Annotated in this window: 50 protein-coding genes and 1 pseudogene; 36 read left to right on the top strand and 15 right to left on the bottom strand. The window is 70.8% G+C overall.

The window, feature by feature from the left end; genetic code table 11:
- Positions 1-213: 213 nt before the first annotated feature.
- The 4 genes from OJ962_RS28050 to OJ962_RS28035 form a co-directional block, all read right to left on the bottom strand.
- Positions 214-474 carry a hypothetical protein gene (locus OJ962_RS28050; protein ID WP_270006756.1) on the bottom strand — a complete coding sequence of 87 codons (261 nt, stop codon included), beginning with the start codon at positions 472-474 and terminating at the stop codon, positions 214-216.
- Between the two features lie 148 nt (positions 475-622).
- Positions 623-1,078: a T3SS (YopN, CesT) and YbjN peptide-binding chaperone 1 gene (locus OJ962_RS28045; protein WP_202952676.1), complete on the bottom strand. Its 456-nt coding sequence runs from the start codon at positions 1,076-1,078 to the stop codon at positions 623-625.
- Between the two features lie 18 nt (positions 1,079-1,096).
- Complete coding sequence (locus OJ962_RS28040) at positions 1,097-2,188, bottom strand: isocitrate/isopropylmalate family dehydrogenase (protein WP_202952677.1); 1,092 nt, start codon at positions 2,186-2,188, stop codon at positions 1,097-1,099.
- Positions 2,189-2,360: 172 nt separating this feature from the next.
- On the bottom strand, positions 2,361-2,930 hold the full coding sequence (locus OJ962_RS28035; RefSeq protein WP_270006755.1) for an HDIG domain-containing metalloprotein: 570 nt from the start codon (positions 2,928-2,930) through the stop codon (positions 2,361-2,363).
- 40 nt (positions 2,931-2,970) lie between these two features.
- Here OJ962_RS28035 and murA point away from each other — a divergent pair, with 40 nt between their 5' ends.
- The 7 genes from murA to hisA are packed head-to-tail and all read left to right on the top strand — an operon-like array spanning position 2,971 to position 8,935.
- Positions 2,971-4,263, top strand: coding sequence for a UDP-N-acetylglucosamine 1-carboxyvinyltransferase (gene murA, locus OJ962_RS28030; protein ID WP_202952679.1), 1,293 nt, complete (start codon positions 2,971-2,973; stop codon positions 4,261-4,263).
- Positions 4,260-5,174, top strand: a complete 915-nt coding sequence (locus tag OJ962_RS28025; protein ID WP_202952680.1) for an ATP phosphoribosyltransferase regulatory subunit — start codon at positions 4,260-4,262, stop codon at positions 5,172-5,174. The genes murA and OJ962_RS28025 overlap by 4 nt, the downstream gene beginning before the upstream one ends.
- Positions 5,171-5,794: an ATP phosphoribosyltransferase gene (gene hisG, locus OJ962_RS28020; protein ID WP_202952681.1), complete on the top strand. Its 624-nt coding sequence runs from the start codon at positions 5,171-5,173 to the stop codon at positions 5,792-5,794. Before OJ962_RS28025 ends, hisG begins: the two co-directional genes overlap by 4 nt.
- The gene (gene hisD / locus OJ962_RS28015; protein WP_202952682.1) at positions 5,778-6,947 is read left to right on the top strand and encodes a histidinol dehydrogenase; all 1,170 of its coding nucleotides are present in this window, start codon (positions 5,778-5,780) and stop codon (positions 6,945-6,947) included. The genes hisG and hisD overlap by 17 nt, the downstream gene beginning before the upstream one ends.
- Before the next feature lie 58 nt (positions 6,948-7,005).
- A complete protein-coding gene (gene hisB / locus OJ962_RS28010; protein ID WP_202952683.1) occupies positions 7,006-7,608 on the top strand; it encodes an imidazoleglycerol-phosphate dehydratase HisB in 603 nt (200 codons plus the stop codon).
- The gene (gene hisH / locus OJ962_RS28005) at positions 7,605-8,210 is read left to right on the top strand and encodes an imidazole glycerol phosphate synthase subunit HisH (protein ID WP_202952684.1); all 606 of its coding nucleotides are present in this window, start codon (positions 7,605-7,607) and stop codon (positions 8,208-8,210) included. The genes hisB and hisH overlap by 4 nt, the downstream gene beginning before the upstream one ends.
- Positions 8,207-8,935, top strand: coding sequence for a 1-(5-phosphoribosyl)-5-[(5-phosphoribosylamino)methylideneamino]imidazole-4-carboxamide isomerase (gene hisA, locus OJ962_RS28000; protein ID WP_202952685.1), 729 nt, complete (start codon positions 8,207-8,209; stop codon positions 8,933-8,935). The genes hisH and hisA overlap by 4 nt, the downstream gene beginning before the upstream one ends.
- Here the strand turns inward: hisA and OJ962_RS27995 are convergent.
- Positions 8,881-9,606 carry a TetR/AcrR family transcriptional regulator gene (locus OJ962_RS27995; protein ID WP_202952686.1) on the bottom strand — a complete coding sequence of 242 codons (726 nt, stop codon included), beginning with the start codon at positions 9,604-9,606 and terminating at the stop codon, positions 8,881-8,883. The genes hisA and OJ962_RS27995 overlap by 55 nt on opposite strands.
- Positions 9,607-9,664: 58 nt before the next feature.
- Here OJ962_RS27995 and OJ962_RS27990 point away from each other — a divergent pair, with 58 nt between their 5' ends.
- Both OJ962_RS27990 and hisF read left to right on the top strand, forming a co-directional pair.
- On the top strand, positions 9,665-10,489 hold the full coding sequence (locus OJ962_RS27990; protein ID WP_202952687.1) for an NAD(P)H-binding protein: 825 nt from the start codon (positions 9,665-9,667) through the stop codon (positions 10,487-10,489).
- A 10-nt stretch (positions 10,490-10,499) separates the two neighbouring features.
- Positions 10,500-11,270, top strand: coding sequence for an imidazole glycerol phosphate synthase subunit HisF (gene hisF / locus OJ962_RS27985; RefSeq protein ID WP_202952688.1), 771 nt, complete (start codon positions 10,500-10,502; stop codon positions 11,268-11,270).
- A 36-nt stretch (positions 11,271-11,306) separates the two neighbouring features.
- Here hisF and OJ962_RS27980 read toward each other — a convergent pair whose 3' ends face one another.
- The gene (locus OJ962_RS27980; RefSeq protein ID WP_202952689.1) at positions 11,307-12,605 is read right to left on the bottom strand and encodes an outer membrane protein assembly factor BamB family protein; all 1,299 of its coding nucleotides are present in this window, start codon (positions 12,603-12,605) and stop codon (positions 11,307-11,309) included.
- Between the two features lie 44 nt (positions 12,606-12,649).
- Between OJ962_RS27980 and OJ962_RS27975 the strand changes: the two genes are divergently transcribed.
- The 14 genes from OJ962_RS27975 to OJ962_RS27910 all read left to right on the top strand — a co-directional run bounded on the left by OJ962_RS27975 (position 12,650) and on the right by OJ962_RS27910 (position 22,444).
- Entirely contained in the window at positions 12,650-13,570 is a 921-nt protein-coding gene (locus tag OJ962_RS27975) for a CCA tRNA nucleotidyltransferase (protein ID WP_202952690.1), read from the top strand.
- Positions 13,571-13,576: 6 nt separating this feature from the next.
- Positions 13,577-14,224 (top strand): YggS family pyridoxal phosphate-dependent enzyme, encoded by a 648-nt coding sequence (locus OJ962_RS27970; protein WP_202952691.1) that lies wholly within the window; start codon positions 13,577-13,579, stop codon positions 14,222-14,224.
- Positions 14,225-14,272: 48 nt separating this feature from the next.
- Entirely contained in the window at positions 14,273-14,818 is a 546-nt protein-coding gene (locus OJ962_RS27965) for a cell division protein SepF (RefSeq protein WP_202952692.1), read from the top strand.
- 15 nt (positions 14,819-14,833) lie between these two features.
- Positions 14,834-15,562, top strand: coding sequence for a pyrroline-5-carboxylate reductase (gene proC / locus OJ962_RS27960; protein WP_202952693.1), 729 nt, complete (start codon positions 14,834-14,836; stop codon positions 15,560-15,562).
- Between the two features lie 2 nt (positions 15,563-15,564).
- Complete coding sequence (locus OJ962_RS27955; RefSeq protein ID WP_238930965.1) at positions 15,565-15,849, top strand: YggT family protein; 285 nt, start codon at positions 15,565-15,567, stop codon at positions 15,847-15,849.
- A complete protein-coding gene (gene lspA, locus OJ962_RS27950; RefSeq protein WP_202952694.1) occupies positions 15,846-16,307 on the top strand; it encodes a signal peptidase II in 462 nt (153 codons plus the stop codon). The genes OJ962_RS27955 and lspA overlap by 4 nt, the downstream gene beginning before the upstream one ends.
- Positions 16,285-17,190: an RluA family pseudouridine synthase gene (locus tag OJ962_RS27945; RefSeq protein WP_202952695.1), complete on the top strand. Its 906-nt coding sequence runs from the start codon at positions 16,285-16,287 to the stop codon at positions 17,188-17,190. Before lspA ends, OJ962_RS27945 begins: the two co-directional genes overlap by 23 nt.
- Before the next feature lie 210 nt (positions 17,191-17,400).
- Positions 17,401-18,660, top strand: coding sequence for a 30S ribosomal protein S2 (gene rpsB, locus OJ962_RS27940; RefSeq protein WP_202952696.1), 1,260 nt, complete (start codon positions 17,401-17,403; stop codon positions 18,658-18,660).
- Positions 18,661-18,669: 9 nt separating this feature from the next.
- The gene (tsf, locus tag OJ962_RS27935; protein WP_270006754.1) at positions 18,670-19,278 is read left to right on the top strand and encodes a translation elongation factor Ts; all 609 of its coding nucleotides are present in this window, start codon (positions 18,670-18,672) and stop codon (positions 19,276-19,278) included.
- 1 nt (position 19,279) lies between these two features.
- On the top strand, positions 19,280-19,999 hold the full coding sequence (gene pyrH, locus OJ962_RS27930; RefSeq protein ID WP_202952697.1) for a UMP kinase: 720 nt from the start codon (positions 19,280-19,282) through the stop codon (positions 19,997-19,999).
- Entirely contained in the window at positions 19,996-20,553 is a 558-nt protein-coding gene (gene frr / locus OJ962_RS27925) for a ribosome recycling factor (protein ID WP_202952698.1), read from the top strand. Before pyrH ends, frr begins: the two co-directional genes overlap by 4 nt.
- Complete coding sequence (gene uppS, locus OJ962_RS27920; protein ID WP_270006753.1) at positions 20,550-21,212, top strand: polyprenyl diphosphate synthase; 663 nt, start codon at positions 20,550-20,552, stop codon at positions 21,210-21,212. Before frr ends, uppS begins: the two co-directional genes overlap by 4 nt.
- 6 nt (positions 21,213-21,218) lie before the next feature.
- Complete coding sequence (locus tag OJ962_RS27915) at positions 21,219-22,013, top strand: phosphatidate cytidylyltransferase (protein ID WP_202952699.1); 795 nt, start codon at positions 21,219-21,221, stop codon at positions 22,011-22,013.
- Positions 22,010-22,444 carry a DUF6328 family protein gene (locus OJ962_RS27910; protein ID WP_202952700.1) on the top strand — a complete coding sequence of 145 codons (435 nt, stop codon included), beginning with the start codon at positions 22,010-22,012 and terminating at the stop codon, positions 22,442-22,444. The genes OJ962_RS27915 and OJ962_RS27910 overlap by 4 nt, the downstream gene beginning before the upstream one ends.
- Here OJ962_RS27910 and OJ962_RS27905 read toward each other — a convergent pair.
- Positions 22,422-23,354: a GlxA family transcriptional regulator gene (locus OJ962_RS27905; protein WP_202952701.1), complete on the bottom strand. Its 933-nt coding sequence runs from the start codon at positions 23,352-23,354 to the stop codon at positions 22,422-22,424. The two genes, OJ962_RS27910 and OJ962_RS27905, sit on opposite strands and share 23 nt — an antisense overlap.
- Positions 23,355-23,426: 72 nt before the next feature.
- Between OJ962_RS27905 and OJ962_RS27900 the strand changes: the two genes are divergently transcribed.
- Positions 23,427-23,987 (top strand): DJ-1/PfpI family protein, encoded by a 561-nt coding sequence (locus tag OJ962_RS27900; RefSeq protein ID WP_202952702.1) that lies wholly within the window; start codon positions 23,427-23,429, stop codon positions 23,985-23,987.
- Positions 23,988-24,029: 42 nt separating this feature from the next.
- On the opposite strand, the gene OJ962_RS27895 is transcribed toward OJ962_RS27900, so the two are convergent.
- Positions 24,030-24,698, bottom strand: a complete 669-nt coding sequence (locus OJ962_RS27895; RefSeq protein WP_202952703.1) for a class I SAM-dependent methyltransferase — start codon at positions 24,696-24,698, stop codon at positions 24,030-24,032.
- Between the two features lie 51 nt (positions 24,699-24,749).
- On the opposite strand from OJ962_RS27895, the gene dxr reads away from it, so the two are divergent.
- The 4 genes from dxr (at position 24,750) to OJ962_RS27875 (ending at position 30,971) form a co-directional block, all read left to right on the top strand.
- The gene (gene dxr / locus OJ962_RS27890) at positions 24,750-25,898 is read left to right on the top strand and encodes a 1-deoxy-D-xylulose-5-phosphate reductoisomerase (protein ID WP_202952704.1); all 1,149 of its coding nucleotides are present in this window, start codon (positions 24,750-24,752) and stop codon (positions 25,896-25,898) included.
- Complete coding sequence (locus OJ962_RS27885; RefSeq protein WP_202952705.1) at positions 25,899-26,969, top strand: M50 family metallopeptidase; 1,071 nt, start codon at positions 25,899-25,901, stop codon at positions 26,967-26,969. It abuts the gene before it with no gap.
- 88 nt (positions 26,970-27,057) lie between these two features.
- Complete coding sequence (locus OJ962_RS27880) at positions 27,058-28,722, top strand: AMP-dependent synthetase/ligase (protein WP_202952706.1); 1,665 nt, start codon at positions 27,058-27,060, stop codon at positions 28,720-28,722.
- A 65-nt stretch (positions 28,723-28,787) separates the two neighbouring features.
- Entirely contained in the window at positions 28,788-30,971 is a 2,184-nt protein-coding gene (locus OJ962_RS27875; protein WP_270006752.1) for a methyl-accepting chemotaxis protein, read from the top strand.
- A gap of 116 nt (positions 30,972-31,087) precedes the next feature.
- On the opposite strand, the gene OJ962_RS27870 is transcribed toward OJ962_RS27875, so the two are convergent.
- Together OJ962_RS27870 and OJ962_RS27865 are read right to left on the bottom strand one after the other, a co-directional pair.
- Positions 31,088-31,516 (bottom strand): MarR family transcriptional regulator, encoded by a 429-nt coding sequence (locus OJ962_RS27870; protein ID WP_202952708.1) that lies wholly within the window; start codon positions 31,514-31,516, stop codon positions 31,088-31,090.
- On the bottom strand, positions 31,513-32,922 hold the full coding sequence (locus tag OJ962_RS27865; RefSeq protein WP_202952709.1) for a DHA2 family efflux MFS transporter permease subunit: 1,410 nt from the start codon (positions 32,920-32,922) through the stop codon (positions 31,513-31,515). Before OJ962_RS27865 ends, OJ962_RS27870 begins: the two co-directional genes overlap by 4 nt.
- A gap of 88 nt (positions 32,923-33,010) precedes the next feature.
- On the opposite strand from OJ962_RS27865, the gene ispG reads away from it, so the two are divergent.
- Positions 33,011-34,252: a flavodoxin-dependent (E)-4-hydroxy-3-methylbut-2-enyl-diphosphate synthase gene (gene ispG / locus OJ962_RS27860; RefSeq protein ID WP_202952710.1), complete on the top strand. Its 1,242-nt coding sequence runs from the start codon at positions 33,011-33,013 to the stop codon at positions 34,250-34,252.
- Between the two features lie 81 nt (positions 34,253-34,333).
- On the opposite strand, the gene OJ962_RS27855 is transcribed toward ispG, so the two are convergent.
- The 4 genes from OJ962_RS27855 to OJ962_RS27840 are packed head-to-tail and all read right to left on the bottom strand — an operon-like array spanning position 34,334 to position 38,791.
- Positions 34,334-35,095 (bottom strand): class I SAM-dependent methyltransferase, encoded by a 762-nt coding sequence (locus tag OJ962_RS27855; RefSeq protein ID WP_202952711.1) that lies wholly within the window; start codon positions 35,093-35,095, stop codon positions 34,334-34,336.
- Positions 35,095-36,609 (bottom strand): cellulase family glycosylhydrolase, encoded by a 1,515-nt coding sequence (locus OJ962_RS27850; RefSeq protein WP_202952712.1) that lies wholly within the window; start codon positions 36,607-36,609, stop codon positions 35,095-35,097. The genes OJ962_RS27855 and OJ962_RS27850 overlap by 1 nt, the downstream gene beginning before the upstream one ends.
- Positions 36,606-38,129 carry a cellulase family glycosylhydrolase gene (locus tag OJ962_RS27845; RefSeq protein ID WP_202952713.1) on the bottom strand — a complete coding sequence of 508 codons (1,524 nt, stop codon included), beginning with the start codon at positions 38,127-38,129 and terminating at the stop codon, positions 36,606-36,608. The genes OJ962_RS27850 and OJ962_RS27845 overlap by 4 nt, the downstream gene beginning before the upstream one ends.
- 56 nt (positions 38,130-38,185) lie before the next feature.
- A complete protein-coding gene (locus OJ962_RS27840; RefSeq protein ID WP_202952714.1) occupies positions 38,186-38,791 on the bottom strand; it encodes a superoxide dismutase in 606 nt (201 codons plus the stop codon).
- Positions 38,792-38,890: 99 nt separating this feature from the next.
- On the opposite strand from OJ962_RS27840, the gene OJ962_RS27835 reads away from it, so the two are divergent.
- The 7 genes from OJ962_RS27835 (at position 38,891) to OJ962_RS27805 (ending at position 44,876) form a co-directional block, all read left to right on the top strand.
- A complete protein-coding gene (locus OJ962_RS27835; RefSeq protein WP_202952715.1) occupies positions 38,891-40,582 on the top strand; it encodes a proline--tRNA ligase in 1,692 nt (563 codons plus the stop codon).
- Complete coding sequence (locus OJ962_RS27830; RefSeq protein WP_202952716.1) at positions 40,564-41,208, top strand: CDP-alcohol phosphatidyltransferase family protein; 645 nt, start codon at positions 40,564-40,566, stop codon at positions 41,206-41,208. The genes OJ962_RS27835 and OJ962_RS27830 overlap by 19 nt, the downstream gene beginning before the upstream one ends.
- A gap of 62 nt (positions 41,209-41,270) precedes the next feature.
- Positions 41,271-41,531 carry an RsiG family protein gene (locus OJ962_RS27825; protein WP_202952717.1) on the top strand — a complete coding sequence of 87 codons (261 nt, stop codon included), beginning with the start codon at positions 41,271-41,273 and terminating at the stop codon, positions 41,529-41,531.
- A 20-nt stretch (positions 41,532-41,551) separates the two neighbouring features.
- Positions 41,552-42,025 carry an FHA domain-containing protein gene (locus tag OJ962_RS27820; RefSeq protein ID WP_202952718.1) on the top strand — a complete coding sequence of 158 codons (474 nt, stop codon included), beginning with the start codon at positions 41,552-41,554 and terminating at the stop codon, positions 42,023-42,025.
- The gene (gene ftsR, locus OJ962_RS27815) at positions 42,026-42,814 is read left to right on the top strand and encodes a transcriptional regulator FtsR (RefSeq protein WP_456115351.1); all 789 of its coding nucleotides are present in this window, start codon (positions 42,026-42,028) and stop codon (positions 42,812-42,814) included.
- Positions 42,811-43,332 carry an adenine phosphoribosyltransferase gene (locus OJ962_RS27810; RefSeq protein WP_202952719.1) on the top strand — a complete coding sequence of 174 codons (522 nt, stop codon included), beginning with the start codon at positions 42,811-42,813 and terminating at the stop codon, positions 43,330-43,332. Before ftsR ends, OJ962_RS27810 begins: the two co-directional genes overlap by 4 nt.
- Positions 43,329-44,876 (top strand): FAD-binding oxidoreductase, encoded by a 1,548-nt coding sequence (locus tag OJ962_RS27805; protein WP_202952720.1) that lies wholly within the window; start codon positions 43,329-43,331, stop codon positions 44,874-44,876. The genes OJ962_RS27810 and OJ962_RS27805 overlap by 4 nt, the downstream gene beginning before the upstream one ends.
- Here the strand turns inward: OJ962_RS27805 and OJ962_RS27800 are convergent.
- Positions 44,866-45,545: pseudogene (locus OJ962_RS27800) on the bottom strand (hypothetical protein); the annotation flags it as partial. The gene OJ962_RS27805 and the pseudogene OJ962_RS27800 overlap by 11 nt on opposite strands.

The raw sequence follows: 45,545 nt of genomic DNA, 5'->3' as shown, positions 1-45,545 counted from the left end.
GGCGGGGCGTGTGGCCGCGGCGGGCCGCGCGGCGGCGCACGCTTGGGCGCCGCAACGTCGCGCGGGCGCGGCTGTGCGGCGCCGGTGGCCGCTTCGGCCCGGGCGGGTGGGCGCCGGATTGCGCCCGGGCCCGGGTCGAGCGGGTGTGTTCCGCTCCGCGGCCCGGCCGGATCGATCAGTCCTCCCAGACCAGATCGCCGGCGGGCGCGGGGGTCAGGTGCGGCTGTGGGTCGCCGGGCGATGAACCGGCGACGTGCACACCTGTGGCCGGGCGGGCACCATCCCTGGGCGCTTCCGGCTCTTACGACGATGATCGAGCGTGCGGCGGTGCGGGTGCTCGACGGTGGGGGCGGGCGACGATTCGGTCATGGTCGCGCGGTTGGCCTCACCCAGCGTGACGAACTCCAGGGCCGTGTCCATGGCCCCGCGCACCAGCTCTCGGAGCGAGCGCTTGTTCTGGCGGCGATCGGTCATCGAAGGGAACATGTGTTCGCAAGGCTATGGATCCGGTCGGACGGAAAAGGACCCAAAGAGCGGGAACCTCACCCCGGAATTTGCGGATCCCACGCCGTAGAGCCGAACACGGGTTCGTGGGCTGCAAGCGATCTTGCAGAGCTCGGAATCAGGGGCCGGTGTCGCCGGTCTCGCCGAGTTTGACCTCGAACGGCTTGCCGCCCAGGGCGTCTGCGAGCTCGTCGTCGAGGCGGTCGGCGGCGCCCGCGATCTCGTAGATCGCGTTGACCAGCTCGCCCGCCTGCAGCGTCTCGCCGAGCAGGTCGTAGCGGGCGATCAGCACCCCGTCCCGGAACGTGAACTTCACGAAGAAGAAGCTCCGGTTGAGGTCGTTCAGCAGGTTCAGCGCCTGCGCGGCGCCGGGTGAGTCAGGATCGATGTCCTGCAGGACGGGGGAGTGGACGATGATGACGACGCTGTCGTCCTGCCACTCGCGGAAGTCGATGAAGACGGCAGCGGAGTCGAACCGCAGCCGGTAGGTCCGGCCGTCGCCGGAGACCTGGTACCGCAGCCCTTCGCGAACCAGGATCCCCGCGACCTGCTCGATGCTCGCGTCGACGTCCACCCCGCCGACAATGATGCCTCAGCGAGCGCCCAAGGAAGACCAGACTTCCATCTTGGTCCGGATGCGGTCCAGGACGTCGTCGGTGAACTCCGACGTGGTCGCGTGACCGCCGAGATCGATCGTCTTGACGCCCGAGGCGGTGGCCTCCAGCACGGACTCGTAGACGGCGCGCGAGGCGCGATCCGCGCCGGCATGGCCCTTCGCACCCGCGTACGAGAGCACGGACCCGCAGGCCAGCAGCATCGCCATCGGGTTCGCCAGGTTCTTGCCGAACAGCGACGGCGCGGTGCCGTGCGGCGCCTCGGCCATGGCGACCTGCACGTTGTAATCGGCATCGAAGCTCAAGAGCACCGACTCGGCTCCGGCGATCGACCCGAACATCGGCATGACCAGGTCGCTCAGGCAGTCGCCGTCTCGATTCAGTGCGGGAATCACGAGCGGTGAGTCGGCAGCGCCGGAGATCAGCCCCGCGTACAGCGCGTCGATCAGGACCGGCTGGTAGACGACGCTCGAGTACTTGGCCGCCGCGGCGTCCATCTCCTCCTTGAGCAGCCCGTCGTAGATCGGCGAGACGGTCCACTTGGGCCCGCCGTACACCTTCGCGCCGATCCGCTCGGCGAACATGAACGAGTACTCGGCGACGGCCCGGCACGTCGAGCGCGAGATCCGCATCGTCATGAACGCGGCTTCCTCGTCCTCGTCCCCCTCGCGCCACTGCTTGGCGCCGTAGGCGTCGTCGACGGCCATGCGCACGACGGAGATCGGGTGGTAGACGCCCGAGACGGGACCGACGACGCCCGGGATCCGCCGCCCGGTGCGCACGATCACCTTGCCGTCGACCTCCTCGCGCAGGATGCGGTTCGGGGAGCCGACGTCGTCCTTGCCCTCCGGCGTGATCGTCGCCGCCTTGAGCCCGAAGCCGGCCTCGCGCATCGCGCCCGCCGCCTCGTGGACGATCTCATTCCCGGTCTCCCGCCGCTTCTCGAGCGACAGGTCGTAGTGGACCAGCTCGAGCTCGAGACCGAGCAGCGAGGGATCGAGGACGCGGATCGACTGCTCGAGCAGCTCCTGACCCGTCTCGTCGCCCTCGAGGACGATGATCTTCAGCATCGACGAGGCAGGTTAGCCCGCTTGGCCGCGAGGCCCGTGCATCGCCGGCGAATGCAACCGTCGTCCCCGCCGGTTCCGGGCAGGCCCGAGCGTGCTGGTGGCCCGTGGTGCCTGCCCGGGGGGCAGGGCGGGCAGGGCCGGCCGGAATGTGCGGAGTCGCGGCCGGGCGGGCTCAGCCCGAAGGCGTGCGGGCGAGCCCGAGCTCGGCCGCGTGCGGCTCCAGCGCCGCGATAACAAACGCGATGTGCTCGTCGAGATCGACGCCGAGCAGCTCGGCGCCCTCGTGCAGGCCCTCGCGATCCACCTCACGCGCGAACGCGGGCGTCTTCATCTTCTTCTTGACCGACTTGGGCGTGAGGCCCTCGATGCCGGTGGGGCGTACGTAGGCGCACGCCATGACGAACCCGGACAGCTCGTCGACCGCGAACAGCGTCTTCTCCATCGGCGTGTCGCGCGAGACCTCGAGGTAATCCGCGTGGGACGCGACCGCGCGCACCATGTCCTCCGGGAAGCCGAGCCGCTCGAGCTCGGCCAGCGCGTAGCGCGGGTGGCCCGTGTGGAGGTCCGGATAGCGCTCGTAGTCGAGGTCGTGGAGCATCCCGACCATGCCCCAGCGCTCGACGTCCTCGCCGAACTTCTCCGCGTACGCGCGCATGCAGGCTTCGACCGCGAGCACATGACGACGCAGGCTCTCGGACTCCGTCCACTCGCAGAACAGCGTCCAGGCTTCGTCACGGGTCATGGGCAGCGGCATGGGACTCGGTAGCCTAGCCGCCGCCAACATGGAGAAGTTCGTCATCGAAGGCGGGGTGCCGCTGTCCGGCACCGTCACGCCCGCCGGCAACAAGAACGCCGCGCTGCCACTGCTCGCCGCCTGCCTGCTCACGGACGAGGACGTCACGCTGTACAACGTCCCCGCCATCCGTGACACGGAGGCGCTGCTGGAGCTGCTCGTGGACCTCGGCGTGACCGTCGAGCGTCCGGACCTCAACACCGTCAAGCTCAACGCCGCCAACGTCAACAAGACGGAAGTGGACGCGGACCTGGCCGAGCGCATCCGCGCCTCGTTCCTGGCCGCGGGCCCGCTGCTCGCGCGCTTCGGGTCGGCGACGATGCCGCCTCCGGGCGGCGACGTGATCGGCCGCCGCCGCCTGGACCCGCACCTGGACGCGTTCCGCGCGCTCGGCGCGACCGTCGAGCACGGCCGCGACGTCGTCATCAAGGCGCCGGCCGAGGGCCTGGCGCCGTGCGACTTCTTCATGGACGAGCCGTCCGTGATGGGTACGGAGAACGCCCTGATGGCGGCCGCGGGGGTCGCGGGCACGACCGTGATCCGCAACGCCGCGTGTGAGCCGCACGTGCAGGACGTCGCGCGCATGCTCAACAAGATGGGCGCCGCGATCGAGGGCATCGGGTCCAACGTCATGACGGTGCACGGCGTCGCGACGCTCGGCGGCTGCGAGTACTCGGTATCGCCTGACCACATCGAGATCGGGTCGTTCATGGCGCTCGCGGGCGTGACCGGCGGTGAGCTGGACATCAAGGGCTGCGTCGCCGACGACCTGCGCATGGTGCGGTTGGCGTTCCGCCGCCTCGGGCTGGAGTCCGAGATGCGTGAGGACGGCACCTGCCACATCCCGGGCAACCAGACCCTGAAGGTCGCGCGCGACGCCGGCGACTACCAGTCCAAGATCGAGGACGGCCCCTGGCCCGCGTTCCCGGCGGACCTCACGTCGATCGCGGTCGCGCTCGCCACCCAGGCCGAGGGCAGCGTCCTGATCTTCGAGAAGATGTTCGAGAACCGCCTGTTCTTCGTGGACAAGCTGATCTCGATGGGGGCGGAGATCACGATCTGCGACCCGCACCGGGCGATCGTCATCGGCCCGCGGCAGCTGCGCGGCGCGCGCGTCTCCTCCCCGGACATCCGCGCCGGCATGGCGATGCTGATCGCCGCCGTGTGCGCGCAGGGCACGAGCGAGATCCACAACGTGCGCGACATCGACCGCGGCTACGAGCGCATCGACGAGCGCCTGCGCGCGCTGGGGGCCAACATCGAACGCGTTCCGGTGACGTGATCCACCCGATCCCCAGCGGCACGCGAGACGTGCTCCCGGACGAGCTCCGGGAGCTGCGGGCGATCACGGACGCGATGCGGACCGTGTTCGACGCCCACGAGTACGGCGAGGTCGCCACGCCCGCGCTCGAGTACGAGACCGTGCTCACGCGCGGGGACTCGGCCGCCGCCGATCCCGCGTACCGGCTCTTCGACGAGCACGGCAACGTGCTCGTGCTGCGGTCGGACATGACGATCCCGATCGCGCGCGTGGTCGCGACCCGCTATGGGACCGCGTCGCCGCCGCTGCGCTTCTCCTACATCGCGAGCGCCTACCGCGCGGTCAAGCAGCACCGCGGGCAGCCGCGGGAGATCCTGCAGGCGGGGATCGAGCTCGTCGGCGCGCCCGGGCCGGCCGGCACGGCCGAGGCGATCACGGTGCTGTGCGCGGCGCTGGACGCCGCCGGCCTGGACTCCTACCGGGTCGGCCTGGGGGACGCGTCGCTGTTCTCGCGGGCGCTGGACCGTGCCGGCGTGCACGACACCGGGCCGATCCTGCGGGAACTGGCCGCGGGCGACATGGTCGGGCTCGAGCGCGAGCTGCGCGCCGCGGGCGCGGTCGAGCTGCTGGACATCGCGCGGGCACGCGGCGGCGTGGAGATCGTGCCCGAGGGCGAGCCGCTGCGCGAGGTCTATGAGCTGCTGGCGGAGGACGTGGCCGGGCGCGTGATCTTCGATCTTGGGCTGGTGCGGACGCTGGGCTATTACACGGGCCCGGTGTTCGAGGTCTATGACGCCGCGTTCGGCTCGCCGCTGGGCGGCGGCGGGCGCTATGACGACCTGCTCGGGCGCTTTGGCCGTCCACTGCCCGCGTGCGGCTGGGCGCTGGACGTCGAGCGGGTGCACGCGGCGGCGCTGGGGGAGGGTCGATGAGGATCGCGGTTCCGCGCGGGGCGCTGTTCAAGGAAGCGCTCGACGTGCTCGACGGCCTCGGCATCGACACGGCCGAGGTGCGCTCCAACGACCGCAAGCTGCTGTTCGAGGAGGCGGGCCTGATCACGATGCGGCCGTCCGACGTGCCCACCTATGTGGAGTCGGGCGCCGCGGACATCGGCATCACGGGCAAGGACGTGCTCGCCGAGCATCCCGAGCGCAACGTCTATGAGCTGCTGGACCTCGGGTTCGGCCGCTGCCGGATGGTGTTCGCGACGGTCGAGGGCGAGGACGTCGCCACCGAGGCGCTGCGGCGGCTCGGGATCATGCGGATCGCGACCAAGTACCCGAACATCGCGGCCTCGTACTTCGAGTCGACGGGGCGGCAGGTGGAGATCGTCGAGGTCAAGGGCTCCGTCGAGCTCGCGCCGCTGACGGGCATGGTGCACGGGATCGTCGATCTGACGGCGACGGGCACCACGTTGCGCGAGAACGGGCTCGTGGTCCGCGAGGAGATCTCGGTCGCGACGGCGCGGCTGATCGCCAACCCGGTCTCCTACCGGGTCAAGGCGGCGGAGATCGACGCGGTGCTGGAGAAGCTGCGTGCCACTCACGCCTGAGCAGCGGGCGGCGGAGATCCGCGCTTCGGTGCCGCCGGGCGCGTCGGTGGCCGAGGACGTCGCGACGATCATCCGGCACGTGCGCAAGGACGGCGATCTGGCCGTCGAGGAAATGGAGGCGGAGGTCGGCGCGGGGCTGAGCGCGCCATTCACGCCGCCGCCGGGCGCGCTGCCCGACGATGTGCGGGCGGGGCTGCTGGTCGCGATCGAGAACGTGCGGGCGGTGGCCGAGGCCGGCGTGGACGAGCCGCGGACGGTGACCCTGCCGCAGGGCCACACGGTGACCCTGCGCGAGGAGCCGGTCCGGCGCGCGGCGGTGTACGCGCCCGGTGGGCGCAACCCGTACCCGTCCACCGTCGTGATGGGCGTCGTGACGGCGCGCGCGGCCGGGGTGGACGAGGTGTACGTGGTCGGCGCGCCGCATCCGGTGATGGTCGCCGCGGCCGAGCTGTGCGGTGCGGACGGCTACTTCGCGGTGACCGGGGCGCAGGCCGTCGCCGCGCTGGCGTACGGCACGGGATCGATCCCGGCGGTGGACGTGATCGTCGGCCCGGGGTCGTTGTGGGTGCAGGAGGCCAAGCGGCAGGTGTCCGGCGTCGTCGGGATCGACGGGTTCGCGGGACCTTCCGACCTGACGGTGGTCGCGACCGAGGGCGCCGACCTCGAGGTGCTGGCCGCGGACATCGCGGGGCAGGCAGAGCACGGCGAGGGATCGCTCACGGTCGCGGTGAGTGACAACGAACAGATTCTGTCATCGCTCAACGCACAGCACGATGTGCTCGTCGCGACGATGGACGAGGCCCTCGCGTTCGTGGAAGCCCTCGCGCCCGAGCACCTGCAGCTGGCCGGCGCCGACGCCGAGGCGCTCGCGCCGCGCATCCGGTCCGCCGGCTGCCTGTTCGTGGGGAGCGCGAGCGGCACCGCGTTCGGCGATTACGTCGCGGGTTCGAACCACGTTCTGCCGACCGAGGGCGCGGCGCGCTTCGCCTCTGGCCTCAACGTGCGCCACTTCCGGCGCCGCATGGCGGAGGTCCGTGTGGGCGACGCGGGCGCCGCGCTGGCGGCCGCCGGCGTGCCGATCGCCGAGGCCGAATCCTTCGCCCTCCACGCCGCGAGCATGTCGCTGCGGAACCGCTCAAGGCCGGCGCCTTGACCGGTTCCTCCGCCTCGCAAGTCCGGCTGGCGCCGGGCTTGCGTCAGAATCCTCGTCCGTGAGCTCCCGAACCGCAACGATCGCCCGCAAGACCGGGGAGACCGACGTCTCGCTGACGCTCGGCCTGTCCGGAACCGGTGCCGGTACGCGTTCCACCGGCGTCGGGTTCTTCGACCACATGCTCGACCTGCTCGCCCGCCACGGCAAGTTGGATTTGGACGTCAAGGTCGACGGAGATCTGCACACGGGATCGCATCACACGGTCGAGGACACAGGGATCGTGCTCGGCCAGGCGCTCGACCAGGCGCTCGGCGACCGGCGCGGGATTTTCCGCTACGGGCACGCGGTCGTGCCGATGGACGAGGCGCGTGCGATGTGCGCGATCGACATCTCCGGCCGCCCGTACACGCTGGTCACGGGCTTCGACCGGCTGCCGGGCGGGACGATCAACGGCTTCGACTACGAGGAGGCCGAGGAGTTCTTCCGCGCGGTCGCGTCCGCGGCGCGTCTGACGCTTCACATCGAGCTGCAGGCCGGCACCAACGGCCACCACATGATCGAGGCCTGCTTCAAGGCGTTCGCGCGCGCCCTGCGCGCGGCGGTCTCCATCGACCCGGAGGAGACCGGCGTGCCGTCGACCAAGGGGACGCTGACGTCATGATCGCGATCGCCGACTACGGGATGGGCAACCGCCGCAGCGTCGAGAAGGCGCTCGCGCACGTGGGCGCGGAGTCCGTGATCACGACCGACGTCCGCGATGCGAGCGCGATCATCCTGCCCGGCGTGGGCGCCTTTCCGGAGGCCATGCGCCACCTCGAGCGCTCCGGCCTGGGCGAGCAGCTCAAGGAGCGCGCCGCTGCCGGCGTCCCGCTGCTCGGGATCTGCCTCGGGATGCAGCTGCTGTTCGAGTCCTCCACCGAGCACGAGGGCGCCGAGGGCCTGGGCATCCTGCCCGGCACGGTGACCAAGCTCGAGTCCCCGCGGCTGCCGCACATCGGCTGGAACCTCGTCACGTTCGCCCGCGAGTCCGCCCTCACGGAGGGCCTGGGCGAGGCCGCGCCCTTCTACCACGTGCACTCGTTCGCCTGCCGGCCGTCGGACGCCTCCGACGTCGTGGGCACGAGCGAGTACGGCGAGCGGTTCGTGAGCGTCGTCGAGCGCGACAACGTCATGGCCGCCCAGTTCCACCCCGAGAAGTCCTCAACCGACGGTCTACAGATGCTTAAGAACTTCGCGGCCCTCGCCGCCGTGCCGGTCGCATGATCCTCTACCCCGCGATCGACATCATGGACGGCCAGGCCGTGCGGCTGGTCGAGGGCAAGTTCGAGGACTCGACCAAGTACCACGACGACCCGGTCGAGGCGGCCAAGTCCTGGCTCGCCGCCGGCGCGCGTTACTTGCACGTCGTCGACCTCGACGGCGCCCGCTCCGGCGCCCCGAAGTCGCTCGAGCACCTGCGCCGGATCGTGTCCGAAACCGGCATCCCGGTCCAGTACGGCGGCGGCCTGCGCACCGTCGAGAACGTCCGCGACGCCCTCCGCGCCGGTGCCGAGCGCGCCGTGATCGGCACCGCCGCGTTCAAGGACATCGACTTCCTCGACGACGTCGTCGCCCAGTTCGGCCCGCGGATCATGATCGCCGTGGACGTCAAGCACGGCATGATCGCCACCGAGGGCTGGACGCAGACCACCTCGCTGCCGGTCGTCGACGCCATCCAGCGCCTCACCGGCCGCGGCGTGCGCTCGTTCATCTACACCGACGTCTCGCGCGACGGCAAACTCACCGGCCCGGACCTGGAGTCGGTGAAGACCGTCGCGGAGGCCGTGCGCGGTCGCTTCATCTACTCCGGCGGGATCGGCTCGCTCGACGACCTGCGCGCGCTCGCGCAGCTGCGCCAGGTGAACCTGTCCGGCGTGATCGCGGGCAAGTCGCTCTACGAGAAGAAGTTCACGGTCGCCGAGGGGCAGGCGGCGCTCGACGGCAGGTAGCCGCCGATGCGCTCCAGCCACTCGGCCAGGAGCGTGCGCTCGGCGGCGCTGAAGCCCGGCAGCTCGGGCGCGGCGGCGTGCAGTGCGACCGCCGCGGCGGCCGTGTGATCGCCCGCGGCGGCCGGGGCGTCCGTGAGCGCGGTGCACATGACCGCGTCGAAGAGCAGCTCCGCGAGAAGCGGGTCGCGGGTGTCCTCCGGCGTCGCCAGCAGCGTGAGGATGGCGCCGGTGCCCGCAGCGTGGATGAGCTCGACGACCCGGTGCTCGGGCAGCTGCAGCCGACCCGCGACGGCGATCCGGTGCACGCGCCCGCGCAGGATCTCCAGGCCGGCCGCCGCGACGGGCGAGGGCGGGCGCCCGGGGTCGGCGAGGATGGCGAACAGCGCCGGGTGGGTCAGGCCGAAGCGGATGTGGTGGTCCCACGCGGCGCGCAGGTCGGCGACGGGGTCGTCGGTCTCGTCGGCGAGCGCCTTGGCGTCGACGTAGCGGGCGAAGGCCCGTTCGGCGACGGCGTCGAGCAGGCCGTCCTTGTCACCGAAGAGCCGGTAGATCGCCGGCGCCTGCACGCCGGCGGCTTCCGCAACGCCGCGCGTGGTGACCGCCGCGAGGCCATGCTCCTGCAGCAGGCGGGCGGCGGCGTCGACGATGCGGGTGCGCAGATCGGACGGCATGCGAACGACGATATCAGTCTGACGTTATCAGCGATAGTAACAGTGGTACTGTAACGGCATGATCATCGTTACCGGGGCCACCGGCCAGCTCGGGTCCCTCATCGTCGAGCGCCTGCTCGAACGCGTCCCGGCCGAGGCGGTCGGCGTGAGCGTCCGCGACCCCGACCAGGCCACCTCTCTGGCCGAGCGCGGCGTGCGCGTGCGGCGCGGCGACTTCGCGGAGCCCGACACGCTCGCGGCGGCGTTCGAAGGCGCCACCCAGGTGCTCGTCGTGTCCGTCAACGCCCTCGGCGCGGAGAACGTCGCCATGACCACGGGCGCCATCGACGCCGCCTACGCCGCGGGCGCGCGTCGCGTCCTGTACACCAGCCAGCAGGCCGCCGCGGCGGACTCGCACTTCGCACCCGCGCGCGACCACGCCGCCGTCGAGGCGCACCTGCGCGCCGGCGGACGGCCGTTCACGGCGCTGCGCAACGGCTACTACGCCGAGAGCCTCGAGTTCCAGCTCCGAGGGGTCAGCGAGCGCGGAAGCATTGCGCTGCCGGCCGACGGGCCCGTGTCCTGGACGGCCCGCGCCGACCTGGCGGAGGCCGCGGCCGTGATCCTCGCCGACGAGGGCCGCTTCGACGGTCCGACGCCGCCGCTGATCGGCGCCGAGGCCGTCGACTTCGACCACGTGGCGGCGTTGCTCGGTGTCGAGCGGACCGTCGTCGACGACGACGCGTGGGTCGCGGGCCTGATCGAGACCGGCGTCCCGGAGGCGGTCGCAAAGCTCTTCCTCGGCTCGTTCCTGGCCTCGCGCGCCGGCGAGTTCGACCGCACCGATCCGACGCTCGCCACTCTGCTCGGCCGCGCGCCCACGCCGGTGGCCGCGACGTTCTAGGGTCATTGACGTGCACTACAAGCGCGTCATTCCCTGCATGGACGTGGACAACGGCCGCGTCGTCAAGGGCACCAAGTTCATCGACATCCGCGACGCCGGCGATCCGGTCGAGCTCGCGGCGCACTACGACGCGCAGGGCGCGGACGAGCTGATCTTCCTCGACATCACGGCGACCTCAGATAAGCGGGCGACCGTGGTTGAGTTGGCGCGACGCGCCGCGGACGACGTGTTCGTGCCGTTCACGATCGGCGGCGGCGTGCGACAGGTGCAGGACGCGCACGACGTGCTGGACGCGGGCGCGGACAAGGTGTCGATCAACTCCGCGGCGCTCGCGCGGCCCGAGCTGATCGACGAGCTGGCGACGGTGTTCGGCGCCCAGTGCGTGGTGCTCGCGATCGACGCCAAGCGGCGCCCTGACGGCTCCTATGAGGCGTTCGTCGCCGGCGGCCGCACACCGACCGGCAAGGACGCCGTCGAATGGGCCAAGGAGGGCGTGGAGCGCGGCGCGGGGGAGATCCTGCTCACCTCCATGGACCGCGACGGGACCAAGGACGGCTACGAGCTGACCCTCACGCAGCGCATCAGCCAAGGCGTGGACGTCCCCGTGATCGCGTCAGGCGGGGTGGGGGAGCCGCAGCACCTGATCGACGGCCTGGCCGCCGGCGCCGACGCCGTCCTGGCCGCCTCGATCTTCCACTACGGCAGCCACACGATCCCCGAGGTCAAGGACGCCCTGCGCAACGCGGGCTTCCCCATGCGCCCGATCTCGGCGAGGGCGTGACCCGGAGGATCGCCCTCTGGGCGATGCTCACACGCCTCAGCGCGGCCTGAGCGCGTACAGCGTCGAGTAGCCGGTCAGGAAGATCGTGCGGCCGTCGCTGATGACGGGGTTGAACGCGCCGCGGCCCATCGTGAACACGGCCTTGCCGGTGCGCACGCCGCGGCCCGTCGTGGTCTTCTTGCCCCAGTTCGAGTAGTAGACGACGTCGCCGACGACGGTCGCGCCGCCGCTGATCTTGCCGCCTTCCTTCTTGGACCAGATGACCTTGCCGTTGCGGGCGTCGACGGCGTAGAAGGTGCCGTCGTAGGAGCCGAAGAAGACGGTCGGCTTGCCGCCCTTGGGCTGCATCACCGCGGGCGAGGCGTACACGTAGGACCCGGTGCCCTTCGTCCACGCGAGCTTGCCGTTGTCGGACGAGAACGAGTACATGCGGCCGTCCGTGTTGCCCAGATACACGCGGCCGAAGGCGACGGCCGGCGTGGAGTAGAACTGGCCCGATCCCAGGCCGAAGCGCGCGCCGCGGGTGGTGGACGCCCACACCTGCTTGCCGTCGGGCTGGCGGATCGCGTACACGCGGCCCTTGTAGTCGCCGAAGTAGAGCTTCCCGTTGGCCAGCGCGAGCCCGGCCTTCACCGCGCCGCTCGCCTTGAACGTCCAGCGCACGCCCCCGTCGCCGGCGCGCAGGTTGTAGACCGTCCCGTTCTCGGACCCGAAGTACACACGGTTGCCGTCGAAGACCGGAGAGGATTCAGAACGTGACGGCAGCAGCCGCTTCCACAGGATCTTGCCCGTCTCGGCGTCCAGGGCGAAGATCGCGCCGGGCTTGCGGCGCCCGCGCTCGAGCACCGTGGCGAACACGCGCCCGTTGCCGTAGGCGGGGGTGGAGGCGGCCAGGTGACCGATCTTGCGCTTCCAGACGGCCTTGCCGGTGCGCTTGTCGATCGCGTGCAGCGCGCCGTTGTTGCGCAGGACGAACAGCTTGCCCTCGGCCATCGACGGCGAGAACTCCATCAGCACCGAGCCCGGGTAGGTCCACACGCGCCGGAAGGGCGGCCGCAGCTGCTGTGAAGCGGGCAGGAACTTGCGCTTGTCCTTGGAGTAGCCGTAGCCCGCCCACACGAAGTTGCGCAGCGGATCCTGCTGCTTGGACTTGGCGGGCGGCTCCGTGGGAACCGGGGTCGGCTCGGCGGTGACCGTCGGCTCCTCGACGAACGCGACGTCCTCGTTGTTCACGTCCTCGGGCGGGCGCGTCAGTGCGAACACGGCGCCCCCGGCGACGAGCACGAGCGCCACCACGGCGGTGGCACCCAGGAGCCACTTCTTCCTGGCCGTCATGGGCCAAGCAGGGTAGAGGGGCCACTTAACGGAACATGTGGGCCATGGAGTTCCTCGACGGCGAGCGCGACGTGTACCTGGTGGGCGGCGCCGTGCGCGACGAGCTGCTCGGGCGCACGCCGAAGGAGCTCGACTTCGTCGTCGAAGGCGACGCGATCGCGGTCGCCCGGCGCGTGGCGGGACGATTGGACGCCGAGCTCACGGTCCACGAGCGCTTCGGGACCGCGACCGTCCGCACCGCGACCGACGCGATCGACTTCACCAGCGCCCGCACGGAGACCTACGAGCGGCCCGGTGCACTGCCCACCGTGCATCTCGGCGCGACCCTCAAGCAGGACCTGGCTCGCCGCGACTTCACGGTCAACGCCATCGCCCGCACACTCGACGGTGACCTGATCCCCTGGACGGGCGCGCTCGCGGACCTGCGCGGCCGCGTCCTGCGCGTCCTGCACGACCGCTCGTTCATCGACGACCCGACGCGCATGCTGCGGCTCGTGCGTTACGCGCACCGCCTGAACTTCGAGCCGGACCCGCGCACGCGGGAGCTGTTCGACCTCGACCTGCTGCAGACCGTCAGCCAGGACCGCGTGAACCGCGAGATCCGGCTGCTGCTGGACGAGTCGCCGCACCTGCTCAGCCAGTACGGCCCGCTGTCCGACGCGCCCGACATCACCGCGGCGCTCAAGCTCCATACCCGTACCGACGTCCCCGACGCCGACCTGTGGCGCCTATTACGCCGCGAGCGGCCGGAAACCGTCGACCTGCTCGTCGCCGCGGGCGACAGAGGCGCCCGCCGCTACCGCGACCACCTTCGCCACCAGCGGCTGGAGATCGGCGGCCGCGACCTGATCGAGCGCGGCCTCACCGGCCCCGCCATCGGCGCCGGGCTGGAACGCGCGACCGTCGCGATGCTCGAGGGCCGCGCGCCCGACCGTGAGTCCCAACTCCAGGTTGCGCTTTCCTAACGCCCCATGCCGCGCCAGTTCACCGACCTCGACGCCGACCGCATCCGCGCCAACCTCGAACGGATCAAGAGCGACATCGCGGACGCGGGCCGCGACCCGGCCGAGGTCGAGATCCTGGCGGCGGTCAAGTACGTCCCGATGGAGGAGATCGGCACGCTGGCCGAGGCCGGGCTCACGCTGCTGGGCGAGAACCGCGCCCAGGAGCTCGAGGACAAGGCGACGCGCCACCCGGGCTTCCGCTGGCACTTCATCGGCCAACTGCAGTCGCGCAAGGTCAAGCAGATCCTCCCGCACGCGACCCTGGTCCACTCCGTCGCGTCCGAGTCCGCGCTCAACCAGCTGGCCAAGCACGGCACGCCCGACACCGAGATCCTGCTCGAGGTCAACGTCGCGCAGGAGCCGGGCAAGGCCGGCATCGCGCCCGACGAGCTCGAGCGCTATCTGGAGGCGAGCCGCGTCAACGTCGTGGGACTGATGACGATGCCGCCGTTCGCCTCCGACCCCGAAGCCAGCCGCCCGCACTTCGCCCACCTGCGGGAGCTCGCGCACGCCCACGGCCTGCAGCACCTGAGCATGGGCACGTCCCAGGACTTCGCGGTCGCTGCAGCGGAGGGTGCAACGATTGTGCGAATCGGCACCACGTTGTACACGTAGGATGGTTTGCAGGGAAAGCGGCGCGCGCCGCGAACCGAGCACCGACCCGTGAGCAACTCCTTCCGCAAAGTTCTTGTCTACTTCGGCCTCGCTGAGGACCGCGAGTACTACGACGACGACGAGCCCGACTACCAGGAGCCCGAGCGGGAGACCGCGGCCCGGTACGAGGAGCGCCCGAACGTCCGCCGGATGCCTTCGCGGCGCCGCCGTGACGAGATCGACGACATCTTCGGCGACGACTCTCCGTCCGAGCGCCGGACCACCCAGCTCCGTCCCGTGGGAGGAACGGCTTCACGGCCTGCCAACGGCCGCGGGGAGGTTCGCGTGCATCTCGTGGTGCCCAAGTCGTTCAACGACGCCCAGGACGTCGCCGACAAGTTCAAGGAATCGATCCCGGTGATCGTCAACCTGCAGGGCGCGGACCCCAACCTGTCCGTGCGCTTCGTCGACTTCGTGTCGGGCCTGACGTACGCGCTCGACGGCGGCATGCAGCGGATCGCCAACAAGGTGTTCCTGCTCACCCCGCGCAACGTCGAGGTGTCCGCCGAGGAGCGGGCCGCGCTCATCGAGAAGGGCTTCTTCAACCAGTCCTAGACTGGCGGGCCGACTATGCAGGTCGGCTTCATCGGATCGGGCAACATGGCGAGCGCGCTGGCGCGTGGCTGGGGCGACCCCGTGCTCGCCAGCGACTCCGGCTCCGGCCGGGCCCAGACCCTCGTGGACGAGCTCGGCGGCGAGCGCCTGTCCAACGCCGAGGTCTTCGAACGCGCCGACCTCGTGATCCTCGCGCACAAGCCGTACCAGCTCGAGCAGGTGGCCGGACCGATCACCACCGAGAAGCCGATCGTGTCGATCCTCGGCCGGGCGACCGTCGCCGAGATCGAGGCCGTCTACCCGAGCTCGCCGGTCATCCGGGTGGAGCCGAACACGCCCGCCGCCGTGCGCCGCGGCGTGACCGTGCTCGCCGCCTCCGAGCGGCCCGAGGCGGCGACCGTCAGGGCGCTGTTCGAGCGCGTCGGCACGGTGGTCGAGGTGCCGGAGCGGCTGCTCGACGTCGCCGGCGCGGTGACCGGCGTCGGCCCCGCGTTCTGGGCGCTGTTCGTCGAGGCCTACACCGATTCCGCGGTCCGTCACGGCATCCCGGCCGCCCAAGCCGCCACACTGGTGACCGAGACCATGGCCGGAACCGCCGCCCTGCTGACCCAGACCGACACGCTCTCCCTCCGCCGCGGCGTCACCTCGCCCGGCGGCTCGACGGCGCGCGGGCTGGCGGCGCTGGAGCGCGGCGGCGTGCGCGCGGCCGTGGCCCAGGCAATGGACGACGTGGTGGGAGGCTGAACTTGAACGAGCTCGCGGACTTCTTGGCGGCGCTGATCCTGGTCTACACGCTGATCATCTTCGCCTCGATCATCGTCTCGTGGCTGTTCTCGTTCGGCGTCCGCGTGCCGTACTCACGCCCGCTGAACGCCGTCTTCGACTTCCTGCGCGACGTGACGAACCCGTACCTGCGGATCTTCCGCCGGCTCGGTCTGCAGTTCGGGCCGATCGACTTCAGCCCCGTGGTCGCGATCCTCGTCCTGCAGATCGGCGGCGGCTTGCTGGTCGGCCTCATCCGGCCCGGATGAGCCCGCGCAGCACGATCCTGCGCGCCGCGATCGTCACGCTCGCGGTGATCGTCGCCGACCAGCTGACCAAGGCGCTCGTCCGCGCGGAGATCGACCGCTTCGAGGAGATCGAGCTGATCCTCGGCATCAAGCTGGTCCACACCCGCAACACGGGCGTGGCCTTCAGCATGCTGTCCGGGGGCGGGCCGCTGGTCGTGATCATCGCCTGCGTCGCGCTCGCGGCGCTGCTGATCTTCTTCTTCACGCACCTCAGGCAGCGGCTGATCTGGTTGCCCGTCGGGATGCTGCTCGGCGGCGCGGCCGGAAACCTGATCGACCGGATCCGGATCGGCGCCGTCACCGACTTCATCGACTTCCCGTACTGGCCGGCGTTCAACGTCGCCGACATCGGCGTGACGTTCGGCGTGATCGTGCTCATCATCGTCCTCGAGGTCAATGACCGACGTTCGCGTACCTGACGAAGCCGCCGGCGAGCGGCTCGACGTCTTCCTGGCCGAGACGGTCGGCTCCCGCGCGAAGGCGCAGAAGCTGATCGAGGCGGGCCTCGTGCTCGTCGACGGCAAGCCCCGGCAGAAGCGCTACGCGCTGCTCGGGGGCGAGACGATCGAGGTCGCGGCCGCGCCAGAAGGGCCGCGCGAAGAGGTCCCCCCCGCCGAGTTCGAGATCGCCTACGAGGACGACCGGCTGATCGTGGTCAACAAGCCGGCGGGGGTCGTCGTGCACCCGGGCGTCGGCAACCGCGAGGGAACGCTCGTGCAGGCGCTGGCGGGGCGGGTCGCGGGCGGCACCGACCCCGACCGGCCGGGCGTCGTGCACCGTCTGGACCGCGACACGTCCGGCCTGCTGGTCCTCGCCCGCGACGAGGAGACGCTGTTCGCGCTGCAGGAGGCACTGCGCCGGCGCGAGGTCACGCGCGAGTACCTGGCACTCGTCGAGGGCCGGCCGCCGGCCAGGCGCGGGACGATCGACGCGCCGCTCGGCCGCGACCGCCGGGTGCGGACGCGGATGAGCACGGACACCGACGATCCGCACGAGGCGATCACCCACTTCGAGACCGAGCGGACCTTCCCGAACGACACGCTGTTGACGGTCACGCTGGAAACCGGGCGCACGCACCAGATCCGGGCGCATCTGTTGGCGATCGGGCATCCCGTGGCCGGCGACCCGGAATACGGCCACGCCGGAAGACACGGCCTTTCCAGGCAGTTCCTGCACGCGCAACGACTCGCGTTCAATCATCCTGAAACCGGGGCACCGATGGAGCTGCGGGCGCCACTCCCGGAGGACCTGGTCAGGGCCCTCCGGGAGGCGTCAGGGGAACGAACAGACCATGCGGTGTAGGGGAACCTAGGCCGGCTCGTCACAGACCGAAACGCAGGCGTCCGCAAAAACTTTTCTAAACTCTTCGCGAGCACGTTCCCTACCCCGGGCTGTGAGCTTCCAGATGAAGCGAGCGTCCCGAGGCCGCGGTTCCTGCCCGGCGCCTGTCAGCCGGGTCCGCGTCACCTCATCGCCCGGATTCCATATCCCACGTAACAAGGAGAAACTCCCATGGCCGAAGTTGGCCTCAAGGAGCTGCTGGAAGCCGGAGTCCACTTCGGTCATCAGACGCGCCGCTGGAACCCGAAGATGCGCCGCTTCATCCACGGCGAGCGTGGCGGCATCTACCTGATCGACCTGATCAAGACGCAGGCCCTGCTCGAGCAGGCCCAGCGTTTCGCGACCGAGATCGCCCACCGCGGCGGCACGGTCCTGTTCGTCGGCACCAAGAAGCAGGCGCGCGACGGCATCAAGGAGATCGCCGAAGCGTCGAACATGCCGTACGTCAACCACCGCTGGCTCGGTGGCCTGCTGACGAACTACCAGACGATGTCCGCGCGCATCAAGCGCCTGCACGACCTCGAGCGCTACGCCTCCGAGGGCCAGCTGTCGCTGCTGCCGACGCGCGAGCGCCTGGCCGCCGAGGCCGACCTCCTGAAGCTGCAGGCCAACCTGGGCGGCGTCAAGAACATGACGCGCGTCCCGGACGCGATGTTCGTCATCGACCTCAAGACCGAGGCGATCGCCGTGCGCGAGGCCCAGCGCCTGCGCATCCCGATCATCGGCCTGGTCGACACGAACGCCGACCCGGACGGCATCGACTACGTGATCCCGGGCAACGACGACGCGATCCGCGCCTGCAACATCATCACCCAGGCGATCGGAGACGTCGTCCAGCAGGGCCGCGCCCGCTTCCGCTCCGAGGAGGAGCAGGCCCGCGCCGAGGCCGCCGCGCAGCAGCAGCGCGAAGCCGAGGAGCGCGCCCGCCGCGAGGCCGAGGAGCAGGCCGCCGCCGAGGCCGCCAAGCGCGCCGAGGCCGAGGCCGCGCTGACGCACGCCGGCGAGGGCGTGCCGCGCGAAGAGGCCGAGGCGCAGGTCGCCCAGGCCGTCCAGGATCTGGGCCGCCCGGTCGCGCACCGCCGTCAGGCCGAGGCCGAGGCCGCCGTTCAGGCCGCCGAGGAGCCGGGTATCCCCGCCACGGGCGGCGCCAACCCGCCGCTGCGCGAGCGCCAGAACCCGGGCGGCGCGGAGCGCGAGAAGGCGCCGGCGTCCCCGACCGAGGAGCCGACCCCGTCCGCGGGCGAGCAGGCTCGGGCGGCGGCCGCCGCCGCCAAGGCCGAGCCGGCGCCCGCCGCTCCGGAGCCGGGCCCGAGCCCGGTCGCCGAGGAGGCCGCCGCGGCCGCCCCCGCCGACGTCGAAGCTGCCGCTCCCACGCCTGAGCCCGAAGCGCCCGCCGCCGACGTGACGGCGGACGAAAAGACCGAGAACTAAGGACGAGACGTGACGACCCCCACCATTTCCGCCAAGCAGGTCAAGGAGCTCCGCGACCGTACGGGCGCGGGCATGATGGACTGCAAGAACGCCCTCGCCGAGACGGGCGGCGACATCGACGCCGCCGTCGAGCTGCTGCGCGTCCGCCTGGGCGACAAGGCGCTCAAGGTCGGTGACCGCGAGGCCACCGAGGGCACCGTCGCCTCCTACATCCACTCCAACGGCAAGGTCGGCGTGCTGGTCGAGGTCGACTGCAACACCGACTTCGTCGCGCGCAACGACGACTTCCAGGCATTCGCCCGCGAGATTGCGATGCACATCGCCGCCTCGCCGCAGGTCAAGTACGTCTCCGAGGACGAGATCTCCCAGGAGGCCAAGGACGCCGAGCTGCGCGTGTTCGAGCAGCAGGCGGCCGACAAGCCCGAGCACATCCGCCCAAAGATCGCCGAGGGCAAGCTCAAGGCCTGGATGAACGACGTGGTGCTGCTCAACCAGCCGCACGTCAACCAGGACAAGTACGACGGCAAGACGATCGAGGAGCTGCGCGCGAACCTCTCCGGCACCGCCGGCGAGAACATCGTGATCCGGCGCTTCGCCCGCTTCGCGGTCGGCGCGTAGGTTGTCCGATCCGGTCTTCAGTCGGGTCCTGATCAAGCTGTCGGGCGAGGCCCTCATGGGCCCGCTCGACTACGGGACCGACCCCGAGACGGTCGGGAAGATCGCCGACCAGCTCAAGACGGTCCACGATCGCGGCGTGGAGATCGGCATCGTCCTCGGCGCGGGCAACATCTATCGCGGGTTGGCCGCCGCCGCCGAGGGCATGGACCGTGCCACCGGTGACTACATGGGCATGCTCGCGATCGTGCTCAACGCGCTCACGCTGCAGGACGCGCTGGAGACGCGGGGCGTGCACACGCGCGTGCAGTCGGCGATCACGATCTCCGAGGTCGCCGAGCCGTACATCCGCCGGCGGGCGATGCGCCATCTCGAGAAGAAGCGCGTCGTGATCTTCGCCGCGGGCACGGGCAACCCGTTCTTCACCTCCGACACCGCGGCCGCGCTGCGCGCCGTGGAGATGCACGCGGAGATCCTGCTGATGGCCAAGAACGGCGTCGACGGCATCTACACGGCCGATCCGCGCAAGGACCCGGACGCCGAGTTCATCTCGGAGATCACCGCCAAGGAGGCGCTCCAGCGCGACCTGCGGGTGATGGACCAGACGGCGTTCGCCCTGTGCATGGAGAACGGCCTGAACATCCGGGTCTTCGACATGGCCGACGACTCCAACATCAACCGGATAATCTCCGGCGATCGAGTGGGGACGCTGGTGACGACGTGATCGACGAACTGCTTACAGACGCGCGCGAGCACATGGACAAATCCGTGGAGGCGACGCGCCAGAAATTCCTTTCGGTGCGCGCCGGACGGGCCAACCCGTCGCTGCTGGACCGCATCAACGTGGAGTACTACGGGACCATGACGCCGCTGAAGCAGATGGCGTCGATCAGTGCTCCCGAGCCCCGGCTGCTCACCGTGCAGCCGTACGACAAGAGCTCGATCAAGGCGATCGAGCGGGCCATCCAGGAATCGGACCTCGGGCTCACGCCCAACAACGACGGCTCCGTCGTGCGCCTGGTGCTGCCGGAGCTCACCGAGGAACGCCGCAAGCAGCTCGTCAAGGTCGTCAAGAGCTTGACCGAGGACGGCAAGGTCGCGCTGCGCAACATCCGGCGCGACGTCATGCACGACCTCAAGGAGCTCAAGGACGCCGGTGAGGCCGGCGCCGACGACGAGCATCGCGCCGAAGAAGCGCTGCAGAAGCTGACCAACGAGAAGGTCGCCGAGCTCGACGCGCTGCTCAAGGCCAAGGAAGCCGAGATCACCGAGGTGTGAGCGCCACCTACGTCGCCATCATCATGGATGGCAACGGGCGGTGGGCTCACCAGCACGGCGTCCCGATCGCAGAAGGCCATAAGGCAGGCGCCGACACGGTCAAGGCCCGCTTGCGCGATGCCGTCGACCTCGGCGTGCGCGAGCTGACCCTGTACTCGTTCTCGACCGAGAACTGGAACCGCCCGCAGGACGAGGTGGACGCGCTGATGGCGCTGTTCAGCGCGCGCATCATCGACGAGACGCCCGAGCTGCACGACGAGGGCGTCAAGATGCGGTTCGTCGGGCGGCGCGACGGCGTGCTGCCCGAGCTGCTCGAGCAGATGGCGTGGGCGGAGTCCAAGACCGCGGCGAACACGCGGCTGACGCTGTTCGTCGCGTTCAACTACGGCGGCCGCTCGGAGATCCTCGACGCTGCCGAGAAGTACACCGGCGGCGGCGAGGACGAGTTCCGCAAGCTGCTGTACGCGCCCGAGATGCACGACCCGGACCTGCTGATCCGCACCAGCGGCGAGCAGCGGATCTCGAACTACCTGCTGTGGCAGGCGGCCTACAGCGAGCTGCACTTCACCGACGTGCTGTGGCCGGATTTCTCGCGCGCCGACTTCGAGGAGGCTCTGGCGTCGTACGAAGCCCGCGTGCGGCGGTTCGGGGGACGCTGAGCCGCCGTGTCAGACCTCCTCAACCGCGTGTTGGTGGCGGTCCCGGCGGTGGCCTTCGCGGTCCTGATCATCTGGCAGGGCGAGTGGGTGTTCGCCGCCGGCATCGGGGCGCTGGCCGTGATCTGCGTCCACGAGCTCACGGTCATGATCGAGCGCGCGCGGCCCGTGCGGCTGGCGGCGATGCTCGGCGTGCTGGGCCTGGTCGTCGCGGGCACGGCGGGGGACGAGCGGCAGGTGCTGCTCGCGCTGGCCGCGACCGTGCCGCTGACGTTCTTCCTGGCGTGCCTGATGCCGCAGCGCGAGCGCATCACGGCGTCGATCTCGGCGACGATGCTGATCATCGTCTGGATCGGGCTCGGCGTCGCGCACGCGGCGATGCTGCGCGGGCTCGACCACGGCGGGGCGCTCGTGGTGATGATCCTGCTGGGCACGTTCGTGGGGGACACGTTCGCCTACTTCGGCGGCCGAGCGTTCGGGCGTCACAAGCTCGCCCCGACGATCTCGCCCAACAAGACCGTCGAGGGCCTGGCGTGCGGCATCGTCGTCGGCACGCTGATCGTCTGGTACTGGTCCCGGACCTACGACGGGGACTGGATCTCGGGCACCGACGGGCTGATCCTGGGTCTGACGGCGGTCATCGCCGCACCGATCGGTGACCTGTTCGAGTCGCTGATCAAGCGCGACATGGGTACGAAGGACACCGGGACCCTGTTCGGGGCCCACGGCGGCGCGCTGGACCGCGTGGACGCCGCGCTCTTCGCGCTCGTCGCCGGCTACTACGTGTGGCTTGTATTGGCATGAACGACGAGGACAAGCGCGACCGGCAGATGCTGGAGCTCCTGAACGAGCTCCGGGTCGCGCTTCCCGGCGTCCAGTTCCTGCTCGCCTTCCTGCTGACCGTCCCGTTCGCCCAGGGCTTCGAGCGCATCACGCGGTTCGAGAAGACGGTCTTCTACGGCGCGCTGCTGTTCACGGCCGCGTCCGTCGTGTTCCTGATCGCGCCGTCGGCCACGCACCGCCTGCGCTTCCACCAGCGCGACCGCACGTTCGTGATCGAGTCGGCCAACAAGTACCTGATCGCCGGCCTGGTGTGCCTGGCGATCGCGATCGTGCTCGCCATGGTCATGGTCACGTCGTTCCTCTACGAGCACTGGATCGTGATCGCCGGCCCGGCTGTGATCGGGCTGATGCTCGTGGTCTTCTGGTTTCTCAGGCCGCTCGTGCGCGGCTGAACGTCCGCCGGTAGGCGGTCGGCGTGGTGGAGAGGTGGCGGTGGAAGTGCTTGCGCAGGTTCGCGGCGGTGCCGAAGCCGCACCGGTCGGCGATGTCGTCGACCGAGGCCGCGGTGGTCTCGAGCAGGGTGCGGGCGGCGTCGACGCGGGCGGACAGCAGCCAGCGCAGCGGTGAGACGCCCGTCTCGGCCTGGAAGCGGCGGGCGAAGGTGCGCTCGGAGACGTGCGCGTGGGCGGCGAGCTCACGGACGGTGAGCGGGCGCTCGAGGTGCTGCAGCGCCCAGGCGCGGGTGGGGGCGAGGGAACCGCCCGGGTGCTTGGGCAGCGGTTGCTGGACGTACTGGGCCTGGCCGCCCTCGCGGTGCGGCGGGACGACGATCCGGCGCGCGACCCGGGCGGCGAGATCCGCGCCGTGGTCGGTGCGCAGGATGTGCAGGCACAGGTCCAGGCCCGAGGCGACGCCCGCGCTGGTGAGCACGTCGCCCTCGTCGACGTACAGGACGTCGGGCTCGACGCTGACGTGCGGGTGCCGCGCGATCAGGTCGGCGGCGTCGCGCCAGTGCGTCGTCGCGCGGCGGCCGTCGAGCAGTCCCGCGGCCGCGAGCGCGAAGGCGCCGGTGCAGATCGAGACGATCCGGCCGGGCGCGCCGCGCAGCGCCTCCAGCACCGGCTCGTCCGGGACGCGCAGGTGCGGGGAGAAGCCCGGGACGATCACGGTGTCCGCGTGCGCGAGCGCCTCCAGGCCGGCCTGGGCGGTGATCGCGAAGCCCGCCATCGTGGGCACGGACGGCGTCGCGGCGCAGACCGTCACGCGGTACGGCGTCTCCTCGTAGGTGCCGAACACCTGCGCGGGGATCGCGAGGTCGAGCGGGACGACCGCGTCGAGGGCGAGGACGGCGACTTCGTGCACTTGGCTGGATCGTAACGGAGAACGGCGTTCCTGCCACTCGTTCTGCGGCTTGCGCGCCGCGACGATGCCGGCATGACGATCGAGATCCTCCTGTTCGACGGCTTCGACGACCTGGACGCGTTCGGCCCGTTCGAGGTGCTCCGCACGGCGGGGCTCGACACGCGCTTCGTCACGGCCGAGCCGGCCGACACCGTGACCTCGTCCGGCGGCGCGCGCGTGATCCCGCACGGCGTGCTCGGCGATCCGGACCTGCTGATCGTCCCCGGCGGCGGCTGGAACGACCGCTCCGGGCCCGGCGCCTACGCCGAGGCGCAGCGCGGCGTGATCCCGGCCAAGCTGCGCGAGCGCGAGGGCCGGATCGCGTCGGTGTGCACCGGGGCGATGCTGCTCGCCGCCGCCGGCCTGCTCACCGGCCGCCGGGCGATCACCCACCACAGCGCGATCGAGGACCTGCGCGAGGCGGGCGCGGACGTCGTCGAGGGCGCGCGCTACGTCGACGAGGGCGACATCCTCACGTCCGCGGGCGTGAGCGCCGGCATCGACATGGCGCTCCACCTCGTCGGTGACCAGGCCGCCACCGTCGCGCGCGAGATCGAGTGGGACGAAGCTCGCCCTGCGGGCTCGCTTCGGTGAAAGTCATGGCCCAGGGGGCCAGGACTTCCGGGGAGCGGCGTTTCAGCGGGCAGCTCGCCACATGACGAACGACGGAAGCAGCTGCCCCCGCTCACGCGGCGGGACCGGCTCCCGCAACGCCTCGATCCGCAGGCCCACGGCCTCCAACGCGCGCGCGTAGGACTCCAGTGGCCGCGTCCAGCCGCGGAAGTGCATCGTCAGGTCGTTGCGGTAGAAGGTGCCCTCGAAGACGCCTTCCTCGCTGTAGGGCCGCGCGAGCGTGTAGCCGTCGCCGGCCGGTCGCAGCAAGTCGGCCACGGGGTTGGTGATGCACACGCACAACGCGCCGCCCGGCGCCAGCACCCGCTCGGCCTCGCGCACCGCGCCGGGCATGTCCTCCATGTCCATCAGCGAGTTGTAAGCGACCACGAGGTCGAAGGTGCCGTCCTCGAACGGCAGCGCCGCCGCGTCGGCGACCGCGTAGGTGCCCTCCGGATGGGCCTCGGCCGCGGCGCGCAGGAGCGTCAAGGACGTGTCGATCCCGGTCACGTCGTGACCGCGTGCCGCCAGGTCGCGGCAGACGCGCCCCTCGCCGCAGCCCACCTCGAGCGTGGCGCGGCCCGGCGGCGGCACCAGCTCGAAGAACGCGTCCCGGTAGCTCCAGTAGTCGTCGTGGTCCGGCGTGCGCGCCCACGCCAGCCAGTCGGCGGCCTGCTCTTCGAAGTGCGTCACGGGCGCGAACCTTATCCGCGGCAAACCTGGCCCCTGCCACACTGAGGCGTCGTGAAGCGGCTCCTCATCCTGGGCTCGACCGGCTCCATCGGCACCCAAGCGCTCGACGTCGTCAAGCGCGCGCCCGAGCAGTTCGAGATCGTCGGCCTGTCCGCCGGGAGCAACCACCTCCCGCTCGTTCAGCAGGCCATCGAACGCGGCGTCACGCGCATCGCGCTGACCGACTCCGACGCCGCCGCGCGCGCCGCCGAGAGCTGGACCGGCGGCGAGGTGCTCGCCGGCCCCGAGGGCCTGGTCCGGCTCGTCGCCGAGTCCGGTGCCGACCTCGTGCTCAACAGCATCGTCGGCTCCGCCGGCCTCGGCCCGACGATCGTCGCCCTCACCGAGGGGATGGACGTCGCGCTCGCCAACAAGGAGTCGCTCGTCGTCGGCGGCGAGCTGGTGACCGCGCTGGCCGAGGCCACGGGCGCGCGGTTGATCCCCATCGACTCCGAGCACACCGCGATCCACCACCTGCTCACGGGCGAGCCGCCCGGCGTGGTGGACAAGCTCATCCTGACGGCATCCGGCGGCCCGTTCCGCGGCCGCAAGGACCTGCAGAACATCACGGTCGAGGAAGCCCTGAACCACCCGACGTGGCGGATGGGCGGCAAGATCACGATCGACAGCGCGACGCTGATGAACAAGGGCCTGGAGGTCATGGAGGCCCACCATCTCTTCGGGACGCCCTACGACAAGATCGACGTGGTCGTCCACCCGCAGTCGATCATCCACGCCCTTGTGCAGCTGTGCGACGGCTCGACGAAGGCCCACATGGGCTATCCGGACATGCGCGTCGCCATCGGCTACGCGCTGCACCACCCGGATCGCGCCGACCTGCCGATCAAGCCGTTGGACCTGGTCGAGCTGGGCCGCCTGGACTTCGAGGCGCCCGACCTGGAAACGTTCCCGTGCCTGCGCCTGGCGCGCGAGGCCGGGATTGCGGGCGGCACCGCGCCGTGCGCGCTCAACGCCGCCAACGAGGTCGCCGTCCACGCCTTCCTCAACGGCCGCCTGTCGTTCGCCGGCATCCCGCAGGTCATCGAGGGCGTGCTGGACGAGCTCGGATCGCGCCGTGTGCACGACTTCGAGGCGCTCTACGTGACCGACGCCGAGGCGCGCGAGATCGCCGCCGAGCTGATCGAAGGAGTACACGCGTAAATGAGCTGGCTGCTCGCCTTCCTGGGCTTCGCCGTCCTGATCATCCTGCACGAGGCGGGCCACTTCTTCGCGGCCAAGGCCGTCGGGATGCGGGTCGAGCGCTTCAGCCTGTTCTTCCCGCCGCTGCTGGCCAAGCGCAAGCGCGGCGAGACCGAGTACGCGATCGGCGCGATCCCACTGGGCGGCTACGTGAAGATCACGGGCATGAACCCGGCGGAGGACATCCCGCCGGAGCACGCCCACCGCGCGTACTACCGCCAGCCGGTGTGGAAGCGGATCGTCGTGATCGGCGCCGGGCCCGCCGTCAACATCGTCCTGGCGTTCGTGATCATGGCCTGCGTGTTCATGGCGCGCGGCCCGGTGGAGCCGCCGCTCGTGGTCGGAACCGTCGCGGCCGGCCAGCCCGCTGCGGGCAAGCTCGAGCCCGGCGACAAGGTGCTCGCCGTCGACGACAAGCGTCTCACCGGCCCCTACCAGGACCAGGTGCGCGACGTCACCAACGCCGTCAACTCGCACGCCAACGGCGGCGAGGTCTCGTTCACGATCGAGCGCGACGGGCGCGAGCTGACGGTCACCGGCAACACGTTCTACGACCGCGAGCTCAAGCGCAACCGGTTCGGCTTTGGCTACGACCAGGAGGCGAGCCGGATCGACGCCGGCCCGGTGCGGGCGTCCGAGGAGGCCGTGAGCGAGATGTGGTTCGTCACGTCCACCACGGTCAGCACGATCGCCCGGATCTTCGACGCCCAGCAGCGCGAGCAGATCGGCAGCGTGGTCGGCGGCTACGAGACGACCCGCCAGACGATCGAGCAGCAGGACCTGATCGTCACGTTGTACGTGCTGGCGCTGATCTCGCTCAGCCTCGGCGTGATCAACCTGTTCCCGTTCCTGCCGCTCGACGGCGGCCACATCTTCTGGGCGCTGGCCGAGAAGGTGCGCGGGAAGGCGATCCCGTTCAGCGTCATGGAGCGCGCCGGCTTCGTCGGCTTCGCGCTCGTGCTGATGCTGTTCGTGATCGGGCTCTCGAACGACATCGACCGAATCCAGAACGGCGGCTTCGGTCTGCGATAGAGGCGCTTGGTGTGCGCGACCGGCTAGCGCCGGTGCGTGCCCACTTCGGCTTGGAGATCGCTTCGCGGATCTCCTGTAACGTCCCCCTATGGGGGAGCGACGCGCAGTGCACGCGGCGACGATCGCCGAGGCCTTTCGGCTGACCGTCGAGGACAACGCGGACCGCATCGCGGTCCGTACCGCCGGCGACGAGATCGCCTGGACGTGGGCCGAGCTGGAGGCGAAGGTGGACGCCTTCGCGGGCGGCCTGGCCAAGCTCGGCGTCACGCGCGGGGACACAGTCGCGTTGATGATCTCCAACCGGCCGGAGTTCATGGTCGCCGACCTGGCGGCGACGATGCTGGGCGCCACGCCGTTCTCGATCTATCTGACCTCCGCGCCCGACCAGATCGCGTACGTGATCAAGGACGCCGCGGCGCGGGTGGCGATCGTCGAGGCGCCGTTCAAGGACGCGGTCGCGCCGCTGGTCGAGTACGTGCTCACGGTCGAGGAGATGGACGGGTACGCCGTGCCGGGCTTCCAGCCCGACTGGCGCGCGGTCCAGCCCGACGACATCCTCACGATCATCTACACGTCCGGCACGACCGGTCCGCCCAAGGGCGTGCAGCTCTCGCACGCGAACGAGATGGCGGCCGTCGACGCGGTGGAGAAGCGCGTCGGCTTCCCGGACGGCTCGCGCATCATCTCCTGGCTGCCGAGCGCGCATGTGGCCGAGCGCACCGCCCATCACTACCTGCCGATCGTCTACGGCATGACGATCACGACCTGCCCGGACCCGCGCCGGATCGGCGAGTTCCTGCCGCTGGTCAAGCCGACGTGGTTCTTCGCCGTCCCGCGCGTGTGGGAGAAGCTCAAGGCCGGCATCGAGACGAAGCTGGCGGGCAACGAGCAGGCAGAGAAGGTCCTCACCGCCGCCAAGCAGGTGGTGGAGCTGCGGCAGGCGGGCGAGCCGGTCCCGGACGCCCTGGAGTCGGCGGTCGAGCTCGGCGAAGAGCAGCTGTTCGGGCCGCTGCGGGCGGCGATCGGGCTCGACGAGGCACGGCTGGTCAACGTCGGCGCCGCGCCGACGCCGCGCGAGGTGCTCGTCTTCTTCCACGCCATCGGCGTCCCGCTGGCCGAGATCTGGGGGATGAGCGAGACGTGCGGCGCGGGTGCGTCGAACCCGGAGGAACGGATCAAGATCGGGACCGTCGGGCTGCCGTCACCGGGCGTGGAGCTCAAGCTCGCCGAGGACGGGGAGCTGCTCGCGCGCTCGAAGGTCGTGATGGTCGGCTACCGCAACCTGCCGGACAAGACCGCGGAGGCGCTCGACGAGGAGGGCTGGCTGCACACGGGCGACGTGGCGACGATCGACGAGGACGGCTACGTCACGATCATCGACCGCAAGAAGGAGCTGATCATCAACGCCGCGGGCAAGAACATGTCGCCCGCGAACATCGAGGCGGCGCTCAAGGGCGCCTCGCCGCTGATCGGCCAGGCGTGCGTCGTGGGCGACGGGCGTCCGTACAACGTCGCACTGATCGTGCTCGACCCCGACTACGCAGCCGCGGTCGAAGATCACGCAGCGGTCGTGGCCGAGGCGGTCGAGGCCGCGAACTCCGGACTCTCCCGTCCGGAACAGATCAAGCGCTGGACGATCCTGAACGACGACTGGGTTCCCGGTGGAGATGAGCTGACCCCGACGATGAAGCTCAAGCGGCGCCCGATCATGGACAAGTTCGCGGGCGAGATCGACGCCATGTACCAGGGCTGACGATCGTCGCCCCGATACGGCCAATCCGTCAAGTTTTGACCACCGCCTCCGATTGCTGGGAGGCCATGCCGAAGATCCAATCCCTGCGCGCGAAGATGCTCGCGCTTATCCTCCTGCCGGTCATCGTGGCGCTCGCCGCGGTGACCTTCATCGCCATCTCCCGCGCGTCATCCGCGCAGGAGAAGTCCGCGTACGCCGAGCTCACGCAGCGCACCGCGGTCGAGTCCGCCAAGGTCGACGCCGCCGTCGCCGGCGTGCAGAACATCGCCAACAGCGCGGCCCTCATCCTCTCCACCAGCAACAGCCGCGCCGACGCCGTCGCCGGCATGACGGCGCTCCAGACCGCTGCCAAGGGCAGCGTCGTCGCCGTCTTCGGTGGTCTGCTCCCGAACTCGTTCGGCTCGGACGCGAAGGCCGCCGGCCAGCCCGCCACCCTCGCCGACGGCTCCTTCCAGCCGAGCGTCGCGCTCGACGAGAAGGGCAAGCTCAACGTCACCGCCAGCAAGGACGGCCCCACGGGCGCGGCCGCGTTCGCCAAGGACCCGAAGCCCGGCGTCCAGGAGCCCGCGGCCTACGAAGGCACGATGTACGTGACCTACCAGGCGGCCGTGCAGCGCGGCGGCAAGGTCGTCGGGTACGCCGGCACCGCCAACACGCTCGCGCTGATCGACAGCGAGATGGGCAAGCTGAAGTTCTACGACACCGGCTACGCGTTCGCGACGTCGGCCAAGGGCGTCCTGATCGCCAGCCCCGACAAGAACCAGACCGGCAAGGTCAGCCTCGCCGAGCTCGCCGCCAAGACCAAGAACGCCGAGCTCAAGCAGGTCGCCGACTCGATCGCGGCCGGCAAGAGCGGCCAGATCGAGACCAAGGACCCGTTCACGGGCAAGGATGTCGTCCTCACCTGGTCCAAGATCGACTCCGCCGGCTGGAGCTTCCTCACCTCGGTGCCGCAGTCTGAGGTCCTCGCCCCGGTCAAGAGCCTGCGGAACACCCTCTTGCTCGTCGGCGTGATCGCGCTGCTGCTCATCAGCCTGGTGATCGTGCTGGTCGCCAACCGCCTCACCAAGCCGATCCGCACCGTCACCGAGGCCGCCGAACGCGTGGCCGAGGGCGACGTGGACGTGCAGATCGACGTCAAGACCAACGACGAGGTCGGCCGCCTGGCCGCTTCGTTCGAGCGCATCGTCGAGTACCTGCGCGAGAAGGCCGTCGCCGCCGAGGCCGTCGCGGGTGGCGACCTGACGGTGCACGTGGAGCCGCGCTCGGAGAAGGACGTGCTCGGGGCCGCGTTCAACCGCCTCGTCGACGACCTGCGTGGCATCGTCGGCCGCGTGCACTCGACGGCGACGGGCGTCAGCGACGCCTCCCGCCAGATGGCCGGCACCTCCGACGAGGCCGGCCGCGCGATCCAGGAGATCGCGGTCGCGATCGGCGAGGTCGCCGAGGGCACCAACGTGCAGGTCCAGAAGGTCGAAGCCGTCCGCGAGGCCGCCGAGCGGGTCGCCGGCACGGCACGTGACAGCGCCGAGCGGGCGCACGAGGCCGCCGGCCAGGCCGAACAGGCCAAGACGATGGCCACCGAGGGCCTCGTCGCCGCCGGTCAGGCGTCGGACGCGATGAGCGGCCTGGCGGAGTCCGCGAGCGGCGTGACCGGCGCGATCGAGACGCTGGCCGCCAAGTCCGAGAAGATCGGCGGCATCGTGACCACGATCACCGGCCTCGCCGAGCAGACCAACCTGCTCGCGCTCAACGCCGCGATCGAGGCCGCGCGGGCCGGCGAGCAGGGCCGCGGCTTCGCGGTCGTCGCCGAGGAGGTCCGCAAGCTGGCCGAGGAGTCGCAGTCCGCCGCCGGCGAGATCGCGGGCCTGATCAGCGAGATCCAGCGCGAGACGACCGACGTCGTCGCGATGGTGGCCGATACGGCCGAGCGCACCGAGGGTGGCACGCAGACGGTCGAGCGCGCCCGCGCGGCGTTCGAGGCCATCGGCGCCGCCGTCGACGAGGTCACGGCGCGGGCCGCGGACATCGCCGGCGCTGTCGAGGCGCTGTCGCTGGACGCCAACCAGATCGCCGACGATGTCGTCGGCGTGGCTACGGTCGCCGAGTCGGCGAGCGCTTCGAGCGAGCAGGTCTCGGCCACGACCCAGCAGACGAGCGCTACGACGCAGGAGATCCCGGCGTGGGCGCAGGAGCTGGGGGGCACCGCGGCCGAGTTGGAGGAGCTCGTCTCCACCTTCCGGCTGTAAAACGAGACAACGGCCGGCCACGCGATGAAGCCGTGGCCGCCCGGAGGAGGTCAAGTCTGTCGTTTGGCAGGCGCGACGGACTACGTGGAGGCCCCCATCTTCAGCGGGGGCTGACCCTACCTCCCCAGTGAATCGAGGAGCTCGGCGAGCGACCGCATCACGCGGACCGCGGCGTCGAGCTCTTCGTCGCTGTAGGGCGCGAGCACCTCGGCCGTGCGCTGCTCGATCTTCGCGCGCTTGACCGCGAGCGTCTCGTGGCCGGCGTCGGTGAGCGAGACGATCACCTGACGCCGGTCGCGGTCGCTGCGCCGGCGCTCGACCATCCCGGTCTGCTCGAGCTGGTCGAGCATCGCGGTCATTGACGCGGGGGAGAGGTCGGCGCGCTTGGCCAGCTCGCCCGCGGTGCACGCCTCACCGCGCTCGAGCTGGAACAGCGCGCGCACCTGGGCGGCGGAAAGCTCGCCCGGGCGGTGCGGGTCGCGCCCGCGCAGGCGGCGCTCGGCGGCGAACAGCTCGCTCATCGCGGCGCGGACGTCGTGGCTCATGCCGTCACCAGGGTGGCTTCGGGCTCGCGCCGGGTCCGGCGCTCGACGATCGCCAGCAGGACCGTCGGCAGCAGCGCGACGATGCTCACGCCGACGACCCACCAGTAGGTGTGGGCGAAGCTGGCGGCGATCGCGGTGGGCGTGTTCGCCGTGATGCCGTTCTGGAGCACGACGGTCAGGATGGCGGTGCCGATCGAGCCACCGACGCGCTGGAGGACGTTGAGCTGCGGCGCGGCGTCGTTGACCTGCTCGGGCCGGAGCGTCGCGTAGGCGGCGGTCATGGCCGGCATCATCGACAATCCGATGCCGAAGCCGCGCACGACCATGGCGGCGTCGAGCGTCAGGTAGGACGTCGTCGCGTCGATCAGCACGAACGGCAGCGTGGCGACGATCATGATCGCGCCGCCCATCAGGCTGGTGAGCCCGCCGCCGAGGCGCTCGGTGAGGCGGCCGGAGGCGGCCATCGCGAGCGCGGCGCCGATGCCCTGCGGGATCAGCAGCAGGCCGGTCATGACGGCGTCCTCGCCGCGGACGAGCTGGAAGTAGAGCGGCATCAGGACCATGCCGCCGAACAGCGCGGCGCCGAGGCCGAACGTGGTCACGGAGGCGGCGCTGAACGCCTTGTTGGCGTACAGGCGCACGTCCAGCAGCGGGTTCGGGATGCGCAGCGCGCGGATCACGAAGGCGGCGACGAGCGCGACGCCGGTGAGCGCCGGGACCAGCACCTCGGGCGCGGCCATCGAGCCGGCGGCGCCGGACTCGGCGAGGCCGTAGGTGATGCCGACCAGGCCGGTGGCGACAAGAGCGAGGCCCGGGAAGTCGAGTGGCTCGGTGGCCTGCGCCTCGTCGTGCGGGAACAGGCGGAAGGCGGCGATCGCGGCGCCGATGCCCACCGGGATGTTGATGAAGAAGATCGACTGCCAGCTGACGTGCTCGACGAGCAGGCCGCCGAGCGTGGGGCCGAAGATCGGAGCGAGGATCATCGGGACGCCGATGGCGCTCATCACGCGCGCCATGTTGCGCGGGCCCGCAGCCTTGACGAGCGCGATCTGGCCGATCGGGAGCAGCAGGCCACCCGCGAGGCCCTGGAGCACGCGCGCGCCGACGAGCGTCTCGAGGTTCCAGGCCAGGCCGCAGAGCAGCGAGCCGAGCGTGAACAGCAGCAGGGAGGCGATGTAGAGGCGGCGGGCGCCGAAGCGGGCGGCGGCCCAGCCGGAGGCGGGGATGACCGCGGCGAGCGCGAGCATGTAGCCGGTGACGACCCATTGGACGTTGTCCAGCGGTGCGTGCAGCTGCTCGGACAAGGTCTCAAGCGCCACGTTCACGATCGTGGTGGAGAGGATCGACATGATCGCGCCGAGGACGACGGCGATCGCGATCCGCTTGACGTGTGGTTCCAGTTTCATAGTTGACCCCGCAAAGTTTAGCCACCGAATCTTTCGGCTTCAAGGCGTTCACACTTGAGCGGGTCTTCGACCTCTAAACTGGTCGTCGATGGCTTCCAAGCGCTCAGTCAACGTCGGTGGTGTCCAGGTCGGCGGGGGCGCTCCGGTCGCGGTCCAGACGATGACCAAGACCGAAACGGCCAACCTCCAGGCCACGATGGACCAGATCCGCCGGGTGGCGGACGCCGGCGCCGACATCGTGCGCTGCGCGGTGCCGCGCGAGAAGGACGTCGAGGCGCTCAAGACGATCGTGCGCGAGTCGCCGATCCCGATCATCGCCGACATCCACTTCAACCACACGCTGGCGCTGAAGGCCATCGACGCGGGCGCGCACTGCATCCGCATCAACCCGGGCAACATCGGCGGGCCCGAGAAGGTCGCCGAGGTGGCCGACCGAGCGCGCGCCGCCGGGACGCCGATGCGCATCGGCGTCAACTCCGGCTCGCTGCCCAAGCACCTGCACGAGCTCGAGATGACCAACCCGGTCGAGGCGCTGGTCACGGCCGCCACCGAGTTCGTCGAGCTGATGGAGCGACTGCGCTTCGAGGACTTCAAGGTCTCGATCAAGTCGACCTCGGTCCCGAACACGATCGCGGCGAACCGCCTGCTCAGCCAGCGCATCGACTACCCGCTGCACCTCGGCGTCACCGAGGCCGGCACCAAGTGGTCCGGCTCGCTCAAGAGCGCGGTCGGCCTCGGGACGCTGCTGGCCGACGGCATCGGCGACACCATCCGCATCTCGCTCTCGACGTTCCACGCCGAGGAAGAGGTCAAGGTCGCCTGGGAGATCCTCAAGGCGCTCAAGCTCCGTGAGCGCGGGCCCGTCCTGATCGCCTGCCCGACGTGCGGCCGCCTCCAGTTCGACATGGACTCCGTCGTCGCCGAGGTCGAGCGCCGCCTGGAGGCCTATGACGACCCGATCGAGGTCTCCGTCCTCGGCTGCGCCGTCAACGGCATCGGCGAGGCCCGCCACGCGGACTTCGGCATCACCGGCGCCAAGGACATGGGGATGATCTACTCCAAGGGCGAGCCGATCAAGAAGGTCGCCACGGAGAACCTCGTCGACGAGCTCTTCGCCGAGATCGACAAGTACTACGCCTCGGGCAAGAAGGTCGAGCGGGACGCGGCCGCCGCCGCCGAGGCCGCCGCCTGGCTGGCTCAGGAAGAGGACCTCACGGCGATGACGCCGGAGCGCCTGGCTGCGCTCGAGGCCGAGAAGACCAAGGAGAACGCGGACGCGATCGACGAGGCGCTCTCACCGGTCGCGGGCCGCCGCTTCACGCGCGTGTAGTCGTCACCGGGCGATCGGTCACTTGACCCCCGCACAGGTCGTCAACTGACCGCCCGCGCGGTCAGCGGGCGTGCCAGCCGATCAGCGCGCTTCGGCGAGCACGGCGTAGTGCACCGTGAAGAAGCGCTCCGCGCTCGGCGCGTGCGCGCGGTGCGACAGCGAGCGCACGGCCCACTTGGCCGCCGCGGCGACGCGCGCCTTCGCCGTCTCGGCGAAGAACGCGTGGTGCTCGTGACCCAACGGGTCGGCCAGCTCGGCGACGGGCCGCACGCCCGCCCGGGCCGCCAGGGCGCGGACCGAGGACCGGTCGAAGGCGTGCAGGTGCCCGATCGACGCCGAGATGGCGCGCTTCGCCGGCCGGGCGGCGCTGCGGTTGTTCTCCAGCGGCACCTCCACGAGCACGTGCCGCGCGACGCGCGCGGCCTCGGCCAGCAAGGGCTCCGGGTCGGGCACGTGCTCGAGGACGTGCGAGAGGATCGCGAGGTCGTACGCGCCGTCCTCGACGGGCACGCGCGAGCCGTCGTAGGCCTCCAGGCGCTCGACGCGGGGGATGGAGCGGCCGCGCGCGATCTCCACGGCCGGCGCCGAGAGCTCGAAGCCGTCGAAGCGCGCCGCCGGCCACAGCTCCGACAGCGCGGCGAGCAGCGCACCGTCGCCGCAGCCGATCTCGACGACCCGGGCGGGCTCCACGCCCGCCCGGGAGCACAGCTCGACCGCGTGAGCGGCCTTCGACCGCGCCCCGATCGCCCGCCAGCGACCCATCTTCAGGCTGCGCTCGTGATCGTCGAGCGAGTAGCCCGCGGTGTAGAACGCGGCGGGATCCTGGTGCGCGGTCGGGGTCATCAGCTGCCCGCGGCCAGGGCCACGGCGGCCTTGTAGCGGCTCTTGTCCGTCTTGGCGAGGTCGACGATGCCCGAGACGCGCGGCTGCGGGTTCGGGTCTTCGAGCGTCGGCTTGGGTGTCCACTCGTAGCGATAGGCGGCGCCGGCCTGCGGCGTGAGCTTGCGTGACCAGACGCCGTCGGCGCCGATGTTGAGCGTCTGCACGTCCGTGAACTCCGAGGAGCCCTTCGGGCGGACCATGATCGTGACCTGGCCCTGCGCTTCGCCACGGACGTGGCCCCACAGGACGGCGGACCTGGCGCCCGGCGCCTGGTCGATCACGAACGGCGCGGGCATCACCGACAGCACGGGCTTGGGCTGGCCGTCGTTGTACAGCAGGCCCGTCTGCCAGCCCGAGTAGCGCTTGGTGCCGCTGCCGAGGTTGCGGACCGGCTCGTCGCCCCACTGGTAGAAGGACAGGCCGCGCACGCGCTTGGTCGCCCAGGCGATGTAGGCCGCCTGCTGCAGGTACTTGGTCTGCAGCGCCGTCGACACGCCCGAGGCCGGGTCCGGCGGTGAGGTCTCGTAGCCGTACTCGGTCAGGTGGATGGTCTTCGAGATGCTGATCGCCTTGCGGGCGCGCAGCTTGTCGATCGCCGTGAACAGCCGCTTGAGGTCGCCGAACTGCGCCGAGTCGAGGTCGTTGTTGACCCGGTCCGGCGCGTACTTCTTCGGGTGCGGGTGGTAGCCGAGCGTGTCGCCCTTGGCCGCCTTGAAGCCCTTGCAGCGGCCGCTGCGGACCGACCGGTAGTTGTCGTCCACGCACCCCATCGAGCGCAGGAACGGCAGCGGGCGCATCGGCGTGTCGGCGCTGATCGGCCGGTTGCCGACCGGCGCGAGCTCACCGATCACGACCTCGGCGCCCGGGTCGGCGGCCTTGACCACCGGTTGCGCAGCGCGCACCAGGCCGCGGTAGACGTGCGGCGACACCGCCTGGAACTTGCCCGAGACGCGCTCCCACTGCGGCTGCAGCCAGCCCTTCTGGTTGGGCTCGTTCCACAGCAGGTAGCGATCGACCTGCGACTTGTAGCGCGTCGCGACGGCCTTCGAGAAGTCCGCGAACGCCTTCGGGTCCGGCTTCCAGCGCGGGTTGCGCTTGGCCGGCTGCGAGCTCGACCAGAGCGGCCCCGGCCCGGTGATGGTGAGCATCACCCGGATGTTGTTGGCGCGGACGAGCTGGACCGCCTGATCGAGCCGGACCCAGTCGTAGCCCGGCGAGGCCGGGTTGGCGGCGTCGAAGCCGGCCGGCTTGGTCGTGGCGGTCTGCGCGGGGGCGATCTCCCACCAGCGAGCGTGGATGCGGACGACGTCCACCCCCAGCTTCTGCCACGCGGCGACCGCGGGCGGAGCCGACTGCGGGTTCGAGAGCAGCAGGCCCTCGTCCTCCATGCCGAACTCGAACGTGGCCGCGTGGGCGGCCGGAGCCACCCCGAGGAGGGACATCGCCGCCGCGGCGGCCACTATGAAACGCTTCACTTGGTCGCTACCTCCGCCTGGCGCGACGTGAGCCCGTTCCAGCTCAGCCGCCACTGACCGCCCGTGTCCGGGACCTCGGCCGTGAAGGTGCCGTTCGCGCTCGTCACGGGGACGGACGTCACGGTCTTGAACGACGAGGAGCCCGCGGGCGCGTTCTGGATGTCCACGGTACCGGCGGCACCGGCGTCAGCCGGGCGCACCTGCCCGTAGACCGTCAGGGTAGAGCCCTTCTTGACGACCCAGATCGGGAGCTTGTAGGCGTCGTAGGCGACCTTGCGCGCGCCGCCGCTGAACAGCCGCAGGCCCATCTGGAACCCGGCGGCGATGCTCGCGTCGTCGACGATCTTGTACTGGGCGACCGTCTTGACGCGGTTGTTGTTGAACGCGATCCAGTCGGACTGGTTGATGTACTCGGCCTGCTGGGCGTCCGTGACGGCGAAGATGTCGTTCACGCCCGGCGGGTTGGTCTGCCAGCCGTGCTCGGTGTAGTGCACGGGCAGCTTGGACGGGATGCGCTTGCGCTTGCCCGCCTGGTCGAGCAGGCGCGTCAGGCGCGAGGCGACGCCGATCGTGATCTCACCCGCGTTGGTCTTCGACAGCGGCGGGCGCGAGCCGCCGCGCGTGTACGGATGGTGCGCGTAGCCGTTGACGTTGAGGCGCTTGTAGCCCGAGCAGGACTGCTCCTTGCCCTCCACGCCGCCGAGGCTGCCGCCGCTCTTGGACAGGCAGAACACGCCGCGCAGGAACGTCTCCGGCGAGGTCTTGGTGATGCGGGTCGCGCAGCTCTTGGGCGCGCGCAGCTTGCGCTGGGCCGAGCAGCCGGACGGGTCGTCGCCGAGCGGCGCCGTCTCGCCGAGCCAGATCTGGTCGGTCGACGTCTTGTGGCCCGTGGCGCTCAGCGAGGAGATCGCCGAGCGGGCGAGCGAGCGGTACAGCGACGCGGAGCGCTGGACGGCGACGCCGCCCACGACCTCGTACTGCGGGCTCAGCCACGACTTGAGGTTCGGCTCGTTCCAGATCGACCAGTGCTTGACGGTCGGGTACTTGGTGCCGAGCGCACGCACGAAGTCGCCGAACAGCTTGGGGTCCGGCTTGCAGACCTTGCGCGCGGCGGCGGAGCCCTTGCAGCGCGACGCCCAGGCGGGGATCGGCCCCGTCGGGGTCAGCAGCACCTGCAGGCCGCGCGCCTGCGCGCCCGCGACCAGCGAGTCGAGCATCGCGAACGACGCGCCGTAGGCCTCAGGCTTGCGTCCGCTGAAGCCTTTCGGCTTCTTCGTCGAGGTGGGAGAAGGCGCATAACGAGCCCAGATCACGTTCGCGCGGATGATGTCGGCGCCCAGCGCCTTGGCCTCATCGAGCGCCTGGGCCTGGATCTCAGGTCCGGACTCCAGCATGATCTTCTCGTCTTCGATCAGCGACAGCTGATCGGGGGCCGCGATCGCGGGCGCGGTGGGCAGGGCAGCGCAGGCTGCGGCCACCACGAACAGCCGCCGGGCGCGGCGTCGGGAAGTCTCAGTCATCGAGAACATTCCAACGCCCCGCCCGGACGGGAGTTGCGGAGTGAGCGAAAAGTCGCTTACTTGGCGGCGGCGTACAGCTCGGCGACCTTCGCCCAGTTCACGACGTTCCAGAAGGCGTCCAGGTAGTCCGGGCGCTTGTTCTGGTACTTGAGGTAGTAGGCGTGCTCCCAGACGTCGGCGCCCAGCAGCGGCGCCTGGCCGGCCGAGATCGGGGAGTCCTGGTTCGGCGTGCTCGTGATGGCGACACCCGAGCCGTCGTAGACCAGCCAGGCCCAGCCGGAGCCGAACTGGTTGACGCCCGCCTCCTTGAACTTGGCCTTGAACTCGTCGAAGGAGCCGAAGGCGCTGTTGATCGCCTCGGCGAGCTCGCCACTGGGCTCACCGCCGCCGTCCGGCGACAGCATCTCCCAGAAGAGCGAGTGGTTGTAGTGGCCGCCGGCGTTGTTGCGCACGGCCTTCTGCTTGTCGGCCGGCAGCGAATCGAGGTTCTTGAGGACCTCCTCGACCGACTTGTCGGCCCACTCCGTGCCCTCGAGCGCGGCGTTGGCCTTGTCGACGTAGGCCTGATGGTGCTTGTCGTGATGCACCTTCATCGTGGCCTCGTCGATGTGCGGCTCGAGCGCGTCGTACGCGTACGGCAGCGCGGGAACTTCGTAAGCCATCGGGGTGCCTCCCAGCGGGTTCGAACTCTGCGTCGGTCCCTGCGTTCTATCACCGCGCGCCGGTCCGCAACCTCCGGCGACTAGGCTTCGGGCCTCCTTATGACCCGACTGAGCCAGTACTTCCTACCCACCGAGAAGCAGCCGCCCGCCGACGCGGAGGCGCTCTCGCACAAGCTCTTGGTGCGCGCCGGCATGATCCGCCAGGTCGGCGCCGGGCTGTGGTCGTGGCTCCCGGCGGGTTGGCGCGTGCACCAGAAGGCGGTGCAGATCGTGCGCGAGGAGCTCGACGCGATCGGCGCGCAGGAGATGCTGATGCCGGTCCTGAACCCCGCCGAGCTGTGGCAGAAGTCCGGCCGCTACGACGCGATCGGCGGCGAGCTGTTCCGGCTCAAGGACCGCCGCGGCGCGGACATGGTGCTGGCGATGACCCACGAAGAGGTCGTCACCTCGCACGTGGCCCAGGTCGTGCGCTCCTACCGCGACCTGCCGCTGATCCTCTACCACTTCCAGACCAAGGAGCGCGACGAGCCGCGCCCCCGCGCCGGCGTGCTCCGGACGCGCGAGTTCATCATGAAGGACTCGTACACGTTCGACCGCGACGCGGCGGGCCTGGACGTGGGCTATGACAAGCACCGCGAGGCCTACGACAGGATCTTCGACCGCTGCGGGCTCGAGTGGTACCGGGTGGACTCGGACGTCGGCATGATGGGCGGCACGGGCGCGCACGAGTACATGGCGCCGTGCCCCGCGGGCGAGAACGACGTCGCGCTCGCGCCGGGCTACGCGGCCAATGTGGAGGTCGCGAGCGCCACGCCGCAGCCCGTGGAGCTGCCGGAGGCGCTGGACGCCCCCGAGGAGTTCTCCACGCCCGGCGCCACGACCATCGAAGCGGTGGCCACGCTCGCGGGCGTGCCGGCCGGCGCGCTGATCAAGGCCTACCCGATCATCGTCGGCGAGGACGAGCTGCGGCTCGTGCTCGTGCGCGGTGACCACAAGGTCAACGACATCAAGCTCGGCAACGCGCTCGGCGCGAGCTTCCGCCCGGCGCACGAGGCCGAGTTCGAGGACCGGATCGGCCCGGCGGGCTTCATCGGCCCGGTCGGGGTCTCCGGCGTGCCGATCCTGCTCGACGCCGCGCTCGACGGCCATTCCTACATCGCGGGCGCGAACAAGGCGGACGCGCACCTGCGGGGCGTTGATCCCGCGCGTGACTTCGAGTTCACGCAGGTGGACGTGCGCAGCGTCGTCGCCGGCGACACCGTCGACGGGCACGAGATCCGGATCGAGCCCGCGATCGAGATCGGCAACATCTTCAAGCTCGGCACGCGCTACTCGGTCCCGCTGGGCGCGACCTACCTGGACGAGGACGGGCAGTCGCACCCGATCTGGATGGGGTCCTACGGCATCGGCCCGGCGCGCATCTGCGCGGCCGCGGTCGAGCAGTTCGCGGACGAGAAGGGCATCTCCTGGCCGCGCTCGCTCGCGCCGTTCGACATCCACCTCGTGGGTCTCGGCAAGCCGGGCACGGACGAGGCCGCGCTCGCGGACAAGCTCTACGACGAGCTGCGCGCGCTCGGCCTGGACGTCATCTACGACGACCGCGAAGGCGGCCCGGGCGCGAAGTTCGCCGACGCCGAGCTGCTGGGCTGCCCGCTGCGGCTGACGATCGGCAAGCGCACGATCGAGGCGGGCGAGATCGAGGCCCAGGTCCGGCGCGGGCGCGAGACGCGCTCCGTCCCGCTCGAGGGGGCGGCGGAGGCCGCGCACGAGCTGTGGAAGACGCTCCCGTAGAAGACAAGCGGCAACGGCTCACGTTCCGGCGGCTGTCCGGGCTCGACCGCTCGGGCCCGCCGCCGCCGGAGACGCAGCCTGGCGCGCCCCTGCGCCCGTGGACGATCCCGAACGCCATCGGGTACGCCCGGCTGCTCCTGGTGCCGGTCTTCCTGGTGCTCGCTTTGAACTCGGAGTCCGGCACGGACGCGCTGCCGGCCGTGCTGTTCGCGATCATCGGCTGGAGCGACTACCTCGATGGCATCGCGGCGCGCGTGACGCGCCAGTACTCGCGCATGGGCGCGCTGCTGGACCCGCTCGTGGACCGCATGCTGATCCTGTCGGGCGTGATCGTCTGCTGGCACTTCGACCTGCTGCCGCGCTGGGCGCTCGCGATCCTCACCGCGCGCGAGCTGTTCATGCTCGGTCTGGCCCGGTACGCGATGTACCGTCAAGTTGAGCTGAAGATCAACTGGTTGGGTAGGTGGGGCGTGTGGCCGATCTTCAGCGCCCTGTTCTTCGCGCTCTGCAGTGTGGAGTGGCTCGCCCTGGCGTGTCTGTACGTGGGGTTGGTGCTGGTGCTCGGCTCCACGGTGCAGTACGTTCGTGATGGTCTGCGCATGGCGCGAGGCCAAGGCTCTAGTTGAGCTTTACGAACGCTATGCTTCCCCTTCCGTCTCGTCGCCCAGAGGAGAGGACTCGTTAACAGATGGACACCTTCCCCGATCTCGGTTCACTCTCCGACCAGGAGCTCAAGGACCTCATCCAGCAGCTCACTGACGAGGAGCAGGAGGTGTCCTATCGCCGGCGGATCCTCCACGGCAAGATCGACATCCTGCGGGCTGAGCTGGTCAACCGCCTCCGCAAGAAGCACGAGGGCGGCGAGGAAGTCATCTCCGGTGCCGACGTCCAGCGTTTGACCGACATCCTTGCCGGTCGCGCCACGGGCGCCGGCGACGACACCATCTAGCTCGCGCGGAGGTTCGGCCTTTGGCCCGTCACTGCCCCGAGTGCGGGTTCGTCGTCACGGAGGGGGCGAACTACTGCCAGCGCTGCGGCGCCTACGTCGGCACGCGTGAAGACACGCGTGAGGACGCGACGACCGCGACGTACATGGTCGACGAGCAGACCGGCGAGCTCAAGCCGGTCGACGTCGGCGACGTCGCGGCCGCCACGGGCGCCCTGGTCATCCGCTCCGGCGGCGGCCGCGTCGGCCAGTCGTTCCCTCTCGAAGGCGACCGACTCGTCATCGGGCGTTCCCCGGATGCCGCGATCTTCCTCGACGATGTCACCGTCTCACGCGAGCACGCCGTGCTCGTGCGGCGCGCGGGGGACTGGTTCCTGGATGATTCCGGCTCATTGAACGGCACCTACGTCAACCGCCGCCGCGTGGATTCGCACAAGCTCGCCGACGGCGACGAGCTGCAGGTCGGCAAATACAAGCTCACCTACCTCGCCCGCTGAGTGGCTGTGACCGACGACGCCGCGAGTGGGGCGAGCGAACAGGCAGTCCAGTCGCCGAGGCAGGCCAAGTCGCTGACCATCGGGGCGGTGTGCAAGGGGCTCCAGCAGGAGTTCCCGGACATCTCGATCTCCAAGATCCGCTATCTGGAGGACCAGAAGCTGATCACGCCGCGGCGCACGCCCGGCGGGTACCGGCTGTACTCGCCGTCCGACGTGCAGCGGCTGCGGACGATCCTGCGCCTGCAGCGCGACGAGTACATGCCGCTGGCCGTGATCCGGCAGGAGCTCGCCGCGGGGCGGATGGTCGAGGAGGCGTCCTCGAGCACCTCGTCCGGTGACGGGGGCGCGCCGGCCGCTCCGGCGCCGCGGGCGGCGTCGCCGCGGCGGATGGCGATCTCCGTGCGCTCGGGCGGCCCGACGTTCTCGCTCGACGACATCGTCGAGGACACGGGCGCCGAGCTCCGGCTCGTGCAGGAGCTCGAGGACTTCGGGATCATCAAGGGCGTCCCGCGCGACGGCACCCGCTTCTACGACGAGACCGACCGCGAGATCGTGCGCGCGGTGCGCGAGCTCGCCGCGTACGGCGTCGCGGGCCGCAACCTGCGCGTGTTCAAGTCGTCGGCCGAGCGCGAGGCGGCGCTGCTGAACCAGATCCTCGCGCCCTCCCTGCGCTCGCGCAACCCGGAGCGGCGGCGTGAGGCGATCGACGCGCTGGAGAACCTCGCGGCGGTCGCCTCGCACCTCAAGCACCTGCTGCTGGTCCGGGATCTGCGGCGGATCATCGGATGAACCTGGCCTCTTACATCCGCGACATCCCGGACTTTCCGAAGGAAGGGATCGTTTTCAAGGACATCACGCCGCTGCTGCTGGACTTCGACGCGTTGGACTTCGCGGTGTCGTCCCTGGCGGAGTGGGCGCGGCCGCTGTCCGTCGACTTCGTGGTGGCGGCCGAGGCGCGCGGGTTCATCCTGGGCGCCGCGCTGGCGCGCGAGCTGGGCGTCGGGTTCGTGCCGGCGCGCAAGCCCGGCAAGCTGCCGGGGGAGACGGTGTCGGCGGAGTACATCCTCGAGTACGGGGTGGACGCGCTGGAGATGCACGCGGACGCGATCGCCGACGGGGCGCGAGTCCTGCTCCACGACGACCTGCTCGCCACGGGCGGGACGGCCGCCGCGCTGGTGGACCTGGTCCGGGGGCGCGGGGCGCAGGTCGCGGGCTTCGGGTTCCTCGTCGAGCTGTCGTTCCTGGGCGGACGTGAGAAGCTCGACGGGATCGACGTCAAGACGCTGATCGCCTACGACGGCGAGTGAGGCGCGAGCAGGTCTTCTGGGGCTGGGGCGAGCCCGGGGCCGGGCCGTCGCTGCCCGAGCACGCGCGGGACGTGCTGCGCCAGGAGCTCGGCGTGTCGGGCGATGTCGTCTCGCGACCTGTCGAGTCGGTGTCGCTGCCGGCACCGTCGTTGCCGAACGGGCTGCGGGAGCGGCTGGAGGCGGTCGCCGAGGTGCGCGACGACGACCTGTCGCGGGTCTTGCGGACGCGCGGGAAGTCCTACCTCGACCTGCTGGCGTCGCGGAGCGGGGATTTCGCCTCGGCGCCCGACGCGGTGGTCGCGCCGGGCGATGCGGCCGCGGTGGCCGAGGTGCTGCGCGTGTGTGGCGAGTACGGCGTGGCCGTGGTGCCGTTCGGCGGCGGGACGAGCGTGGTGGGCGGGCTCGCGGGGGAGCGCGGGCCGTTCTCCTCGCTGGTGTCGCTGGACCTGGGGCGGCTGGACCGGGTCGTGTCGGTCGATCCGCGGTCGCTGGTCGCGGTGTTCGAGCCGGGGACCCGGCTGCCCGAGGCGGACGCGGCGCTGCGCGCGCACGGCCTGGCGCTCGGGCATGTGCCGCAGTCCTACGAGTGGGCGACGGTCGGCGGGTGCGCGGCGACGCGCTCGGCGGGCCAGACCTCGACGGGACACGGCCGGATCGACGAGCAGGTCGTGGCGCTCTCGTGCGTGACGCCCTCCGGGTCGCTGGCGACGCTGGACGCACCGGCGTCGGCCGCGGGGCCCTCGCTGCGCGAGCTCGTGCTGGGGTCGGAGGGAACGCTCGGCGTGATCACGTCGGTCGCGCTGCGGGTGCGGCGGCGGGGCGAGGTGTCGTTCGACGGGTGGTCCGTCGAGTCGTTCCTCGCGGGCGCCGAGCTGCTGCGGGCGCTCGAGCAGGACGGGATCGCGCCGGACATCGCGCGGCTCTCGGACGAGCAGGAGACGCGGACGTCGCTGGCGCTGGCCGGGACGGGCACGGTGGGCCGGCGGCTGCTCGGCGGTCGCTGCCTGCTCGTATGCGGCTGGCAGGGCGCGACGGGGCGCGCGTCGGCCGCTCGGAAGCTGATCCGCGGCGGGGCGCTGCCGCTGGGGCCGTCGCCGGGGCACGCGTGGGAGAAGTCGCGCTTCGCGGGCCCGCACCTGCGCGACGACCTGCTCGACCGGGGCGTGCTGGTCGAGACCTTGGAGACGGCGACGACCTGGTCGAACCTCGAGCGCCTCTACCGGGCGGTGCCGGCGGCGCTGCCGGGGCTGCACGTCGGCTGCCACGTCTCGCACGTGTACGCGACGGGCGCTTCGCTGTACTTCACGGTGCTGGGCGCGCAGTCCGAGGACCCGGTCGGGCAGTGGCGCGCGTTCAAGGACGCGGCGTCCCGCGCGATCGTCGCCAACGGCGGCACGATCACCCACCACCACGCCGTGGGCCGCGATCACGCGCCCTATCTGGGCGACGAGATCGGCGAGCTGGGAATGGAGCTGCTGCGGACGGTGAAGACGCGCTGCGATCCGGCCGGGATCATGAACCCCGGCAAGCTGATCACCGCGTAGGCAGCGCGCCGCTCAGGATGACCTTGCCGGGCTCCTTCGCGCCCTTCTCGTCGAGCGTCACGGCGATGCTGTCGTACGCCTGCAGCCACTCGAGGAACTCGTCGGTGTCCTCGTTGCCCGGCCCGGCCGCGGTCAGCTGACCGTTCTCGCCGACCGGCGTCTGGACGTCCCCGAGCAGCCGCGGCGCGCCGCCCTCGCGGGTGAGCCAGATCGAATAGCGCTCGCCGGAGGCGTTCGGCGCGACGCCCTGTGCCGCGAGCGCGAACCGCACGGTTTCGTCATTGGCCTGGAAGAGCTCCATCAGCCCGACCGACGTGGATCCCGCGGGCCCGCGCAGCAGGATCTGATTGGCGCCGACGGCGGTGGCCGACGGCGTGGCCGTCGCCGTGACGGACGCGCCCCCGGGCGGCTCGGGCTCGTCCTCGCCGCGCGTGAACACGAACGCGAGCACGACGCCGACCACGGTCGCGGCGGCGATCATCAGGATCGCGCCGCCGAGTCGGGAAGCGGAGCCGCGCGCGGGATCGGCGTCGTCGTCGCTGCGGGCGGGTTCGGCGAGCGCGTCGTCGGGCGCGTCGCCGCGCGGCGGAGCGGCGAGCGCGTCGTCGTGGGCCGCGGCGCCGCGGCCCGGAGCGCGGTCGCGCGCGGTGTCGCCGCTTGCCGTCGCCG

It is taken from the genome of Solirubrobacter deserti (assembly GCF_027587175.1).
GTDB lineage: Bacteria > Actinomycetota > Thermoleophilia > Solirubrobacterales > Solirubrobacteraceae > Solirubrobacter > Solirubrobacter deserti.
This window is presented reverse-complemented; position numbering and strand designations above follow the sequence as displayed.

Excerpts from the sequence above, each read along its gene's own strand:
- ispG (WP_202952710.1), top strand. The coding sequence starts at position 33,011 with ATGGCTTCCAAGCGCTCAGTCAACGTCGGTGGTGTCCAGGTCGGCGGG.
- OJ962_RS27995 (WP_202952686.1), bottom strand. The coding sequence starts at position 9,606 with ATGCCGTCCGATCTGCGCACCCGCATCGTCGACGCCGCCGCCCGCCTG.
- OJ962_RS27845 (WP_202952713.1), bottom strand. The coding sequence starts at position 38,129 with ATGACTGAGACTTCCCGACGCCGCGCCCGGCGGCTGTTCGTGGTGGCC.
- OJ962_RS27880 (WP_202952706.1), top strand. The coding sequence starts at position 27,058 with ATGGGGGAGCGACGCGCAGTGCACGCGGCGACGATCGCCGAGGCCTTT.
- OJ962_RS27910 (WP_202952700.1), top strand. The coding sequence starts at position 22,010 with ATGAACGACGAGGACAAGCGCGACCGGCAGATGCTGGAGCTCCTGAAC.
- OJ962_RS27990 (WP_202952687.1), top strand. The coding sequence starts at position 9,665 with ATGATCATCGTTACCGGGGCCACCGGCCAGCTCGGGTCCCTCATCGTC.
- lspA (WP_202952694.1), top strand. The coding sequence starts at position 15,846 with ATGAGCCCGCGCAGCACGATCCTGCGCGCCGCGATCGTCACGCTCGCG.
- OJ962_RS27865 (WP_202952709.1), bottom strand. The coding sequence starts at position 32,922 with ATGAAACTGGAACCACACGTCAAGCGGATCGCGATCGCCGTCGTCCTC.
- proC (WP_202952693.1), top strand. The coding sequence starts at position 14,834 with ATGCAGGTCGGCTTCATCGGATCGGGCAACATGGCGAGCGCGCTGGCG.
- OJ962_RS28050 (WP_270006756.1), bottom strand. The coding sequence starts at position 474 with ATGACCGATCGCCGCCAGAACAAGCGCTCGCTCCGAGAGCTGGTGCGC.
- OJ962_RS27980 (WP_202952689.1), bottom strand. The coding sequence starts at position 12,605 with ATGACGGCCAGGAAGAAGTGGCTCCTGGGTGCCACCGCCGTGGTGGCG.
- OJ962_RS27945 (WP_202952695.1), top strand. The coding sequence starts at position 16,285 with ATGACCGACGTTCGCGTACCTGACGAAGCCGCCGGCGAGCGGCTCGAC.
- OJ962_RS27875 (WP_270006752.1), top strand. The coding sequence starts at position 28,788 with ATGCCGAAGATCCAATCCCTGCGCGCGAAGATGCTCGCGCTTATCCTC.
- OJ962_RS27885 (WP_202952705.1), top strand. The coding sequence starts at position 25,899 with ATGAGCTGGCTGCTCGCCTTCCTGGGCTTCGCCGTCCTGATCATCCTG.
- OJ962_RS28040 (WP_202952677.1), bottom strand. The coding sequence starts at position 2,188 with ATGCTGAAGATCATCGTCCTCGAGGGCGACGAGACGGGTCAGGAGCTG.
- OJ962_RS27835 (WP_202952715.1), top strand. The coding sequence starts at position 38,891 with ATGACCCGACTGAGCCAGTACTTCCTACCCACCGAGAAGCAGCCGCCC.
- OJ962_RS27970 (WP_202952691.1), top strand. The coding sequence starts at position 13,577 with ATGCCGCGCCAGTTCACCGACCTCGACGCCGACCGCATCCGCGCCAAC.
- hisH (WP_202952684.1), top strand. The coding sequence starts at position 7,605 with ATGATCGCGATCGCCGACTACGGGATGGGCAACCGCCGCAGCGTCGAG.
- OJ962_RS28035 (WP_270006755.1), bottom strand. The coding sequence starts at position 2,930 with ATGACCCGTGACGAAGCCTGGACGCTGTTCTGCGAGTGGACGGAGTCC.
- OJ962_RS27840 (WP_202952714.1), bottom strand. The coding sequence starts at position 38,791 with ATGGCTTACGAAGTTCCCGCGCTGCCGTACGCGTACGACGCGCTCGAG.
- OJ962_RS27975 (WP_202952690.1), top strand. The coding sequence starts at position 12,650 with ATGGAGTTCCTCGACGGCGAGCGCGACGTGTACCTGGTGGGCGGCGCC.
- OJ962_RS27870 (WP_202952708.1), bottom strand. The coding sequence starts at position 31,516 with ATGAGCCACGACGTCCGCGCCGCGATGAGCGAGCTGTTCGCCGCCGAG.
- hisA (WP_202952685.1), top strand. The coding sequence starts at position 8,207 with ATGATCCTCTACCCCGCGATCGACATCATGGACGGCCAGGCCGTGCGG.
- murA (WP_202952679.1), top strand. The coding sequence starts at position 2,971 with ATGGAGAAGTTCGTCATCGAAGGCGGGGTGCCGCTGTCCGGCACCGTC.
- OJ962_RS27855 (WP_202952711.1), bottom strand. The coding sequence starts at position 35,095 with ATGACCCCGACCGCGCACCAGGATCCCGCCGCGTTCTACACCGCGGGC.
- OJ962_RS27825 (WP_202952717.1), top strand. The coding sequence starts at position 41,271 with ATGGACACCTTCCCCGATCTCGGTTCACTCTCCGACCAGGAGCTCAAG.
- hisG (WP_202952681.1), top strand. The coding sequence starts at position 5,171 with ATGAGGATCGCGGTTCCGCGCGGGGCGCTGTTCAAGGAAGCGCTCGAC.
- OJ962_RS27900 (WP_202952702.1), top strand. The coding sequence starts at position 23,427 with ATGACGATCGAGATCCTCCTGTTCGACGGCTTCGACGACCTGGACGCG.
- OJ962_RS27810 (WP_202952719.1), top strand. The coding sequence starts at position 42,811 with ATGAACCTGGCCTCTTACATCCGCGACATCCCGGACTTTCCGAAGGAA.
- rpsB (WP_202952696.1), top strand. The coding sequence starts at position 17,401 with ATGGCCGAAGTTGGCCTCAAGGAGCTGCTGGAAGCCGGAGTCCACTTC.